Source organism: Streptomyces fractus, assembly GCF_049844455.1.
GTDB lineage: Bacteria > Actinomycetota > Actinomycetes > Streptomycetales > Streptomycetaceae > Streptomyces > Streptomyces fractus.
The window spans coordinates 4946221-5003699 of record NZ_JBMYHI010000002.1 but is presented as its reverse complement, the minus strand read 5'-3'; the positions used below and the strand labels follow the sequence as shown (position 1 = coordinate 5003699).

The 57479-nt window shown below is 71.3% G+C and carries 46 protein-coding genes and 1 pseudogene (2 of these 47 only partly in view); 18 read left to right on the top strand and 29 right to left on the bottom strand.

Going from position 1 to position 57479, the window contains the following annotated elements; all coding sequences use genetic code 11:
- Positions 1-923, bottom strand: the 5' portion of a protein-coding gene (locus ACP4E5_RS24620; RefSeq protein ID WP_425832151.1) for a sensor histidine kinase. It extends 403 nt beyond the left edge of the window; only the first 923 of its 1326 coding nucleotides appear in the window; its start codon is at positions 921-923; its stop codon lies off the left edge, out of view.
- Positions 924-1112: 189 nt separating this feature from the next.
- Here ACP4E5_RS24620 and ACP4E5_RS24615 point away from each other — a divergent pair, with 189 nt between their 5' ends.
- The gene (locus ACP4E5_RS24615) at positions 1113-1403 is read left to right on the top strand and encodes a helix-turn-helix domain-containing protein (protein WP_425832149.1); all 291 of its coding nucleotides are present in this window, start codon (positions 1113-1115) and stop codon (positions 1401-1403) included.
- A gap of 93 nt (positions 1404-1496) precedes the next feature.
- Entirely contained in the window at positions 1497-1985 is a 489-nt protein-coding gene (locus ACP4E5_RS24610; protein ID WP_425832147.1) for an SsgA family sporulation/cell division regulator, read from the top strand.
- Positions 1986-2049: 64 nt separating this feature from the next.
- On the opposite strand, the gene ACP4E5_RS24605 is transcribed toward ACP4E5_RS24610, so the two are convergent.
- From ACP4E5_RS24605 to ACP4E5_RS24585, 5 genes and pseudogenes are all read right to left on the bottom strand, one after another.
- Positions 2050-2301 carry a chaplin gene (locus ACP4E5_RS24605; RefSeq protein ID WP_425832145.1) on the bottom strand — a complete coding sequence of 84 codons (252 nt, stop codon included), beginning with the start codon at positions 2299-2301 and terminating at the stop codon, positions 2050-2052.
- 123 nt (positions 2302-2424) lie between these two features.
- Positions 2425-2928 carry a DUF5949 family protein gene (locus tag ACP4E5_RS24600; protein WP_425832143.1) on the bottom strand — a complete coding sequence of 168 codons (504 nt, stop codon included), beginning with the start codon at positions 2926-2928 and terminating at the stop codon, positions 2425-2427.
- Between the two features lie 147 nt (positions 2929-3075).
- Positions 3076-3363 (bottom strand): hypothetical protein, encoded by a 288-nt coding sequence (locus tag ACP4E5_RS24595; RefSeq protein ID WP_425832141.1) that lies wholly within the window; start codon positions 3361-3363, stop codon positions 3076-3078.
- Between the two features lie 178 nt (positions 3364-3541).
- A pseudogene (locus tag ACP4E5_RS24590) lies at positions 3542-3764 on the bottom strand (chaplin).
- A 366-nt stretch (positions 3765-4130) separates the two neighbouring features.
- The gene (locus tag ACP4E5_RS24585; protein ID WP_425832139.1) at positions 4131-4541 is read right to left on the bottom strand and encodes a rodlin; all 411 of its coding nucleotides are present in this window, start codon (positions 4539-4541) and stop codon (positions 4131-4133) included.
- Between the two features lie 237 nt (positions 4542-4778).
- On the opposite strand from ACP4E5_RS24585, the gene ACP4E5_RS24580 reads away from it, so the two are divergent.
- Both ACP4E5_RS24580 and ACP4E5_RS24575 read left to right on the top strand, forming a co-directional pair.
- The gene (locus ACP4E5_RS24580) at positions 4779-5189 is read left to right on the top strand and encodes a rodlin (protein ID WP_425832137.1); all 411 of its coding nucleotides are present in this window, start codon (positions 4779-4781) and stop codon (positions 5187-5189) included.
- Positions 5190-5451: 262 nt separating this feature from the next.
- Positions 5452-5859, top strand: a complete 408-nt coding sequence (locus tag ACP4E5_RS24575) for a rodlin (protein WP_425832135.1) — start codon at positions 5452-5454, stop codon at positions 5857-5859.
- Between the two features lie 122 nt (positions 5860-5981).
- Here ACP4E5_RS24575 and ACP4E5_RS24570 read toward each other — a convergent pair whose 3' ends face one another.
- The 6 genes from ACP4E5_RS24570 to ACP4E5_RS24545 all read right to left on the bottom strand — a co-directional run bounded on the left by ACP4E5_RS24570 (position 5982) and on the right by ACP4E5_RS24545 (position 24008).
- Positions 5982-6245 carry a hypothetical protein gene (locus ACP4E5_RS24570; protein ID WP_425832133.1) on the bottom strand — a complete coding sequence of 88 codons (264 nt, stop codon included), beginning with the start codon at positions 6243-6245 and terminating at the stop codon, positions 5982-5984.
- A 127-nt stretch (positions 6246-6372) separates the two neighbouring features.
- Complete coding sequence (locus ACP4E5_RS24565) at positions 6373-9714, bottom strand: ATP-binding protein (RefSeq protein ID WP_425832131.1); 3342 nt, start codon at positions 9712-9714, stop codon at positions 6373-6375.
- A gap of 78 nt (positions 9715-9792) precedes the next feature.
- Positions 9793-12690 (bottom strand): FG-GAP repeat domain-containing protein, encoded by a 2898-nt coding sequence (locus ACP4E5_RS24560; protein ID WP_425832129.1) that lies wholly within the window; start codon positions 12688-12690, stop codon positions 9793-9795.
- A 3-nt stretch (positions 12691-12693) separates the two neighbouring features.
- Entirely contained in the window at positions 12694-15273 is a 2580-nt protein-coding gene (locus ACP4E5_RS24555) for a S8 family serine peptidase (protein ID WP_425832127.1), read from the bottom strand.
- Between the two features lie 96 nt (positions 15274-15369).
- The gene (locus ACP4E5_RS24550; protein WP_425832125.1) at positions 15370-16413 is read right to left on the bottom strand and encodes a M23 family metallopeptidase; all 1044 of its coding nucleotides are present in this window, start codon (positions 16411-16413) and stop codon (positions 15370-15372) included.
- Positions 16414-16610: 197 nt separating this feature from the next.
- A complete protein-coding gene (locus ACP4E5_RS24545) occupies positions 16611-24008 on the bottom strand; it encodes a DUF7927 domain-containing protein (protein ID WP_425832123.1) in 7398 nt (2465 codons plus the stop codon).
- Positions 24009-24437: 429 nt separating this feature from the next.
- Between ACP4E5_RS24545 and ACP4E5_RS24540 the strand changes: the two genes are divergently transcribed.
- The 6 genes from ACP4E5_RS24540 (at position 24438) to ACP4E5_RS24515 (ending at position 31204) form a co-directional block, all read left to right on the top strand.
- Complete coding sequence (locus tag ACP4E5_RS24540; RefSeq protein WP_425832121.1) at positions 24438-25025, top strand: TMEM165/GDT1 family protein; 588 nt, start codon at positions 24438-24440, stop codon at positions 25023-25025.
- A gap of 76 nt (positions 25026-25101) precedes the next feature.
- Positions 25102-25704 carry a TetR/AcrR family transcriptional regulator gene (locus tag ACP4E5_RS24535; RefSeq protein ID WP_425832119.1) on the top strand — a complete coding sequence of 201 codons (603 nt, stop codon included), beginning with the start codon at positions 25102-25104 and terminating at the stop codon, positions 25702-25704.
- Positions 25701-27368 carry an FAD-binding dehydrogenase gene (locus ACP4E5_RS24530; RefSeq protein ID WP_425832117.1) on the top strand — a complete coding sequence of 556 codons (1668 nt, stop codon included), beginning with the start codon at positions 25701-25703 and terminating at the stop codon, positions 27366-27368. The genes ACP4E5_RS24535 and ACP4E5_RS24530 overlap by 4 nt, the downstream gene beginning before the upstream one ends.
- Entirely contained in the window at positions 27365-28162 is a 798-nt protein-coding gene (locus ACP4E5_RS24525; RefSeq protein WP_425832115.1) for an SDR family oxidoreductase, read from the top strand. The genes ACP4E5_RS24530 and ACP4E5_RS24525 overlap by 4 nt, the downstream gene beginning before the upstream one ends.
- A 363-nt stretch (positions 28163-28525) precedes the next feature.
- Positions 28526-30343 carry a S9 family peptidase gene (locus ACP4E5_RS24520; protein WP_425832113.1) on the top strand — a complete coding sequence of 606 codons (1818 nt, stop codon included), beginning with the start codon at positions 28526-28528 and terminating at the stop codon, positions 30341-30343.
- A gap of 78 nt (positions 30344-30421) precedes the next feature.
- Positions 30422-31204: an SURF1 family protein gene (locus ACP4E5_RS24515; protein WP_425832111.1), complete on the top strand. Its 783-nt coding sequence runs from the start codon at positions 30422-30424 to the stop codon at positions 31202-31204.
- A gap of 116 nt (positions 31205-31320) precedes the next feature.
- Here the strand turns inward: ACP4E5_RS24515 and ACP4E5_RS24510 are convergent, their stop codons facing one another.
- From ACP4E5_RS24510 to ACP4E5_RS24480, 7 genes are all read right to left on the bottom strand, one after another.
- Positions 31321-32409: a hypothetical protein gene (locus tag ACP4E5_RS24510; RefSeq protein ID WP_425832109.1), complete on the bottom strand. Its 1089-nt coding sequence runs from the start codon at positions 32407-32409 to the stop codon at positions 31321-31323.
- Complete coding sequence (locus tag ACP4E5_RS24505; RefSeq protein ID WP_425832107.1) at positions 32406-33089, bottom strand: SigE family RNA polymerase sigma factor; 684 nt, start codon at positions 33087-33089, stop codon at positions 32406-32408. The genes ACP4E5_RS24510 and ACP4E5_RS24505 overlap by 4 nt, the downstream gene beginning before the upstream one ends.
- A gap of 307 nt (positions 33090-33396) precedes the next feature.
- Entirely contained in the window at positions 33397-34467 is a 1071-nt protein-coding gene (locus ACP4E5_RS24500) for an aspartate-semialdehyde dehydrogenase (RefSeq protein WP_425832105.1), read from the bottom strand.
- Complete coding sequence (locus tag ACP4E5_RS24495; RefSeq protein ID WP_425832103.1) at positions 34467-35753, bottom strand: aspartate kinase; 1287 nt, start codon at positions 35751-35753, stop codon at positions 34467-34469. Before ACP4E5_RS24495 ends, ACP4E5_RS24500 begins: the two co-directional genes overlap by 1 nt.
- 244 nt (positions 35754-35997) lie before the next feature.
- Positions 35998-36735: a DUF5063 domain-containing protein gene (locus ACP4E5_RS24490; protein ID WP_425832101.1), complete on the bottom strand. Its 738-nt coding sequence runs from the start codon at positions 36733-36735 to the stop codon at positions 35998-36000.
- Positions 36728-37327: a recombination mediator RecR gene (recR, locus tag ACP4E5_RS24485; RefSeq protein ID WP_385763237.1), complete on the bottom strand. Its 600-nt coding sequence runs from the start codon at positions 37325-37327 to the stop codon at positions 36728-36730. Before recR ends, ACP4E5_RS24490 begins: the two co-directional genes overlap by 8 nt.
- 71 nt (positions 37328-37398) lie before the next feature.
- The gene (locus ACP4E5_RS24480) at positions 37399-37743 is read right to left on the bottom strand and encodes a YbaB/EbfC family nucleoid-associated protein (RefSeq protein WP_425832098.1); all 345 of its coding nucleotides are present in this window, start codon (positions 37741-37743) and stop codon (positions 37399-37401) included.
- Positions 37744-38086: 343 nt separating this feature from the next.
- Between ACP4E5_RS24480 and ACP4E5_RS24475 the strand changes: the two genes are divergently transcribed.
- On the top strand, positions 38087-38851 hold the full coding sequence (locus ACP4E5_RS24475; protein ID WP_425832096.1) for an SLATT domain-containing protein: 765 nt from the start codon (positions 38087-38089) through the stop codon (positions 38849-38851).
- A 90-nt stretch (positions 38852-38941) separates the two neighbouring features.
- Here ACP4E5_RS24475 and ACP4E5_RS24470 read toward each other — a convergent pair whose 3' ends face one another.
- The 3 genes from ACP4E5_RS24470 to ACP4E5_RS24460 form a co-directional block, all read right to left on the bottom strand.
- Positions 38942-39592 carry a hypothetical protein gene (locus ACP4E5_RS24470; protein ID WP_425832094.1) on the bottom strand — a complete coding sequence of 217 codons (651 nt, stop codon included), beginning with the start codon at positions 39590-39592 and terminating at the stop codon, positions 38942-38944.
- Between the two features lie 125 nt (positions 39593-39717).
- Entirely contained in the window at positions 39718-40401 is a 684-nt protein-coding gene (locus ACP4E5_RS24465; protein WP_425832092.1) for a GntR family transcriptional regulator, read from the bottom strand.
- A 308-nt stretch (positions 40402-40709) separates the two neighbouring features.
- The gene (locus ACP4E5_RS24460) at positions 40710-42065 is read right to left on the bottom strand and encodes an aspartate aminotransferase family protein (RefSeq protein WP_425832090.1); all 1356 of its coding nucleotides are present in this window, start codon (positions 42063-42065) and stop codon (positions 40710-40712) included.
- A 156-nt stretch (positions 42066-42221) separates the two neighbouring features.
- Between ACP4E5_RS24460 and ACP4E5_RS24455 the strand changes: the two genes are divergently transcribed.
- The 3 genes from ACP4E5_RS24455 (at position 42222) to ACP4E5_RS24445 (ending at position 45047) form a co-directional block, all read left to right on the top strand.
- On the top strand, positions 42222-42728 hold the full coding sequence (locus tag ACP4E5_RS24455) for a hypothetical protein (protein ID WP_425832088.1): 507 nt from the start codon (positions 42222-42224) through the stop codon (positions 42726-42728).
- Positions 42729-43023: 295 nt separating this feature from the next.
- Complete coding sequence (locus ACP4E5_RS24450) at positions 43024-43722, top strand: response regulator transcription factor (protein ID WP_425832086.1); 699 nt, start codon at positions 43024-43026, stop codon at positions 43720-43722.
- Positions 43722-45047, top strand: a complete 1326-nt coding sequence (locus ACP4E5_RS24445; RefSeq protein ID WP_425832084.1) for a sensor histidine kinase — start codon at positions 43722-43724, stop codon at positions 45045-45047. The genes ACP4E5_RS24450 and ACP4E5_RS24445 overlap by 1 nt, the downstream gene beginning before the upstream one ends.
- 10 nt (positions 45048-45057) lie before the next feature.
- Here ACP4E5_RS24445 and ACP4E5_RS24440 read toward each other — a convergent pair whose 3' ends face one another.
- On the bottom strand, positions 45058-45873 hold the full coding sequence (locus ACP4E5_RS24440) for a polyphosphate polymerase domain-containing protein (protein ID WP_425832082.1): 816 nt from the start codon (positions 45871-45873) through the stop codon (positions 45058-45060).
- A gap of 348 nt (positions 45874-46221) precedes the next feature.
- Here ACP4E5_RS24440 and ACP4E5_RS24435 point away from each other — a divergent pair, with 348 nt between their 5' ends.
- Positions 46222-47985, top strand: a complete 1764-nt coding sequence (locus tag ACP4E5_RS24435) for a serine/threonine-protein kinase (protein WP_425841625.1) — start codon at positions 46222-46224, stop codon at positions 47983-47985.
- A gap of 61 nt (positions 47986-48046) precedes the next feature.
- Here ACP4E5_RS24435 and ACP4E5_RS24430 read toward each other — a convergent pair whose 3' ends face one another.
- A complete protein-coding gene (locus ACP4E5_RS24430; protein WP_266711597.1) occupies positions 48047-49330 on the bottom strand; it encodes an adenylosuccinate synthase in 1284 nt (427 codons plus the stop codon).
- Positions 49331-49592: 262 nt separating this feature from the next.
- Here ACP4E5_RS24430 and ACP4E5_RS24425 point away from each other — a divergent pair, with 262 nt between their 5' ends.
- The gene (locus ACP4E5_RS24425; protein ID WP_425841623.1) at positions 49593-50363 is read left to right on the top strand and encodes a diacylglycerol kinase family protein; all 771 of its coding nucleotides are present in this window, start codon (positions 49593-49595) and stop codon (positions 50361-50363) included.
- 53 nt (positions 50364-50416) lie between these two features.
- On the opposite strand, the gene ACP4E5_RS24420 is transcribed toward ACP4E5_RS24425, so the two are convergent.
- The gene (locus tag ACP4E5_RS24420) at positions 50417-50938 is read right to left on the bottom strand and encodes a GbsR/MarR family transcriptional regulator (RefSeq protein ID WP_425832079.1); all 522 of its coding nucleotides are present in this window, start codon (positions 50936-50938) and stop codon (positions 50417-50419) included.
- Between the two features lie 92 nt (positions 50939-51030).
- Between ACP4E5_RS24420 and ACP4E5_RS24415 the strand changes: the two genes are divergently transcribed.
- Positions 51031-51963: an ABC transporter ATP-binding protein gene (locus ACP4E5_RS24415; protein ID WP_425832077.1), complete on the top strand. Its 933-nt coding sequence runs from the start codon at positions 51031-51033 to the stop codon at positions 51961-51963.
- Positions 51960-53576 carry an ABC transporter permease gene (locus ACP4E5_RS24410; RefSeq protein WP_425832075.1) on the top strand — a complete coding sequence of 539 codons (1617 nt, stop codon included), beginning with the start codon at positions 51960-51962 and terminating at the stop codon, positions 53574-53576. Before ACP4E5_RS24415 ends, ACP4E5_RS24410 begins: the two co-directional genes overlap by 4 nt.
- An 8-nt stretch (positions 53577-53584) precedes the next feature.
- Here ACP4E5_RS24410 and ACP4E5_RS24405 read toward each other — a convergent pair whose 3' ends face one another.
- The 4 genes from ACP4E5_RS24405 to ACP4E5_RS24390 all read right to left on the bottom strand — a co-directional run.
- On the bottom strand, positions 53585-54829 hold the full coding sequence (locus ACP4E5_RS24405; protein ID WP_425832073.1) for a cytochrome P450: 1245 nt from the start codon (positions 54827-54829) through the stop codon (positions 53585-53587).
- Positions 54830-54848: 19 nt separating this feature from the next.
- Positions 54849-55514 (bottom strand): response regulator, encoded by a 666-nt coding sequence (locus ACP4E5_RS24400; protein WP_425832071.1) that lies wholly within the window; start codon positions 55512-55514, stop codon positions 54849-54851.
- Positions 55511-56845 carry a sensor histidine kinase gene (locus ACP4E5_RS24395; RefSeq protein ID WP_425832069.1) on the bottom strand — a complete coding sequence of 445 codons (1335 nt, stop codon included), beginning with the start codon at positions 56843-56845 and terminating at the stop codon, positions 55511-55513. The genes ACP4E5_RS24400 and ACP4E5_RS24395 overlap by 4 nt, the downstream gene beginning before the upstream one ends.
- A 97-nt stretch (positions 56846-56942) precedes the next feature.
- On the bottom strand, positions 56943-57479 hold the 3' portion of the coding sequence (locus ACP4E5_RS24390) for an alpha/beta hydrolase (protein WP_425832067.1). It continues 348 nt past the right edge of the window; the window shows 537 of its 885 coding nt (coding positions 349-885); the start codon falls outside the window, past its right edge — the gene reads right to left on this strand; the stop codon is at positions 56943-56945.

Sequence of the window (57479 nt, the reverse complement as noted above, 5' to 3'; positions counted from 1 at the left end):
CCCGCGGCGAGGGCCTGGCGCATCGCCGAGAGGTGGTTCTCGATCGTTTCGGGGAGCGTGCCGTTGAGGGTGCCCGCCGGGCGCCGCGTGTGCGCCGAGTCGATGAGGACGCGTGCCTCGCGCAGGCCGAGGTTGGTCAGGTCGAGGGCCGCGTGCGTCGCCTCCGCGGCCCTGGCGGGGGCGGCGGCCAGGGTGCGTTCCGCGCCTTCGAGGAGCAGCTTGACTCCCGCGAGGTACTGGGCGATCGAGTCATGGACCTCGGCCGCCATCCGGCGCCGCTCGTCCGCCTGCCCGGCCAGCCGCTGCGACGTCGCCAACTGCCCGCGGCCGTCCTGGAGCCGACGGATGACGTCCTCGGCGGAGCCGCGCAGGCGCTCCTCCTTGCGGAAGGCGAGCACGACCAGGAGCAGGGCGAGGAAGGCACCCGCGACGACCATCTCCTGGTCGCCTACGGTCGAGGGCCCCCGCCGGCTCGTGACAATCGCCGCCGCGACCGCGACGACCGCGACCCCGAGCGTGCGCAGCCGGGGCAGGAACATCAGGACGACGAAGTACAGCGCGGCGACCAGGACCCGGAACTGGGTCCCCGTCAGATCGAGCCAGAGCCACAGTCCGAACAGGGCCGCCAGCCAGCCGAGGGTGAAGGGGTCGGCCCGGCTCGCGAGCCGCAGGGCGCCCGGGTCGGCCCCCGAACGGCGTTCCGCGAGCGGCGCGAAGCAGTACACGAGGCCGAGCGCCGCCCCCACCCCGATGCGCCACGGCTCCCCCGACACTCCCGCCACGACGGTCCGCACCAGGCCGACGACCAGCAGGACCAGGAACGTGGCGTGCAGCGGTGACGTCACCAGGCGCGCGAGCCCCCGCCGTCCGCCCGGACTCCCCGCGGGCGGCTCCTGCGCAATGACGAGCGTCGCGTCGCTCAAGACTGCCCCTATCAGCTGCCGGACCCACCCGTCCAGGGCCGGATGGGCGCCCCTGCGAACCCGGGTGGCCCGCGGCACGCGGCCCGGTGGCCGGTGATCGGACGTACCGGATCTTCAAAGATCAGTGATGACACGTCGGACGCCCACGGGGGGCGCCCGACGCCCGCACGGCACCGAAGGAGGACACACATGGCGCAGCCGCGGACCGCCGGCGGCACCCGGCTCCAGTCGGTGGAGCGCGCCCTGCGTGTCCTGACGGAGGTGGCCGGGCACCCGCAGGGGCTGACCGCCAAGCGGCTCGCGCGCTTCCTCGACGTACCGCTGGCGACGACGTACCACCTGCTGCGCACGCTCGCGCACGAAGGCTGGCTCGAGCACGCCGAGGGCCACTACCGGATCGGCACGGGCGCCGTCGCGTTCGCCCGCGCCCTCGCGGGACCCGGTGAGGGCGGCGACGAGCAGGGCGTTTGCACAGTCTGAGATCTCGGCGGATCTTCCGCGAGCCATCTGGTTGAAGGGGCCAACGGGCGCCGCAAGAATCGCGGCGTTGCCCAGAAGCGGCGGGGGCGCTGTATGGATGCGGACGACATCACACCGGGTTCCGGTGACGCGCCGGACACCGGTGACGCACCGGACGAACTCGTGGGTGTCATCGCGGCGGTGGCCCGGTGGGGCGAGGACCTGTTCCACCCTGCCGAGGTGGAGCTGCGGTTCCGGCTGGCGGATCCGCTGGCCGTCACCGTGACGGCCTGGGGCGGCCCGGAGGCGGGCGTTCCGGGGTCCGTGCTGTGGCCGCTGTCGCGGGACCTGCTGCTGGACGGGCTCGAACGGGCGGCGGGCGACGGCGACGTACGCATCGCGCCCTATCGCGCTCCCGGCCGCGACCGGCTGGTCATCGTGGACCTGCGCAGCGCGCCCGGTGAGCCCCAACTCGTCGTTCCTCACGAGGCGTTGAGCCTGTTTCTCGACCGTACGGAGCGGATGCTGCCGGAGCGCGAGGGCCGCCTCGAAGGGCTCATCGACCGCGCTCTGCGGGATCTGGCGCCGGGCGACGACGCCTGAACGGCAGTGCCCGGAACGGCCGAAGTCGTCCCGGGCACTGTGCGTCCGAACCGGACTCGGCTGCCTACTTGTTGGCGCAGACGTTGCCGGCCGCCGGGTTGAGCGCGGCGATCAGGTTGAGCGAGTTGCCGCACACGTTGACCGGGACATCGACCGGAACCTGGATGATGTTCCCGGACAGCACGCCGGGGCTGTTCTGGGCCACGCCCGTGGCGCTGGCGCCACCCGGGCCGTCCACCGCGGAGGCCATGGCAGCGGATCCCATAACAGCGGTCCCGGCCAGCACGGCCGCGGCCGCGAAGGTGCGAAGACGCATCGTTGCTCCCTTGAGAGGTGAGGGAATATGACGGGCCAATCACACCGCCACACCATGTCGAACCGGGAGAATTGAGCCATCGGGGGGCGTGTCCGTCGGCTCGTCCGGAAAACCCACCGGTCGCTACGCGCGCACGCGCCGGATGGGCAGCACGCAGTGCGCGGCGGCCATGAGGGTCTCCTCGTCGCCCGCGAACTCCTCCAGCTCCTTCTCGGTGACCGGGGCCCCGGGGGTCGCGGTGGGCCAGACGCGCGTGGTGAACAGGAAGTACGCGCTCTTGCGGGCCTCCGCCGCCGCAAGCCACTCGGGCGGCACGGGGCACTGGGCGTTCAGGAGCGGCATGGTGACGACGGCCTGGCCCGCCTCGACCAGCAGGGAGACGGGGAACCGGGGCCGGCTCGTCGCGTCGTGGACGGTGGTGCCGACGGTGAGGCCGTTGGTCTCCAGGAGGCCTCGCACGGCCGCTTCCGCTGCCTCGGGCCCTGCCGGGGAATCACCCATGGAATACGCGAGGAGAAAGGGAATGTCGCCTTTCCCGTCGGGGTGTTCTCCACTCCAGGCGATGACCGCCAGAGTTCCCAGATCGGCTGCTCGAAATGCGGGGCCACTGCTCACTGTTGAAGTCACCGAAGAAGCCTAGCCAGACCCGGTCGGCGCACCTGCCGCGGTTCACTCGCTTGGCGGAACGCATTCCGCGGATGAAATACCGAAGGCTGACTCGGGAACCCGGGGCCCCGAACCAGCCTTCGACGCGTGGCCCGATGTGCGAGGGACCTACTTGCCGGCGGGGAGACCGCCGAGCACGCTGCCGGCGCCGGCGCCCGAACCGCTCTCGTTCAGCCCGTCGACGGCGCCCGAGACGGTGCTGACGGCGCCCCCGTCGTTCTTCGGGTCGAGCAGGTTGCTGTCCACCGGCGCGACGTCGAGCGTCGGCTGGCTGGTGATCGTGTTCACCGCGCCGTTCAGGCTCATCGGAGTGAGGTCCGAGGCAAATGCCGGAGCGGCGGCACCGACAATCGCCATCGATCCGGCGACAACGGCAGCGGTCTTCAGAACCTTCATTGTTTATGCCTTCCCTCGACAACTCGCGTCGTCGGTTTGGAATATTCGCTTCTGTTTGTTCAACGAGCAGCTCGACCTGTGGGTGTGCCGCGCCGCGGCAAAACCCTGAAAAAGAGCCGTGAAACGGAGCAGCCGCCCCTCGGGGAGGGGCGGCTGCGGAAGAGTCGGGCTGTGCCCGTCAGTTGTTGGTGCAGGTACTGCCGAACGCGGGGTTCAGCAGGCCGACGACGGAGACCGTGTTGCCGCAGGCGTTGACCGGCAGGTGCACGGGAACCTGCAGCACCGGGGGAGTTAGTGGCAGAGCCCTGCGCGCCGGAGTCGGCGGCGGCGACGCCGACCGAGCCGGCCATGGCAGCGGCGGCCATTGCGGAAAAGACGACTGCCTTCGCGGTACGCGACATGAAGCATGCTCCTTGGAGGTCGTTCTGTTCGGCCAGCGCGGGTGCCTGGCACGTGGTGCAACGGGACGGCCGTGCGAGGGGTTGCGGCTCCGAACGGGTGACTGGCCGTCGCGGCAGCCCCTTTGGGGTGACGTCGTGAGCGAACGGGTGAACCGGTTCTCGCGGGACGAAGGCCCGGTGGTCCACTGAGGACCGTCATGAGATCGGCCGCGCTGCCCTCCTGTCAGCCGTCGGCTCCACGCCGTTGGGAGGGCGGCCCCCGACCCGGGCGCCCCGTGACTCCTCCGGCCCGGCACCCCATGACAGAGCTCGGGCCGCCGGCGAAGAGGAAAGCCGGCGGCCCGAGCCTTGTGCGGGTGCGGCCGATCAGCCGTTGTGCGCACCGTTGCCGGCCAGGACCGGGATGTCGTCCAGAACGTGCGAGAGCGACTCGTCGCCCTTGGCCTGGGTGGAGTTCTCGGTGCACTGCTGGTTCTGCGGGGCCGACAGGACGGGGATGTCCTGGACAGAGACCGGGATGACGCCGACGAGCGAGCCGACGTTGGCCTTGGCCGGCAGGCCGACGCAGGGCTTGTTCAGGGAGCCCTGGACGAGACCGAGCTGCGGGCTCATGTCACCGGCGGTCTCGGAGGTGCCGTACGTCTGCGACGAGCCGTTGCCGCTGGTCGACATCGTGCCCTGGTCGTCGCCGATGGCGAGCGCCTGCGGGGCGGCCGCGGCGGAGACACCGACGACGGAGACGGCGACCGCTGCGGCGGCCATGGCCTTCTTGAGCATGGTTCTGTTTCCTTTTCTTAACGGGCACCGGTTACTGCACTGAGCGCAACTGCGAAGGGCGGAAATGGTTCCGCATATCCACCCGATCGGACAGGCCCGCGCCCGGCCACACACCCCGCATTGGCGAGATTTTCATTTCATTATCGGAACCCCGTCCGAGTGAACGTGAGCAACCGATGGCGAGTTGGGGAGTTGATACAAGTGCTCCCAGACGGAATTAAGAAGGGGAATTTCCTCATGTTGAAGAAGGCCATGGCTGCCGCGGCGGCCACCGCTTCTCTCGTCGGTGTCGCGGCCGCCGCCGCCCCGCAGGCCCTGGCCGTCGGCAACGACGGTGGGACGACGTCCGAGAGCGGCAACAATGCCTCGCAGACGTACGGCAACTCCGCCACGTACGGCAACATGAGCCCGCAGATGGCGCTGATCCAGGGCTCCCTGAACAAGCCCTGCATCGGCCTGCCGGCCAAGGCCAACGTCGGCTCCCTCGTCGGTGTCGTGCCGGTCTCCGTCCAGGACATCCCCGTCCTGTCGGCGCCGCAGAACCAGCAGTGCACCGAGAACTCCACCCAGGCCAAGGGCGACGAGCCGCTCTCGCACGTTCTGGACGACATCCCGGTCCTCGCCGGCAACGGCGTCGGCAACAACTGAGGACCCGTTGTGTGAATCGGGCCGCCACTTCGGCGGCCCGGTCCGCTGTTCCGGCCCCGGCCGGAAATTCAGGTAGCTGTACGAGCCTTTTGATCCACCGCGTCCGGATGTTCGGGAGGTCGCGCACAGTGCCGAATTTCCTGCGATTGGCTCGCGCGGGAATGGTCCGAACGGGTTTCGGTCCGCAACTGCCCGGAATGCAATCCAGTTGACCACACGTAGCTCCTCATCCGGAGCGCGCGTATCGAAAGGGAACCACCCCATGAAGAAGTTCTTCGCAGCCGCCACGATCGCTGCTTCCGTCGCCGGTCTTTCGGCCGTGGCCGCCTCGCCGGCGCTCGCCATCGGCGACGACACCGGCACGACGTCCACCAGCGGCAACGGCTCGTCGCAGACGTACGGCAACTCCACCACCGCCGGTGACATGAGCCCGGAGCTCGGTCTCGTCCAGGGCTCCCTGAACAAGCCCTGCGTCGGCCTGCCGGCCAAGGCCAACGTCGGCTCGCTCGTCGGCGTCATCCCGGTCTCTGTCCAGGACATCCCCGTCCTGTCGGCCCCGCAGAACCAGCAGTGCACCGAGAACTCCACCCAGGCCAAGGGCGACGAGCCGCTCTCGCACGTCCTGAGCGACATCCCGGTCCTCGCCGGGAACGGCACCGCGAACCACTGAACGGACTGAGGGGCGGTCGCCGGGACGCGCGACCGCCCCTCTCCGTACGGTGTTCCGTACGCCACGCACGACGAAGGCGGTGGACCGGTCCCGGTCCACCGCCTTCGTCGTGCGTTCTCGCGTTACTGGATCGCCGGGAGCAGGCCGGTGACCGGCGCCACGAGGTCGGTGGCCTGGTGCAGGTCGTTCAGGTGGTTGAGCCCGGAGAGCTGCTCCGCGGTGCTGGGCAGCTGCCCCTGCTGGTCCGCCGGAATCGCCATCGTGGACAGCGAGTCGAGGGTTCCGGTGGGCGAGATGGGTTCGGCGGCCTGGGCCACGGGGGCGGCGGCGGCCGCGGCTCCGACGGCGAGGAGGACAGCGGTGAGGGCGCGTCGAGTTGAGATCATGCATGGGTAACGGAGCGGGTGGCGGGGCGGATACGGGTGGGGTGGGGGGCCCACCCGTGAGGGCCAATCCGTCCCGGCGTGGCCGGTGGCGGCCGAGGACTCGGGGCTCTGCCGCGGACCCCGCTGCTCAATCGCCGCAGGGACTTGATCTTGACAGCAGAGTGCGGACCTCTTCTGCTCGGCGTAGGCCTGCCGGGTAGGGGAGGGACCGGGCCAGGGTCGTCGCGTGGGTCAGGGTGTGTTCGGCCGCTGCGGGGGAGGACAGGTGGGACAGGGCCGCCGCGCGGGCCAGGTGGGCCTCCACCTCGGCGAGGCGTTCGCCGGTGCGCTCGGCGCGGGCGGCCTCCGCCGTCGCGAGGTCCAGGGCCGGTTCGGGGCGGCCCGCGCGGAGTTGGGCCCAGGCGGTCAGGGACGGCGCGGCGTCGGGGCAGTCGGCCAGCGCGCGGAGGGCGGCCTCGGGGTGGCCGGTGCGCAGGGCGAGTTCGGCGCGGGCGGTGCCGACCTCGTAGCGGGCCTGGCGGTCGCCCAGGTGGTCGGCGGCGGGGGCGGCGCGGTCCAGGAGGTCAGCGGCCGCCGACGTGTCCCCGGTACGGAGCCGGACCAGCGCCAGCGTCGCGAGCGCGTACGGCAGGCACCAGGCGCCGTCGCCCTCCGCGAGTGTCACCGATGCCTCGGCGAGTGCGGTGGCCTCGTCGAACTCCTCCAGCAGCAGGTGGAGTTCGGCGAGGTTGAGGCGTTCGAAGGATGCCGCCGTCGGGTTTCCGGAGCGGTCGGCGAGGTCGAGGGCGCGTTCGCCGCTCTCGACCGCCTCGCGCAGCCGGCCGTGGCGGCGCGCGTTCTCCCGCAGCGTGGACAGGACCGTGCCGAGGAGCGTCGGGTCGCCGTACGCCTCGGCGGGCGCGAGCGCCAGGTCGCCGGCCTCGCGGGCCTCGGTGAGCCGGCCGGAGAGGCCCAGGTTGGTGGCCTGGAGGGCGTAGGAGCGGGCGAGGAGGCCCTGACCGCGTACTCCGGGGACCCGGCGGGCGGCGTCCAGGGCGAGGCGGGCGGCCGCGTACCCGTCGTCGTATCCGCCCCTGACGCTGTGCAGCATGGCGCGGGACAGGTGGTGCACGGCGAGGGGTTCGGGGGCGGTCTCCGGGGAGGCCGGGTGGGCGCGGAGCGCTTCGGAGGCGGCGTCGAGGGCGCCGGTGCGGGCGAGGGACTCGGCGAGGCGGGCCGCCGTGAGGACCGCGTCGTCGTGTGCGCCGCGCCGGACGAACTCGGCGAGGGCGTGCCGCAGTGCCTCGGCCGCCGCCTCGAAGTGGCCCATTCTGGCGAGGACTTGGCTGTGGGCGAGGCGGGCGCGGGCCGCGTCGACGTCGAGGCGGGCAACGAGGTCGCGGTAGTAGCGGTCGGCGGTGTCGTTGGCGTAGAGGGCGGCGGCGCGTTCGGCGGCGCGGCGCAGGTACTCGGCGGCGCGCGGGTCGTCGGCGCGGGCGAAGTGCGAGGCAAGCGCGTCGACGGCGTCGGGGCGGCGGGCGAGGACGGCCTGGGCGAACGCGCCGTGCAGTTGCCTGCGGCGGACCGCGGTCAGCCGCTCGTAGCAGGTGAGGCGGACGAGTGGGTGGCGGAAGGCGAGGCCCGGTTCGGGGCGGCCGGCGACGACGACCTGGCGTTCCTCCACCAGTGAGGCCGCGATGGCCCGCTCGACGCCGTCGGCGGCCGCGGCGCCGGTCACCGGCGGGTGCAGGCCCCGCTCGGCGACGTCGAGGAGTTCGGCGAGGGCCGCCTCTCCCCCGGCCACGGACAGCGCCTCGACCAGGCGCCGCGCGTCGGGGTCGAGGCGCACGAGCCGGTCCGCGACCAGCTCCCGCACTCCTTGGGGTGCGCCCTGACCTGCCCGGCCATCGGCCAGGTCGCGGGCGAGTTCGAGGGCGAACAGGGGGTTGCCGAGGGAGAGTTCCCACACCCGGTGCTCCTGCCCGGAAGGCGACGCCGCGTCCCGCGCCACCGCCAGACACGCCTCCCGGTCCAGGAGGCCCAACTCCTCGCGTACGGCCAGGTGTTGGCGTACCAGGAAGCTCAGGATCGAGCGGCGGGCGTCGTCGTCGGGGAGTTCCTCCTCGCGGTACGTCACCAGGAAACGCAGGCGGATCCCGCGGTCCGCGGCGCGGCGGGCCAGGTGGCTCATGAGCTGGTACGAACCGGTGTCTGCCGCGTGCAGGTCGTCGAGGACCACGAGCACCGGGCGGGCTGCGGCCAGATCGCCGAGCAGGGCGGCGCCGGCCCGGAACAGCCGGTCGCGCTCCTCCTCGGGGCTGCGCTCCCCCGGCGTGCGCACCTGGCCCAACGACGGGAGGAACACGGCGAGTTCGGGGTACTCGGCGCCGATCCGCGCGCGCTGCGTCGCGCCGTGCTCGGCCAGCCACCCGTCGAGCGCCTCGGCGAACGCACCGTACGGCGTGTGCCCCTCCGCGTCCTGGCCGCCGCCCCACAGCACGGCCGTGCCGGACGCCGCGGCCCGCCGCGCCGCCTCGCCCACGAGCCGCGTCTTGCCGACGCCCGCCTCGCCGGTGAGCAGCGTGACCGGGGGCCCCGCGGCGCCGAGCAGCCGGTCGAGGACGTCGTCGCGGCCGTGCAGCGGGGTGGCCGGGGCCGCCCGCAGCGGCGGAGGCAACGTTGTCGTGACGGGCACGGACGCGGGCGCCGCCGCGAGGGCAGCCCGGTGCAGCTGCTCCGTCTCGGGGCCGGGGCGGACGCCCAGTTCGGCGTCGAGCACCTCGCGGCACAGGTGGTACTGGTGCAGCGCGCGGCGTCGCAGGCCCTGGCGCAGGGACGCGTCGATGAGGACGCGGTGGGCCAGCTCCTCTGCGGGGCTCGCCGCGAGGACCTGTTCGGCGAAGGAGGCCGCCTCCGCCGGCGCGCCCCGCTCCAAGTGCGCCTGCGCGAGGCGGAGAAGCACCTGCTCCCGCAGCAGCGCGAGCCGCCCGCGCCGCTCGTCGGCCCAGTCCACGTACCGGTCCTCGGGCAGCAGCTCGCCGGTGAACAGGGCGAGGGCGGCGGCCAGTTCGCCCGCTCCCCCGCCCGCGAGGGCCGCCCCGGCCGCGGTCTCCGCCTCGTCGGCGTCGATCCAGACGGTCGCCGGGTCGAGGGACAGCATCCCGCCGTCGGATATCAGGTACGAGGAGGCGGCGCGCGGGGCGAGTTCGGGTTCCAGGGCGTGCCGGGCGGCGTGCAGGGCGACACGCAGGCTGCCGGTCGCGGAGGACGGATCGGCGTCGGGCCAGCAGATGTCCATGGCCTGTTCGCGGTGCAGGCGGTGTCCCGGCACCACGGCGAGCAGCTTCACCAGGGTCCGGGCGCTGGGCCGTGACCAGCGTTCGGCGGGTTCGGGGCCGCCGTCACGAGTCGCCCGGAAACCGTTGAAAAGGTGCAGACGCAGGAGCGGAGGGCCGGAGTCGGGGGCCACTTCCGTGCGTCGTGCGTCCATAAGGGCGTCACTGTAACCGAGCACGCCGAGGACCCCCTGGGCACGAGGACCCAGGGGGGCACGACACTGACCGACGGGTCAGGAGAGCTTGTACGTCGACATCTGGTGGATGCCGCCGTCCAGGGAGAGGACTGCGCCGCCCAGCTGCTCGGCCATCCGGTCGATGCCGAAGTGGTCGTAGGCGAGCGAGATCATCTCGTCGGTGCCGTCGCCGTCGAGGTCGGCGGCGACGTAGCCGCGGGCGCCCATCAGGTTCACGCCGCCGATCGAGGACTGGAACGCGTTGCCGTTGTTCAGCTGCGACATGTCGTAGGCGGCCAGACCACCCTCGGTGCCTCCGGCGAACAGCTTGCGGCCGGCGGGGCCGTTGATGATCCCGGCGTTGCGCAGCGGCGCGGCGACCGAGGCGTACGTGTCCTCCTGGCCGTCGCCCGGGTAGCCCTTCATCGTGCCGAAGCTGAGCTGGTAGAGCGTGTTGTTCTGGTCGTCGGTGAAGTAGTTGCCGTGCGACCAGGGACTGCCGTTGCGGATCCGGCGGATCACCTCACCGGTCCGGCCGTCGCGGATCTCGGTCACGACGGCCGGCGAGGCGGTGTCGATGTTGCCGGCCGTCGTCGGGTCGGCCTTGATGATCCAGGTGTAGACGACCGCGTGCCCGTCCGCGTACGGGATCTTCGGCGAGGCGAAGACGCCGTTGACGAGGACCGCGCCGTGCAGCTTGCCGTCGGCCGCCTGGCTGGGGGCCTTCGGGTCGGCGGTCCACTGCACGGTGCCCTTGCCGTTAAGGGCGACACCGTTCTCGACCGCGTCCGAGGAGCTGATCGCGCCCAGGCTGCTGTACTGCGTGTAGACCTGTCCGTCGGCGACGACCGTGTCGGAGAAGACCACGTCGCCCGTGTCCGAGGGCGCGGAGTACGACCACAGCTGCTTGCCGCTCGCGGCGTACACGCGCAGCGCGTCGGTCGGGACGAGGATCTCGGCCTTGCCGTCGCCGTTCACGTCGGCGACGGTGACCGAGCGGACGTACGCGCCCTTGCCGTCGATCGTGGAGAGGACCTTGCCGGTCTTCCCGTCGAGCACGGCGGTGGCGTTGTCGGCGGCCACGGCGACATCGGGGGTGCCGTCGCCGTTCACGTCACCGGTCGCAATGTTGTGCACCTCGCCGGGGACGGTGGCCTTCCACAGGAGCTTCGGGGAACCGTTCACCAGTGACGTACCGGAGTACGCCCACACACCGTTGGAGGAGCCGCCGACGACGACGTCCTTCTTGCCGTCGCCGTCGAAGTCGGCTGCCTTGCCGGTGTACAGGTCGCCCTGCAGCGGGGTGATGTTCTTCTGGCTGCCGTTGCCGAGGCTGAACTCGCGGACGTTCTGCTGCTGGTCGACGGTGCGCACGTAGTCGCCGCCGCCCGCGGAGTACAGCTGCTGGTAGAACGGCGAGGAGTTGTAGCCGTGCTGACGCCACTTGACCTTCCCGCCGCCGGTGAACGCGGTCAGCGAGCCGTAGCGCAGGCCACCGGGGTTGAGCGCGGTGTCCTGGGCCTGGTCGTCGTTGGCGGTGGCGTAGAGCGCCCCGCCCTTGGTGGTCAGGGTCCAGGTGCTGGCGCCGTTGTGGCTGTTGTCGGTGGAACGCTTGGTGGTGTTCGTCCACTTGACCGTCGAGCCGTCCGAGCCGTCCAGGACCCGGATCGTGCTGGAGGTGACGCTGAACGAGTCGTTGAAGGCCGACTCGCTGACCGCGATCTCGTCGCCGCCGCCCGTCGCCGCGTCACCGACCGTCAGGGCGGTGGGCAGGACGTTGACGCGGCTGTCGAGCGTTGTCCGCTTACCGTCGGCCAGGTCGTACGCGGCGATCTCGTACTGGACCGCGTCGGAGGTGTCCGCCTGCTCCAAGGCGACGACCCGGTTGCGAGAGGCGTCGAAGCGGAGCTGACGGCCGTACAGAGCGCTGTCCGTCTGCCACTTGACCGAACCGTCGGCCGTGTCGAGGACGAGGGTACGTCCGCGCGCGGCGTTCGTGGCGGACTTGCGCAGGTCCCAGACCGCGGCGACCTTGCCGTCGCCGACGTCCTCCAGGGCGCCCCAGCTGGCCGCATCCGCCGTGCCGGTGTCGTACGTCCACGTCGTGGCCGGGGTCAGCTTCCCGTCGGCGTACGAGAAGCGGATGCCGGTAAGGGTGGTGGTGTCGGTGGCGGGCGCGTACCCGTTCAGGCGCGGCGCGTTGGCGATGAGCAGCGTGCCGTCGACGACCTTGACGTTGGTGGCGTACGCGTACAGCTTCGACCACACCGTGTTGCCGGTCTTGCCGTCCAGGACCGTCACGAAGGTGCCGGCCTTCAGCGACGAGTCGGGCGTGGTGATGGTCCGGGGGTCGCCGATGCCGACGGACGCGGAGAGCACGATGTCCTTCGTGCCGTCACCGGTCAGGTCCGCGGTGTCGAACCCCTGGTCCGAGTAGGGCGCGTACGGGGCGACGGCGTTGTAGCCCATCTGGATGCGCGCCGGGTACGGCTCGGTCCGCCAGACCTGGGTCGGCTTGGCCTGCCAGTCCGTGTAGAACGAGGCGTTGTCGCGCGCCCACGCGGTGGAGCCGTCGGCCTTGTGCAGCTGGACGTTGCCCAGGCTGTGCACGGTGAAGTAGCTGCCGTCGGAACCCGCCGGGACGGTTGCCGCGGTGCCGCGCGCCGACTCCAGCCTGGACTTGTTGGTGAAGGTGACCGGGGTGGAGGGGTCGACCGCGGCGTCGGTGGAGGCGCCGTCGTCGGAGGTGTCGTCCTTGGCCGCGTACTCGTTGTTGTCGCCGTACACGTCGACGTTCACGTTGTCGGCGAGTGTCTTGGCCTCGCTGGTGCTCAGCGTCATCGCGTCGGTCGAGGCGCCGTCGGCCAGCGCGTGCGGCGCCGCCGACAGCGTCAGGCCCGCCGCGACCAGGGCGGAGGCGAGCGTCAGGGCCCGCCGGGAGGTGGTGGCTCTCATGGCTTACTTGGCTCCCTGCGTGATGCGGATCGCCGAACCGGCCGTCAGGACGGCCTGGTTGTACGAGTACTGAAGGGCGTCGGTACCGGCCTGGTTCTCGATGCCGGCCGTGGCCGACGCACCGCTGCCCGGCACGGACTTGTACTGGAACGTGACCGCGCCGGTCGCCTCGTCGAAGACTGCTTCGAACGTGGCGCGGTTCGTAGTGCCCGCGAACAGGACGTTGTTCCAGACGACCGCGAACTTACGGCTGCCGGTGGTGCCGGTGGTGGCTGTCTGCACGCTGGACTTCTTGTCGAGCGTCAGGTCGTCCCAGAGCGGCGCGACGATGCCGTTCGGCTGGGCCTGCGAGGGCAGCGCCTCGTTGGCGTAGTCACCGATGCGCGGCGACAGGAAGTTGATCAGACCGTCGGTGGTGACCGCGGCGCTGGAGTACTTCACGCCGTAGAAGGAGACCGGGAAGGGCAGCGAGACCGTCTTGGCGTCCTCGTCACCGGACAGGGCGACCTTGCTGGAACCGGCGATCCAGGAGTAGGCGGCCGGGGCGCAGGAGTTGCCCGAGTCGTCGGTGCGGTTCGGGAGGCGCACCGTGCGGGTCTCGTCGCCGTCGACCTTCAGCTCGGCCGTGTACTCACCGTTGCACAGGACGGGCTCGGTCGGCGTCACCTTCAGCGTGTACGTGCCCTCGGCGACCTTGGGCAGCGTGAACGTGCCGTCGGAACCGGAGGTGACGGAGTCGACCGGCGTGCCGGGGACCGTGACGGTCGCCTTGGCCAGCGGCTTGCCGGCGACGTCAAGGACGGTGCCGGTGACGGCATGCCGCGGGAGGGCGGTGAGCGCGATGTCCTGGGTCAGCGGGGTGCCGTCGGTCAGCTCGACGCCGGAGACGGTCTTGGCCGCGTAGCCGTACTCGTCGATCGTGAAGTCGTACGTGCCTGGGACAAGCGCCATCTTGTACGTGCCCTGGGGGCCGGTGGACACCACGTGATCGCCGTCGGCGCCCGTGGCCGTGACAGAGATCCCGGCGACGGCCGCGCCCGTGTCCTTGTCGGTGATCTTGCCGGTGACGTTGACGGCGGTGTGCGGCGCCTTGTCGACCGAGGCGAGGATGTCGAGCTTGCCCTCACCCCACACGTCGTTCATGCCCGCGGTGCCCCCGCAGTGCGTGTCGTCGACGTCACGCGCGCCCTCGTCGAGGAGCTTGCGGGTCGCGTCGATGTTGCCGATCAGCGAGGGGGCCGCCGCCCACAGCAGAGCGACGGCACCCGCGACGTGCGGGGTCGCCATCGACGTACCGTCCATGCTGGCGTACTTCGAACCCGGGTACGTCGAGGTGATGTCCTCACCGGGCGCCGTGATGTTCGGCTTGGCGGAGCCGTCGACGAGGGAGGGTCCGAAGCCGGAGAAGTCGGAGATGTTGCCGGCCGCGTTGTAGGCGCCGACGCCGTAGGTCGAGGCCTGCGTGCCCGGCGGGTGGGCCGTCGAGCAGGTCACGCCGTCACCGTCGTTGCCGGCGGCGAACGCCTCGAAGATGCCCGCGGAGTTCCAGGCGTCGATGATGTCCTCGTAGAACGGGGTGGTGGCGTCGTCCTGGCCCCAGGAGTTGTTGACGATGTTCGGGGCGAGGTCAGGGCGCGGGTTCTGGCCGTTGTGGTCGGTCGGCGCGAGGATCCACTGGCCGGCGGCGAGCAGGTCTCCTTCCGAGCACTGGTCGGACGCGCAGCCCTTGGCGGCGATCCACTTCGCGTTCGGCGCGACACCGATGCCGTTCGCGCCGACCATGGTGCCCATGGTGTGGGTGCCGTGGCCCTGGTTGTCGCACGGGGTGCCGCCGGAGGGGCAGTTCCCCGACGGGTCGTAGAAGTTGTAGTCGTTGGTGAAGGTGCCGTTGCCGTTGTTGCCGCGGTAGCTCTTCACCAGGTCCGGGTGGTCGTACTGCACACCCGTGTCGACGTTGGCGATGACGATGCCCTCGCCGCGGTCCGCGTACTTGTCCCAGACCTGATCGGCCTTGATGTCGGAGACGCCCCACTCGGGGGTGTCCGTGCCGTCGGCGGACGAGTCGGTCCCCGCCGACGCGATGCGCGACGATGTGACCTTCTTTTCGGAGGTCACATCGTCGTCGACCTTGAACGAACGTGCCTTGGTGATCGACTTCACGTCCGAGCGCTTGGCGAGCTCGTCGACGAGGGCCTTGTCACCCGTGACCTGCACGGTGTTGGCGATCCAGTAGCCCTTGTGCCCGACCTTCTCCTTGTCGAGGAAGGAGGTGAGTGACTTCTGGCTGTCCTCGGCGGTCGTCCTCAGCGCCCTGTACGCGGCAGCGGCGGCCTTCGCGTGCGTGCGCTGCTTCTTGGCCGTCGTCAGGTCGGCCTTGTCCTTGAGGACGACGAAGAACTTCGCGTCGTCCCCCTTGGCGACGGCCTTCGTCAGCGCGGAGTCGACCTTGGCCGACGCGGGGTCCGCGGACGCGGAGTCGGCGACGGCGGGTATCGCGCCGGTCAGCAGGGCGGCGGCCGCGGTGAGCGACGCCGCCGCCCACGCGGCGCGTCTTCCGCGCCTGGGCGGTCGGGGCAGGGGCATCGGGCACTCCTCCGGGAGGGTACGGGGTGCCCGAAACCTAGGAAGAGGCCGTTACTGCGCCATTACAGCCCCGGTGGCCCGCCCTGTGCGTACCCGTCACACCTTCAGCCCCCGCGCCCGCAGCCACGGCAGCGGATCGATGCCCGAGCCGAACTGCGGCGTGATCCGCACCTCGAAGTGCAGGTGCGGGCCGCTGACGTTGCCGGTCGCGCCGGAGAGGCCGAGGGTCTCGCCCGCGTCGAGGCGGTCGCCCACCGATACGCCGATCCGCGACAGGTGCGCGTACTGCGTGTAGTAGCCGTCGGCGTGCCGGAGGACGACCTGGTTCCCGAAGCCGTCGCCGCAGCCCGTGTAGACGACGGTGCCCGCGCCGACCGCGCGCACGGGCGTCCCGGTGGGCACGGCGAAGTCCTGGCCGGTGTGCGTGTGCGCCCACAGGTGGCCGCCGGAACCGAAGCCCGCCGACAGCGGCGCGGGGCTCACCGGCTTCACCCAGGTCGCCCCCTTTCCGGCGCGCTCGTGCCGGTCGACTTTGCCGCGTGCGCAGTTCCCGCCGCCCGTCGGCATCGGCCCGGCCGCGAGGACCCGCACCCGGGCCCGCGCCCGCCGCACCTCCGCCTCGGCCTTCGCCAGTTTCGCCTCGATGTCGTCGCGGGCCGCCGACCGGCGCCGCTCCTGCGCCTTGAGCCCCTTCACCAGGCGGGCGGACTCGGCGCGCTGCGCGGCGATCCGGTCGCGGGACTCCGTGACGCGGTCCGTGAACTGGCGGGCCGCGCGGTCGCCTCGGCTCGCGCGGACGGCGGCGTCGAGGGCCCGCTGCGGGGAGCCCGAGGTGAGCAGCGGCAGCATCGTGCCGAGGCCCGAGGAGCCCTGGTACTCGCTGCGCGCCTGGCGGCCGAGGGTGGCCCGCAGCGAGTCGAGCCGGCGCTGCTCGGCGGACTGCCGGCGGCTGACCTCGGCGAGCCGGCGCTCGCCCTTGCGCACGGCGTCCTGCGCCTTCTCGTGGGCGGCGACGGCGTCGGAGGCCTCCTGTATGAGATGTTCGGCGCGGGCCGACAGCGGCCCGAGGCCGGGCCCGTCGTCGTGCGCGGATGCCTGACCGGCGCCGGATACGAGGAGCGCGGCGATCGCCACCGCCACGCAAGCCGCCGTCCTCGTACGCCCCGTGCCGTTTCGTCGTACACATCGCATCGACCGAATGTCGCAAAAAGGACATGCCGAACGGTGGTGCGGCGCCGTGTCGCCCGCCCAGGGTCCATCGGACGTACTACAGCGCGAAGGCCGTGGGGCCGGTCCTGGTGGACCGGCCCCACGGCCTTTTCCTGTGCGGGTGTTGGTCAGGAGCGCTTGCGGCGGCTCCTGCGGACGGCGGCCAGGAGCAGCCCGCCGAGTCCGAGGACCAGCGCGGAGGCCGCGGCCAGGGCGACCGTGTGGTCGTCGGAACCGGTGTCGGACAGGTGGCCGTCACCGGGCTTTCCGGGCTTGGCCGGGGGTGTGGGGTTGGCGGGGGTGGCAGGGGTCACGGGAGTCACGGGAGTGGCAGGGGTCGCGGGGGTGCTGGGAGTCGGGGTCTTCGGAGGGGTGGGAGTGTTCGGAGTGCTCGGGGTCGGAGTGGCGTTCGGCGGGTTCGGGCCCGGCGGGACCTCGGCCGTCGTGGTGCACCCGGACTCGCAGGTGGAGTCCTCCGGCCCGGTGACGGCGTTGGTCAGCGTCCGGTCGCCCTTGACCGGGTCGTCGACCGTGACCGAGTACGTGATGGTCACCTTCTCCCCGGCCGGGACGTTCCCGGTCCAGGTCAACTTCGGCTTGTCGTAGGACACTTCACCGGCCGTGGCCTCGGCGTCGCGGTTGTACGTGGCGTCGTCGAGGACCTCGGTGAGGTCGTCGGTGAACGCGGCGCCCATGTACTCGGCGGCGCTGCTGCTGCCGACGGTCACCGTGTACGTCACGGTGTCCCCGGGCTTCGGCTCGCTGGTGGAGGCGGACTTGGCGAGCTCCAGGTGGGCCGGCTCGACGCGGACCATGTGGTCCTCGACCTCGCCGGGCCCGCCGAAGCCGGTCGGCTCGATGTCGTGCGTGGCGGCGCGGGCGGCGGCCCGGTTGGCGGCGGCCGTCCCCTCGTCGCCGAACAGCCGCAGCCTGGCGAAGGTGTCGCCGGGCTTCATGTCCTGAAGCCCGTGCCAGGTGAGCGTGGCTTCGGTGGCGCCGTCCGGTACGTCGGCGGAGGCCAACTCGTCACGCTCGAAGGTGCCGTTCTCGTCGACGTCGATCCAGCCGGCGAGGACGGCGTCCCTGCCGGTGGTGTTGGTGACCGGGACCTTCGCCGTGTAGCTGCCCTGGTGCTGGTGGAGTGTCACGGTCCTGATGCCGTCGTCGTCCTTGTCGTCACCGGCCGTGCGGTGCGGGTCCCCGTCCCGCTCCGGATCGGCGCGGAGGCCGATGCGCAGCCCGTCCACGAGCTCGTGGAACGCGCCACCGCTGACCCGCCGCGTCTTGTACGTGTCCGGGGCGTCACCGAAGTCGTAGTCGGGGGCCGGGAACACCGTCGTGCAGTCCGGGTCGGTGCCGCCCTCGGGGCAGTTGGACCCGGGCGGGCCGACGACGCCGTTGACGAACTTGCCGTCCCCGGCGTCCGTGACGGTGAACGTGTACGTCACGGTCGCCGTCCCGCCCTTGGCCAGGTCACCGGTCCAGGTCAGCTTCGGTGCGGCGTACGAGACGCTGCCGCTGGAGGCGTCCGCGTCCCCGTTGTACGTCGCGTCGTCGAGGACCTTGGTGAGGTCGTCGGTGAACGTGGCGCCGGTGTAGTCGGCCTGGCCGTCGTTCGTGACGACGACCTTGTAGCTGAGGGTGTCCCCTTCCTTCGGGTTCCGCGGCGTGGCCGTCTTCTTGAACTTCAGGGTGGGAATGCCGGAGTCGGTGGTGCAGTCCGGGTCGTCGGACCCTTCCTGGCAGTTGCTGCCGGGAACCTTCGAGACGACGACGTTGGTCAGCTTCTTGTCACCCGCGGGCGGGGCGCCGACGGTCACGGAGTACGTGAGCGTCACGGTCCGCCCGGCCGCGACATCGCCCTTCCAGGCCAGCTTCGGCTCCTCGTAGGAGACGGTGCCGGAGGTGGCGGCGGCGTCCTTGTTGTACGTGGCGTCGTCGATCAGGCCCGACAGGTTGTCGGTGAACGAGGCGCCCTTGTAGTCGGAGGTGTCGCTGTTGTTGGTGACGGTGACCCGGTAGTCGACCGTGTCACCCGGCTTGGGGGCCGAGGTGTCGCTGGTCTTCTTGATGGTCAGGGTCGGGATGTCCCCGGTGCTGGTGTGGCACTTCGGGTCGGTCGAACCGGGCGGGCAGTTGGACCCGGGCGGGCCGGCGATCCTGTTGTCGAGCTTGCCGTCTCCGGTGGTCCTCGGGCCACGGAACACGTTCACGGAGTAGGTGACGGTCACCTTCTTCCCGGCGGGGACGTCCCCGTTCCAGGTCAGCTTCGGCTCGCTGTAGGCGACGTCACCGCTGCTGGCCTTGGCGTCACCGTTGTACGTCGCGTCGTCGATGACCTTGGTGAGGTCGTCGGTGAACGAGGCGCCGGTGTACGCGGCCTGACCGGTGTTGGTGACGGTCACCGTGTACGTGACCTTGTCGCCCGGGTGGACCGGCTTGCGGGCGTCCGAGGTCTTCTCGAACTCCAGGGCCGCGACCGGGGTCTCGGTCCCGCACCCGTCCTCGCAGTTGGAACCGGGCGGCCCGGAGACCACGTTCGCCAACTTCTTGTCTCCCTTGACCGGCGAGTCGACGGTCACGGAGTACGTGATCGTGGCCTTCGCCCCGGCCGCCAGGTCACCGGACCAGGTCAGCTTCGGCCGCTCGTAGGAGACGTCACCGGACGTGGCCTTCGCGTCGCCGTTGTACGCGGCGTCGTCGAGCACCTTCGTCAGGTCGTCGCTGATCTCGGCGCCCTTGTACGCGGCCTCGCCCGTGTTGGTGACGGTCACCGTGTACGTGACCTTGTCACCGGGCTCGGCGGCCTTCTTGTCCGCCTTCTTCGCGATGTCGAGCTCCGCGACGGGCGTCTCGGTACCGCAGCCGTCGGGGCAGTTGGAACCGGGCGGACCGGTCACCACGTTCTTCAGCGTCCCGTCGCCCTTGGGCGGGGAGCCGACGGTGACCGTGTAGGTGACGGTCGCCGTGGCGCCCGCCGCCAGGTCGCCGGACCAGGTCAGCTTCGGCCGCTCGTAGGAGACGTCACCGGACGTGGCCTTCGCGTCGTCGTTGTACGCGGCGTCGTCGACCACACCCGACAGGTCGTCGCTGACCTTCGCGTCGTCGTACGTCGCCTTGCCCGTGTTGGTGACGGTCACCGTGTACGTGACCTTGTCACCGGGCTTGGCGCCGGCCTTGTCCGCCGACTTGGCGATCTTCAGCGCCGCGACCGGTACGGAGGTCGTGCACTTCGGATCGGTCGAACCCTCCGGGCAGTTGGAGTCGGGCGGGCCGACGACGGCGTTGCCCAGCTTCTGGTCTCCGTCGGCGGTCGGCCGCCCGACGGTGACGGTGTAGGTGATCGTCACCGTCGAGTCGGCCGCCACATCGCCGGTCCAGGTCAGCTTGGGCTTCTTGTAGGTGACGTCACCGGCCGTGGCCTTCGCGTCGTCGTTGTACGTGGCGTCGTCGATGACGCCGGTCAGGTCGTCGCTGAGGCGCGCGCCCTCGACCGCCGCCTTTCCGGGGTTGGTGACGGTCAGCTTGTACGTGACCTTGTCACCAGGCTTGGCGTCGGTCTTGTCCGCGGACTTGGCGATCTCCAGCGGGGGCGCGGGCTCCTCGACCGTGACCGGGTAGTCCTCGATCTCGCCCTCGGTGCCCGCGGCGGCAGCCGCACGCGCCGTCGCTCCGGCGGCCGTGCCGTTCAACAGCCGCAGCCGGGCGTAGGTCTTGCCTGCCTTGGCTGCCCCGCTGATCCCGGACCACTTCAGCTCGGCGGAGGTGGCCCCGGCCGCGACCGGCACCACCACTCGCTCACCCGCGTCGAAGGTGCCCGAGCCGTCGAAGTCGACCCAGGCGGTGAGGGTGGCCGCCTCGCCGGTCTTGTTGGCGAGCTTCACCGGTACCGAGTAGGACGTCATGTCCTCGGTGAGCTTCGGCCACGCGGCGACACCGTCGTCCATGGTGTCGCCCGTCGCGTCGAACGCCTTGCCCGTCCCGGGGCGCCGGGCGTCGCGCTCGGAGGAGATCCCCGCGCCCAGGAGCAGCGACTTGCCGGCCACGGCCACCGGGCCGTCGCCCTTGGCGGTGCCGTACGAGTTGGGCGCATCGCCGTAGTCGTGGGCCCGCAGGCAGCCGGCGGCGTCCGCGTTGGAGGCGGTGGAGGTGGAGCCGATCCGCGTCCAGTCCCCGATCTCGTCGGAGGAGATGGGGGCGTCGGCCGTCGACGCCGACAGGTCGAGCTGGTAGAGGCCGCCCTTGAAGTTGCCGTAGAAGTACAGCTCGCCGAGGTCGTCGGCGAACACCTGGAAGGTGCCCGGCAGCCCGCCGTCGGTGGCGTCGGACGGCAGCTTTGCGCCCAGGTTCGTCCAGTCACCCGTGGCCGGGTCGAGGCGCCACAGCGTTCCGTCGCCTGCGGCGGTGTAGAGCATCCCGTCGCCCGGGTGGACGGCGATGTCGCCCGAGCCGTGGGCGCCGTTCAGCTCCTTGGTCGCGATCACCGACGCGTAGGTGGAGCTGTGCGTGTCGATGTCGATCGTGTACAGCTTCTTCGTCGTGTGGTCGAGCACGTACAGCTTGGATCCGTCCCGCGAAGTCGCGGCCATGGCCGCCGAGTTGCCGTCCATCCCCGTGATCTTGGTGGAGGTGGACTTCGCGGTCTCCGGGTCGATCCGCAGCAGCTCGTTGCCGGTCGACCGGTAGCCGTACAGGTACCCGTCGAGCTGGCTGTAGCCGATGCTGACGTTGTGCGCCTTGTCCGACCCCAGCGTGCCGACGGACTTCTTCGCCCCGGTGGCCGGGTCGAACGTGGAGAGCTCGTAGGCGCTCCCGTTCCACTGCACGAGGTAGCCGGTGTCGGTGCAGTAGCCGCCCCGTGGGGGCTTGTTGACCTTGCCCTTGGTGGTGCAGCCGTCCTCGTCGCCCTTGACGCAGTTGGAGAATTCGGGCCCGGTGACGGTGTTGGTGAACTCGCCGTCACCGGTCGCCGGGTCCTTCACCTTCACCGAGTAGGTGAGGGTGGCGCTCTCGCCGGGCTTGAGGGTGGGCTTCCAGGTCAGCTTCGGCGCGTCGTAGGACGCGGTGCCGGTGGTGGCCTTCGCGTCGCCGTTGTACGTCGCGTCGTCGACGACCTTCGTCAGATCGTCGACGACCGGGGCCTCGGTGGTGACACCGCCGGTGTTCTCCGCCTTGAGGGTGTAGGTCACCTTGTCACCGGGGGCGACCGGCCCCTTGGCGTCTGAGGCCTTGCTGATCTTCATCTCGGGCTTCAGCGGCTCGGGGCAGCCCGTGACGGTCTGCGGGAGCCCGAACTGACTGACCGTGCCCGACGGCAACGGGAAGCCGTTCGCGGCGAAGCCGGGGGCGCTCGCGCTGTCGGGATCGTTCACGACGTGCAGCGCGCCGTTCGGATAGTTGGCCACGTACATGCGGCCGTCGGGACCTCGGCGGACCTGGCCGCCTGTGCCGATCTCGCCGACCTTCTGCTCGGTCGCCTTGATCGCGGCTCCCGCGGCGGCGTCCGCGACGCGGTAGCGGAACAGCTTGCCGGCGCCGAAGATCCGGGTCGCGTAGACGTAGTCACCGGAAGGGGAGAAGTCGGCGCTGTACCCGTAGGTCCCGCTGGTCGAGGGCAGGTCCCACTGGCTGTCCTGTGAGACCTCACCGCTCTCCGCGTTGAACCGCAGCATGCGGACGAACGACCGCGAGCCCGTCTCCGGCCAGGACCCGGTGAGAGCGGCGAGCTTCTTGAAGTCGGCGCTGAAGTTCAGCGTGCCGTAGCCCTGGAGGTTGTCCGTCGGCAACTTGCTGACCACGGGCTCGCCCGTGACCGGCCCGTCGCCGTCGAACCGGTAGGCCAGGATGTTCGGGGACTTGTAGGAGTAGGTCAGCACCCAGAACGTCTTGCCGTCCGCACTCGGCGCCGCGGTCAGTGCCTCGCTCGCGGTGCCCGCGCCGCCCAGCGACAGGTTCTTCTTTCCGGACACCACGTCGCCGCGCCCGCCGTTGAGGCTCATGTCGACGAGCGAGTACGTCAGATTGCCCGGCTTCACGGAGGCGTCCGTGGTGACCACGTAGTACTTGCCGGGCTGCCCCGGTGCGGGGAAGGCCGACACCGTCTGGGTGGCCGAGGGGTTGCCCTTCAGCCCTGTCCCGTTCGGCATCGGCTTGTTGTCGCGGTCGTAGACGCCCTCGCCGTCCGACCAGAACTGCAGGACGCCGGACGTGTCGGTGACGACCGTGGTGCCCTCCATCGCGTCCTGTTTCCCGGTGAGCGCCTTCGCCTTCGTGCCGCTCGGCCCGAAGTCGATACCGGCCTTGTTCCCGAAGTACCAGTACCGCTGCGTGGCGCGGGTCTGCTCGGCCGTGCACGTCAGCTTCGGGGTCGGGAGCGGCCTGAAGGTGACGGAGGAGCACTCGGCGGGCTTCTTCACACCCTTCGCGTCGCCGATGTTCTCCGGGCAGTTCTTGTACTCGCCCTGGGGCGCGGTCACATCCACGCTGAGCGTGCAGGACTCCTGCCCGGCGTCCAGGTCACCCTTGAGCCGTACGGCCTTGCCGGTCGCGGTCGCCTCGCCTTTGGCGCAGGTCGTGGCGGTCGAGCCGGGGACGGCTGCCATCCCGTCGGGCAGGTTGTCGGTGAACGACCAGCCCGGCTTGGCCTCCAGGTCCGTGGTGTTGGTGACGGTGAACGTCAGCTTCGAGGTGCCTCCCACCGCGACGCTCGCGGGCGAGAACGCCTTGCTGACCTTCGGCGAGACGTCGAGGAGCCGGACGTCGTCGAAGGCGTGGTCGTTGCCGGTTCCCGAGCCCTCCAGGTTGTTCATCCTGAGCTGCGCGCTGGTGCCGCTGTACAGCCGGGGCGCCATCATGGCGTCGACCGCTTTTGTGGTGCCGATGTCGACCGCGCCGGGGTGGGTGCAGGGGTTGACGGTCCCGAGGACGGTGTCCGCGCTCGTGTCCGTGTCTCGGAGATAGAACCGCAACCGGGGTGCGGCCACGTCGCAGTGCGAGGCCACCGCGTTCACGCCGGCGGCGAGGAAGCGGTTCGCCGGGAAGGTGAGCGCCTTCACACCGACGAACTCCGGACGGTCGGCTCCCGGGTCACCGTTGGTGTAGCCCCCGACGGCGTGGTTCGCGTCCGGGTCCGCGTCGCCGCGCAGCTTGCCCAGGTTGGCGGCCAGGTTGCGCGTGGAGTTCCAGTAGCTCTCGCTGCCGCAGTCGTTGATCGCGGGCTGGTAGCCCTCGGAGTCGGCGCGGTTGGTCACCCAGCCGTTGCAGTCCTTCAGCCACGGGCCGGCGGCGTTGTAGGTCTGCTCCAGCGGTGCGGCCCCGGTGTAGTCGGTCAGGCGGACCGCTCCGGAGGCGACGGGGGCGTCCTCGAAGTCCTCCGAGTACACCGTGGTCGGAGCCGCGGGCACCGCCGCCTTCGCCGCCCGCTCCGGCGCGGCCTCCGGCGCGCTCGCCACCGCGGGCAGTGGAGCCGCCACCATGGCGAGCACGGCGCCGAGTACCAGGCCCGCCGCCGGTGCGCGCCGTGGCACCCGCAATCGTCGGAACCAGTGTCTAGCGCCGTCCATCGGACCCGCCTCCGTCACAGAAAGTAGCAATGGATGGCGAAACGCTCACACAGCGTTTATGTGACGTCGGCACATTCGAAGATCCGGGAACCAGTTCCACCTGTTCGGGCCAAAACCGGTGACCGAGCCGGTCGTAGGCGATCGCGTGTACCCTTGACGTGCAAGCGAAGGGGAGTAGCCCCGCGAACCGGTCGTCGACACACTGGAACCCCCGGGTTCCCGGTGGCCGGGCTCGGACCGCCTCGGGCGGGCCGGGTGGGCGAGACCTTCGATCAGGCAGTCACATCGCACACGTACGCATCCCGCTACGTGTGTCCGCTGCCGGGTCGAGTGGTCCTCCCTACGCAGCGGGGCGGGGTTCACCAAGGCCCGGCCCGCACAGAAAGCGTCCCCATGGATCTCGATCCCCTGGCGATCGTCACCGCCTTCGGGCTGATCTTCCTCGCCGAACTCCCGGACAAGACCATGTTCGCCTCACTGGCCATGGGCACCCGGATGAAGCCCCTGTACGTGTGGTTCGGCACGTCGGCCGCGTTCCTCGTGCACGTGGCGATCGCGATCGGCGCGGGCTCGCTGCTCGGGCTGCTTCCCGGGTGGATCGTGAAGGTCGTCTCCGGGCTGTTGTTCCTGTTCGGCGCGTTCATGCTCCTCAAGGGCGGCGACGACGAGGACGACGAGGACTCGGCGGGTCCCAAGACCGTCACCGGTTTCTGGCCGGTCTTCGGCACCGCGTTCATGGCCGTGTTCATCAGCGAGTGGGGCGATCTCACGCAGATCACCACCGCCAACCTGGCCGCCACGAACGGCACATGGTCGACCGCCATCGGCTCGTGGGCGGCCCTGATGTCCGTCTCGGCGCTCGCCCTGGTCGCCGGGCGCTTCATCGCCAAGCGGGTGCCGCTGAAGACCGTTCAGCGCGTGGGCGGCTTCTGCATGCTGGCGCTGGCCGTCTGGTCGTTCGTCGAGGTGTTCACCGGCTGACGTACCGCCCGCGCACACCCCTTGTGGATACACGAACGTATCGAATACGTTCGCGTATCCAACCGGGGAGGCGAGGATGCCCGTCACCAAGCGGCGCGCGCGCACGCGACAGCGGCTGCTCGACGCCGCGCTCGACGTGTTCGCCGAGGAGGGCTTCGGGCGCTCCACGGTCGAACAGGTCTGTGAGCGCGCGGGTTTCACGCGCGGCGCTTTCTACTCGAATTTCTCGTCGCTGGACGAGCTGTTTCTCGCCTTGTGGGAGGAGCGGTCCGCGCGGATGCTCGATGATGTGCGGGCTGCCCTCGCCGGTATCGACCCGGATGATCCCGAGGCCGCCGTGCGGGCCGCGATCGACGCCACCCCCGTCGACGACGCCTGGTTCCGGATCACCGCCGAGTTCACCGCGCACGCGCTGCGCAATCCGGACCTGCGCCGGGTGATGGCCGCCCGCGAGGAGGCCATCCGCGACGCGATCCTGCCGGTGTTCGTGGCCGCGCTGGAACGGCTCGGCCGGCGGGTCGGCGACGAACGGGCCCTGGGCGACGCCCTGGTGGCCGTGCACGACGGGACCTCCGTGCAGGTCCTGCTGCAGCCGGACGACGAGGCCGTACGGGCCCGTCGCACGGCTCTCTTCATGAACGTACTGGACGCCTACAGCACACCGTTGGAGAGCGCATGAGTGACACCACTGCCGATGTCATCGTCGTGGGAGCCGGCCTCGCCGGACTCGTGGCGACGTACGAACTCACTCGCGCGGGCAAGCGAGTCGTGCTGGTCGACCAGGAGAACGAGGCGAACCTCGGGGGCCAGGCTTACTGGTCGCTCGGCGGGCTCTTCCTCGTCGACAGCCCCGAGCAGCGGCGGACGGGGATCAAGGACTCCTACGAGCTGGCCCTCGCCGACTGGCTCGGCTCCGCCGGGTTCGACCGCGAGGACGAGGACCACTGGCCTCGCAAGTGGGCCGAGGCGTATGTGCGGTTCGCGGCCGAGGAGAAGCGGGACTACCTGTACGGGCTCGGGCTGAAGGTCACCCCGAACGTGGGGTGGGCCGAGCGCGGATCCGGGACCGCGACCGGGCACGGGAACTCCGTGCCGCGCTTCCACATCACGTGGGGCACCGGGCCCGAGGTCGTGCGCGTCTTCCGCGAGCCGGTCCTGGCGGCCGCCGAGCGCGGGCTCGTCGACTTCAAGTACCGGCACCAGGTCGACGAGTTGATCGTGGAGGACGGCGCCGCCGTCGGCGTGCGCGGCTCGCTGCTCGAACCCTCCGCCACCGCGCGCGGTGTCGCCTCGTCCCGGGAGACCGTGGGCGACTTCGAACTACGCGCGCGTGCCGTCGTCGTCACCTCCGGCGGCATCGGCGGCAACCACGACCTCGTGCGGAAGAACTGGCCCGCGGACCGGATGGGCGGCCCGGCTCCCGAGTCGATGGTCACCGGCGTCCCCGCCTACGTCGACGGGCGCATGCTGGAGATCACCGAGGGCGCCGGCGCCTCCCTCGTGAACCGCGACCGCATGTGGCACTACACGGAGGGGCTCAAGAACTGGGACTCCATCTGGCCCGGCCACGGCATCCGGATCATCCCGGGACCGTCCTCGCTGTGGCTGGACGCCGAGGGCAAGCGGCTGCCCGCGCCGCTCTTCCCCGGCCACGACACGCTCGCGACGCTGAAGCACATCACCGCCACCGGGCACGGCCACACCTGGTTCATCCTGACCCGCGCCATCGTGGAGAAGGAGTTCGCGCTCTCCGGGTCCGAGCAGAACCCCGACATCACCGGCAAGGACCTGAAGCTGGTCCTCCAGCGCGTGAAGAAGGGCGCTCCCGGACCCATCCAGGCGTTCCTCGACCAGGGCGAGGACTTCGTCGTGCGGCGGAACCTGAAGGACCTCGTCGCCGGGATGAACAAGTTGACGCCGTCAACTCCCGTCTCGTACGAGCAGGTTGAGCGCGAGATCGTCGCGCGCGACCGCGAGGTGGACAACGGGTACTCCAAGGACCTCCAGCTGATGGCGGTCCGCAACGCCCGCTCGTACCTGCCCGACCGCATCACCCGCGTCGCCAAGCCGCACCGCCTCCTCGACCCGGCGCAGGGCCCGCTGATCGCCGTACGCCTGCACGTCCTGACGCGCAAGACGCTCGGCGGTCTGGAGACGAACCTCGACTCGCAGGTCGTGCGGCCCGACAAGTCCGTCTTCGAAGGGCTCTACGCGGCCGGGGAGGTCGCCGGGTTCGGCGGTGGCGGTGTGCACGGCTACAACGCGCTCGAAGGGACCTTCCTCGGCGGCTGCATCTTCTCCGGTCGCGCCGCCGGGCGCGCGCTCGCCCGGAGCCTCGCGTGAGTACGCGGGGCACGGCCCTCGTGACGGGGGCGTCCTCGGGCATCGGGGCGGCGGTCGCGGCGGCGCTCGTGCGGCGCGGCTACACGGTGTACGGGACGAGCCGGGACCCCCGGAAGGTGGCCTCGCCGGTGCCGGGCGTGGAGTACCTGCCGCTCGACCTCGCCGACGACGAGAGCATCGAGACCCTCGCGCGCTCGGTCGGCGAGGTCGACGTGCTCGTCAACAACGCCGGGGAATCACAGAGCGGCCCGTTCGAGGAACTGCCGATGGACGCCGTACGGCGCCTCTTCCAGCTCAACGTCTTCGGGGCGGTGCGGCTCAGCCAGCTGCTGCTGCCGGGGATGCGGGAGCGGCGGCGCGGCCGGGTCGTGATGGTCGGCTCGATGCTGGCCAGCTTCCCGCTCGCGTACCGGTCCTCCTACGTCGCGTCGAAGGCCGCGATCAAGGGGTTCGCGAGCGCGGCGCGGCGCGAGTACGCCCCGTACGGCGTCGGCATCACGACGGTCGAGCCGGGCTCCATCGCCACCGGCATCAGCGAGCGCCGCACCCAGTACGTGGCGAAGGACTCGCCCTTCCGGGCCGCCTACGACACGATGCTCGCCGCCCTCAACTCCAATGAGGCGAACGGGATCTCGGCCGAGAAGGTCGCCGCGAAGGTCGTCTCGGCGATCGAGGCGGGGAAGCCGAGGCCGCTGTACGCGGTGGGCAGCAGCGCTCCCCTCGTGTTCGCGCTGCGCCGGGCACTGCCGCGCTCGGCGACCGAACGGATGGTGGCGAGGAGGCACGGGCTGTAACCCGTAATTCCGTAATTCAAGCCCCTTCGGCGATTGAGCAGCGGGGTCCGGGGCGGAGCCCCGCGGCGCAGGACCGGACTGGACGCAACAGCCCGAATCGCTCGCACAAATATGCGCGCGGGCTATACCTGGGCGGGGCCCCCGGGCGTACATTCGGCACACCGTCGCAGCACGCACGGTCGCAGGATGAACTGCGTCGGCGCTGTTCATCCCACGCCCACGCTGCCGGAGGCGGAGAGCAGGCGCAGCTCAGCGGGAGCACCTGCGAAGGCCGGCCCGACCGCTCCCCTCGGAATGCACCATTCCGGTCGGGCCGTGCCCGCCCCCCGGCGGATTGTCGGAGGGGGCAGGCACACTGGGGCCATGACTGAGAGCAACAGGGTCACGCCGCCTGCCACCGAGTCCATGCCCGACTGGGAGAAGCGGTTCCGGGCGCCGCGGGTCTCCCTGCCCGACTGGGCCGAGGACGCGCCGGACCGCTCCCTGTTCGTGTCGAACGCGACGGGGACGTACGAGCTGTACGCGTGGGACCGCGCCACCGGCGAGCAGCGTCGCGCGACGGACCGGGCGAACGGGACGACGGACGGCGTGCTCACGCCCGACGGCGCGTGGATCTGGTGGTTCAACGACACGGACGGGGACGAGTTCGGGACCTGGCTGCGCCAGCCCTTCGAGGGTGGCGAGGACGTCGAGGCCGTTCCCGGCCTCGCGCCGTCCTACCCCGCGGGCCTCGCCCTCGGCCGCGACGGGCACACGGCCGTGATCGGCTGCTCCACGGACGACGACGGCACGACGATCCACGTCGTACGCCCGGGCGGCGACGACCCCGTCGAGATCTACCGGCACCGCGAGTCCGCGGGCGTCGGCGACCTGTCGCACGACGGGACGCTGATCGCGATCGAGCACACCGAGCACGGCGACGCGATGCACGGAGCCCTGCGCGTGCTCCGGCTCGACGGTTCGACGGTCGCCGAGCTCGACGACTCCAAGGGCGGCACCGAGGAGCTCGGCCTTGAGGTGCTCGGCTTCGCGCCCGTGGCCGGCGACACCCGGCTGCTCGTCGGGCACCAGCGGCGCGGCCGCTGGGAGCCGATGGTGTGGGACGTCGCCACCGGCGAGGAGACCGACCTGGCGCTCGACCTGCCGGGCGACGTGTCGGCGGAGTGGTACCCGGACGGCTCGGCGCTCCTCGTCGTGCACGAATTCGAGGCCCGCGGCGAGCTGTGGCGCTACGAGTTCGCGACGGGCGCGCTGACGAAGGTCGACACCCCGGTCGGCTCGGTCTCGGGCGCCTCGGCCCGGCCGGACGGCAGCGTCGAGTACCTGTGGTCGTCGGCCGCCGAGCCCTCGGTCGTCCGCTCCACCACGGGTGCCGTGGTGCTCGACCCGCCCGGCATGAAGGCCCCGGCCTCCGTCCCCGTCGAGGACGTGTGGGTGGAGGGCCCCGGCGGCCGCATCCACGCCCTCGTACAGAAGCCGGCGGGCGCGAGCGGTCCGCTGCCCACCGTCTTCGAGATCCACGGCGGGCCGACCTGGCACGACTCCGACGCGTTCGCGGCGGGCCCGGCGGCCTGGGTCGACCACGGGTACGCGGTGGTCCGGGTCAACTACCGGGGCTCCACCGGGTACGGGCGCGCGTGGACGGACGCGCTCAAGCACCGCGTCGGCCTGATCGAGCTGGAGGACATCGCGGCCGTCCGCGAGTGGGCCGTGTCCTCCGGGCTCGCCGACCCGGAGCGGCTCGTCCTCGCGGGCGGCTCCTGGGGCGGCTATCTGACGCTGCTCGGCATCGGCACGCAGCCGGGCGCGTGGGCCGTGGGCCTCGCCGCGGTGCCGGTCGCCGACTACGTCACGGCGTACGAGGACGAGATGGAGGCGCTCAAGGCGCTGGACCGCACGCTGTTCGGCGGCTCCCCCGAGGAGGTGCCCGAGCGGTTCGAGGTGTCCTCGCCCCTCACCTACGTCGACGACGTGAAGGCGCCGGTCTACATCTCGGCGGGGGTCAACGACCCGCGGTGCCCGCTCCAGCAGATCGACAACTACGTGGACCGGCTCGCGGCGCGCGACGCGATCCACGAGGTCTACCGGTACGACGCGGGGCACGGCTCGCTCGTCGTGGAGGAGCGCATCAAGCAGGTCGCGCTCGAACTGGACTTCGCGAGGCGCCACTTGCCGAGCTGAGGCCGGCCGGCGGGCGGTCGGCGGGCAAGGGAGGGGCCGGTGGCCGGGTCTTTATTTCGGACCCCGTACCGTGGGGGTGTGTACCGGTTCCTCCTGACCCCGCGCTGGTGGGGGATCAACATCTTCGTCCTGCTCGCGATCCCCGTGTGCATCTTCATGGGCTCGTGGCAGCTCAGTCGTTTCGAGGACCGGGTGCAGGACCACAAGACGGCGTCCGAGCAGACGAAGGTGAACGAGACGGCGGCGCCCGCGCCGCTCGCCTCCGTGCTGCCCGTGGACCAGAAGACCTCCGGGAAGCTGACCAAGGCGACCGGCCACTACGGCAAGCAGCTCCTGGTGCCCCAGCGGGACCTCGGGGAGCGCAGCGGCTTCTACGTCGTGACGCTCCTCAGGGTCGAGGGTTCCGGGAAGGCGCTGCCGGTGGTGCGCGGCTGGGTGCCCGGCAAGGCGTCCGCCGCGAAGGCGCCGGCCGCGCCGAAGGGTGAGGTCACGGTCGTCGGCTCGCTCCAGGCCTCGGAGTCCGCGTCCTCGAACGGGGTGACGGCCTCGGGTGGCCTGCCCGCGGGACAGGTCGGTGTGATCAGCGCGGCGTCGCTGGTGAACCTGGTGCCGTACGACGTCTACAACGCGTGGATCACGCTCGACAAGGCGGATTCCGGGATGACCGCGGTTCCGGCGACCGCGCCCGAGGGCAGCGGTCTCGACCTCAAGGCGTTCCAGAACCTCGGTTACACGGGCGAGTGGTTCGTGTTCGCCGGGTTCGTGGTGTTCATGTGGTTCCGCCTCGTGCGCCGCGAGGCGGAGGCCCTCCGGGATGCGGAACTGGGCATCACGGAGCCGGTGGCCGAGGCGTCGGTCTAGCGGCACGGTTGGTTTCCGGGCGACCGTCCGCCGCCCTCGGGGCTCCGCCCCGGACCCCGCTGCTCAATCGCCGCAGGGGCTTGATTACCGGCCGCTGCTGTCTCGCCTTCGCCTGCCTACGACGCCGGGAGCAGGCCCGTTCGGTAGACCGTGCCCTCGCAGGCGTTGGAGATGGTGGTCGCGGCTGTCGGGGCGCCCGGTTCCAGCGTGTGGGACACCGCGACGCTGCCTTCGTCGCCCCCGTCCGATCCCAGCTGCGTGGTCGTCTGCGTGTTGTCCGTGCCGGTCGTGGCGTCACCGCCGTCCGTCGCGTCGCCGGTCGGCGAGGGCGAGGGCGTCGGGTCGCCGCCACCACTGCCCCCACTGCTGCCGCCCGTCGCGGGGCAGGACGCGGAGGGCACCCACGCGAACCGCACCTCGTACGCCTTGCCCGGTTCGAGGATCAACTGGCTCGGCTCGGTCGACGGGTCGGGCAGCCCGGAGCCGTCGCCCGAGGTGTGGTCGACGACGGTCACCTTGGCCGGATCGGCCGCGCCCTGCGCGACGGTGACCACGGACCCGGCGCTGTCCACCGTGCAGTTGGAGCCCGAGACGTTCGCGACACGGAACGTGCCGTAGACCTTGCCGCCCCCGTCGGGCGCGCCGACGGTGGCCTGCGGCCTGCCCAGCTCGTTCGCCTCGCAGGTCGGCGAGGTGGCCGCCGCGGTGGAGGCGGGGTCGGCCCCCGCGGTGGCGCCGCCCGCGGCCTTGCGGCCCTCGCCCTTCTTGTCCTTCTTGGCGTCCTTGCCCTTGTCCTTGGCGTGCGACGGCTTGGCCGCGTCGCCCTGCCCCGCGCCGCCGGACGCGGTGCCGGAGGTCGGCCCGCCGTGCGTGGCCTCGCTGTGGCCCGCGATGGACGGCCGGTCGCCGGAAGGGTCGGGGTTCGTCACGTGCAGCACCGCGGGCACCGCCATCGCCGCGAACACGCCCACGGCGATCGCGCCCACGGCGGCCTGCCGCTTGCGCGCGCGGCGGGCGGGCACGGCACGGTGCAGCTCGTCGAGCGCCTGCTCCGACGGCTCGAGGTCCGCGACGGCCTGCCGCAACATCCGCCGCACCGCGAGCTCGTCGTCACCGAGTCCGGCGTCGCCGCGTGCGGGAGCGTCAACAGGCTCACTCACTTCGTCGGCCGCCCGGCCCGGGCCGCCGTCGAGATGGTGGTTCATGCCGGCTCCTCCATGGCGACGCGCAGCGCCGCGATACCCCTCGATCCGTACGCCTTGACCGAACCGAGCGATATCCCGAGCGACTCGGCCACCTGCGCCTCCGTCATGTCCGCGAAGTACCGCAGGACAAGGACCTCGCGCTGGCGTCGCTGCAACCCGCGCAGCGCCTTCTTCAGTGCGTCCCGCTCCAGGATGTCGTACGCGCCCTCCTCCGCGCTCGCCATGTCCGGCATCGGCTTGGTGAGCAGCTTCAGGCCGAGGATGCGGCGGCGCAGCGTGGACCGCGACAGGTTCACGACGGTCTGGCGCAGATACGCGAGCGTCTTCTGCGGGTCCCGGACGCGCTTGCGCGCCGAGTGCACGCGGATGAACGCCTCCTGTACGACGTCCTCGCAGGAGGCGGTGTCGTCGAGAAGCAGCGCCGCGAGCCCCAGCAAGGAGCGGTAATGGGCGCGATAGGTCTCGGTGAGATGGTCGACGGAGGTACCGGCCTGCGTCATCGACTCGTCAGCACCCTGTGCCGGAACGTGCGCAGGGCGCGCCGCCGGCATGGGGGCGATCACCGGCATGCCGCCGGCTGCCCGGACGCGCCGGGTTCCAAGGGGTGCGAGGGGGACGAGGGTCGGTTGCAGAGCCGCACCCGTCGCCCGTACCGCTGTGAAGTCCAGTACTTCTGCCACGCCTGTTGGACAAGCTTCCCCCCGTCAAGGTTGTACGCGTCAGGCGCCCCATTTGCGACGGGCCTCGTCATCCCCACCGACGACGCGGCCTTGAATGCCGACATGCGCACCACACTCTTCCCCTATGCCCCGTATGCCCGATGCCGGTCGACGCCTCAGGAGGGCGACCGCAAAGACGCTCCCCGCCCTGCGGGTGGTTGCAGGACGGGGAGAAAAACGCCTTACACAAAACTCACACAGAATCTTATGAGCGGATCCACGCTTGGGAAGGGGCTGCCCGCATCACGGGCACCGAAAGAGCCGCAGCTCACATCGCGGCGAGCTCGGCCGCCACCAGCTCGGCGATCTGCGCGGTGTTCAAAGCTGCACCCTTGCGCAGATTGTCCCCGCATACGAAGAGTTCGAGCCCGGCCGGATCGTCGAGCGAACGCCGCACGCGGCCCACCCACGTCGGGTCGGTGCCCACCACGTCGGCCGGCGTGGGGAACTCACCGGCGGCCGGGTTGTCGAAGAGCACGACGCCCGGCGCCGTCGCGATGATCTCGCGCGCACGGTCGACGGTGACCTCGCTCTGGAAGCGGGCGTGGACGGTGAGGGAGTGCGTGGTGACGACGGGCACCTGCACACACGTGACCGCGACCTTCAGGTCCGGCAGACCGAGGATCTTGCGCGACTCGTCGCGCACCTTCATCTCCTCCGACGACCAGCCGTCGTCGCACAGCATGCCCGACCACGGCACGACGTTGAGCGCGACCGGTTCGAGGAAGGGCCCCGTCTCTTCGCCGACGGCCCGCCGCAGATCGCCCGGCTTGGTCCCGAGCTCCGAACCGGCCACGAGGGACAGCTGCGCCCGCAGCGTGTCGACCCCGGCGCGGCCCGCCCCGCTCACCGCCTGATAGCTGGACGCGACCAGCTCGCGAAGGCCGAACTCGGCGTGCAGCGCACCGATCGCCACGATCATCGACAGGGTCGTGCAGTTCGGGTTGGAGATGATGCCGCGCGGGCGCACGCGCGCGGCGTGCGGATTGATCTCGGGCACGACCAGCGGCACATCCGGGTCCATCCGGAAGGCGGGCGAATTGTCCACCACCACGACGCCCTTGGCGGCCGCGATGGGCGCCCACTGCGCGGCCACGGCGTCGGGTACGTCGAACATCGCGACGTCGACCCCGTCGAAGACGGACTCCGTCAGCGCGACGACCTCGACCTCCTCGCCGCGCACGGTGAGCTTGCGCCCGGCCGAGCGCGAGGAGGCCACGAGCCGGATCTCGCCCCAGATGTCCGCGTGCTGCGACAGAATCTGCAGCAGAACGGCGCCGACGCTCCCGGTCGCTCCCACGACCGCGAGCGTCGGACGCCGCACGGGTGCCTCGGCCATCAGCGGCCGGTGCCTCCGTAGACCACGGCCTCGTCGGAGTCCGAGTCGAGCCCGAAGGCGGAGTGCACGGCGCGCACCGCCTCGTTCACATCGTCGGCACGCGTGACGACCGAGATGCGGATCTCGGAGGTCGAGATCAGCTCGATGTTCACGCCCGCGTCGGTGAGCGCCTCGAAGAAGCCGGCCGTGACACCCGGGTTCGTCTTCATGCCGGCGCCGACGAGGGAGATCTTGGCGATCTGGTCGTCGTAACGCAGCGAGTCGAAGCCGACGTTGGCCTTCTGCTTCTCCAGGGCGTCGATGGCCTTGCGGCCCTCGGTCTTGGGGAGCGTGAAGGAGATGTCGGTCAGGCCGGTGGAGGCCGCCGACACGTTCTGCACGATCATGTCGAGGTTGATCTGGGCGTCCGCGACGGCCCGGAAGAGCTTCGCGGCCTCGCCCGGCTTGTCCGGTACCCCGACGACGGTGATCTTCGCCTCGGAGGTGTCGTGCGCGACACCGGAGATGATGGCCTGCTCCACGCCCTTTTCCCCTTGCTGGTTCTTCTCGATCGGCTCGTTGCTGACCCAGGTGCCCTTCAGCCCACTGAAGCTGGAGCGGACGTGGATCGGGATGTTGTACCGACGGGCGTACTCCACACAGCGGTGGAGCAGCACCTTCGACCCGGAGCTGGCCAGCTCCAGCATGTCCTCGAAGGAGATCCAGTCGATCTTCCGCGCCTTCTTCACGACGCGCGGGTCGGCGGTGAACACGCCGTCGACGTCCGTGTAGATCTCGCAGACCTCGGCGTCGAGCGCGGCGGCGAGAGCGACGGCGGTGGTGTCGGACCCACCACGACCCAGGGTCGTGATGTTCTTGCCCTCCTGGCTGACGCCCTGGAACCCGGCGACGATGGCGATGTTGCCCTCGTCGATGGAGGTCCGGATGCGGCCCGGCGTGACGTCGATGATCCGTGCTTTGTTGTGGACCGAGTCGGTGATGACACCGGCCTGACTGCCTGTGAACGACTGGGCCTCGTGGCCCAGGTTTTTGATCGCCATCGCCAGCAAGGCCATGGAGATCCGCTCTCCGGCGGTCAGCAGCATGTCGAATTCGCGCCCGGCAGGGATCGGAGATACCTGCCCGGCGAGATCGATCAACTCATCCGTCGTGTCACCCATCGCGGACACCACGACAACCACCTGGTTGCCGTTCTTCTTGGCGTCGACGATCCTCTTGGCGACCCGCTTGATGCCCTCGGCATCTGCAACGGAGGAGCCTCCGTACTTCTGCACGACAAGGCCCACGTGCGCTCCTCGCTCAGTCCGTCTGTCACCACATGTACGTATGCGTACTGCGGTCGGCTCAGTTTAACGAGCGGCCGAAATCCGCCCCGGCCGTATCACTCCGTGAGATGTCCCGCCCACGACTTGATCACCAGGTTTCCGTTTGCCGATCTCCGGCCGCTCGGACACTCGCATGCCCGCCCCCTGCCGGGGTAACCGGGGAAGTGGGACGGGTCACATCGCTGGTCACTGCGCCGGCGACCCCTTACTTCACCGGGCGGAGGCCCAAAGGACCCGCGATTTCCTCGGCCATGACCTGGCCCGCCTCCTCCTCCAGGGTGCTCTCCGCCGCCGCCAGGTCCTCGTCCGTGTCGAGGCCGTCGAGGTCGTCGAGCGGCTGGTTCAGGCGCACGTGGGCGACGAGCGACTGGAGGGCGCGGAGCGTCGCGGAGGCGGTCGACCCCCAGTTGGAGAAGTACGAGAACTGCCACCACCACAGCGCCTCGGTGATCCGGCCCGCGCGGTAGTGCGCCATGCCGTGGCGCAGATCGGAGACGACGTCCGCCAGGTCGTCCGAGATCCGCGCGGCGACCGGCGCCTTGCGCGGCTCGTACGGGTCGAAGACCTCGGAGTACACGTCGACCGGGTCGAGCATCACGGCGAGCCGCTCGCGCAGGCCGTCCATGTCCGGCTCGGCGCCCAGGTCCGGCTCGTAGCGCTCGTCCGGGAGGATGTCCTCGTGCGCGCCCAACCGGCCGCCGGCGAGCAGCAGTTGGGACACCTCGAGCAGCAGGAACGGCACGGCCGAGTCCGGCTCGTCGCCCTTGGCGATCTCGGTCACCGCCACGATGAACGACTCGATCTGGTCCGAGATCTGGACGGCGAAGTCGTCGGGGTCCTGGGTCGTGGAATGCAGCGAGACCGCGTCGGGCGTCGACGGCTGCGGAGTCTTCGACGGCTTCTGCGGCGTCGGCGACTTCTGTGGCGTTGGCGTCTTAGACATCTAGGAGTCTTCTCCCCTCGAAGGCGCGGCCGAGGGTCACCTCGTCCGCGTACTCCAGGTCGCCCCCGACGGGGAGGCCGCTGGCCAGGCGGGTGACCTTGAGGCCCATGGGCTTGATCATGCGGGCGAGGTACGTCGCTGTGGCCTCGCCCTCGAGGTTCGGGTCGGTGGCGAGGATGAGCTCGGTGACCGTGCCGTCCGCGAGGCGGGCGAGCAGCTCCCGTATCCGCAGATCGTCGGGGCCCACCCCCTCGATCGGGCTGATCGCGCCGCCGAGCACGTGGTACCGCCCGCGGAACTCACGGGTGCGCTCGATCGCGACGACGTCCTTGGGCTCCTCCACGACACAGATCACGGAACCGTCCCGCCGCTGGTCGCGGCAGATGTTGCAGAGCTCCTCCTGCGCGACGTTGCCACACGTGGCGCAGAAGCGGACCTTCGCCTTGACCTCCATCAGGGCCTGCGCGAGCCGCCGTACGTCGGTGGGCTCCGCCTGAAGGATGTGGAAGGCGATCCGCTGCGCGCTCTTGGGACCGACGCCGGGCAGCCTGCCCAACTCGTCGATGAGGTCCTGGACCACGCCTTCGTACACGGATTGCCTTCGCCTTCAGATCGTCGTCTGCGGTTGCTGTGTCTTGGTACGTACGGTAGTTGGCGGCGGGGTCAGAAGGGGAGACCCGGAATGCCGCTGCCGCCGCCGAGTCCCTGCGCGAGCGGGCCGAGCTTCTGCTGCTGGAGCGTCTGCGCGTTCTCGTTCGCCGCCTGGACGGCCGCCACGACCAGGTCGGCGAGGGTCTCGGTGTCCTCCGGGTCGACCGCCTTCGGGTCGATCACGAGATTGCGCAGCTCGCCGCCGCCCGTCACCGTCGCCTTGACGAGACCGCCGCCCGCCTGGCCCTCGACCTCCGTCTGCGCCAGCTCCTCCTGAGCCTGCGCGAGGTCCTGCTGCATCTTCTGGGCCTGCTGGAGCAGCTGCTGCATATTGGGCTGGCCACCACCGGGGATCACGATCAGCTCCTGTTCCGGTCCGCTTCCGGTCCGTGCACGTCGTCGGGGCGGGGCGTATGTCTGCGGTTGTCCGCCGGTGCCCCTTGGATCGAGCCTACGTGGTCGGGGGGCCGCCCGCCCCGGTGACCTGAAGCCTCCCGGGGCATGCGCCGCCTCATTTCCGGTCTGCACTCTTTCGAGTGAGATGGGTTGCTTTCTATACCTGATGCGGGACCACTTCCGGGCGGAGATCCGGTGAAAACTGGGGTTCGGCCACCCGTTGGGCGGTAGGAAGATGCTGCACATCAGGCCCTGACGACGAGTGCGGGGCCGCCCCAGCCGTGATCTGTCGAGGGAGTTCCGGGTGAGTCAGCCGGAGATGCAGCCCGAAGGTGCACCCCAGGAGGGGTCGGGCTCGGGCGAGGACGGCGACCGGGACGGCCGGGGCAAGAAGGTTCCCCGGCAGGGCGATCTCACCGGCCGCACGCTCCCCCTCGGCGACTGGGGCGAGCCCGCCGAGCGGCTCGACGAGCTGTACCGCTGGGTCGAGCAGGGCGCCCTGCGCACGGCGGACTGGTACCTCTCGGACCGCGTGTGGAAGCGGCGGGGCGCGCGGGCGCTGCGGACGGGCACGGTGCTGGGGGCGGTCGTCGGCGGTGTGCTGCCGCTGCTCGACCTGACGGGCGTGCTGAGCGGTGCGGCCCCCTGGGGATATCTGTCGCTGCTGCTCGCGGTCGCCTGCGTCGCGTGCGACCGGTATTTCGGGCTGACGTCCGGCTGGATACGGGACGTGGCCACGGCGCAGGCCGTACAGCGGCGGTTGCAGGTGCTCCAGTTCGACTGGGCGTCGGAGAACGTACGAGAGGTGCTCGGGCCCACCGAGGGCACCGCCAGCGAGGCGGCCGAGCGGTGCCTCGGGGTGCTGCGGCGGTTCTCGGACGACGTGACGGAGCTGGTGCGGGCCGAGACGGCGGACTGGATGGTGGAGTTCAAGTCCGGCCCCGCGCCCCTGACCATGCAGGCGTCCGTCCCGGCCGCCCGCCCGGCGGACCAGCCGAGCAACCGCTTCCCGCTGCCGCCGGGGACCCGCCCCAACATGCCGCGCCAGCGACCGCCGGAGCCGCGATGAAGCTTGTGTTTCAAGCCCCTGCGGCGCTTGAGCAGCGGGGTCCGGGGCGGAGCCCCGTGGCGTGGGAACGGTCGACCGCGACCGGTCCGGTCAGCTGAAGATCAGCATGGAGCTCTGCGCGAGACTCCGCGTCGCCGCCTGGTGCAGCCCGAGCCAGACATGCCGCTCCCGTGCGAACGGGCTGTCGTCCAGGGGCACGGCCGCGGCCGGCTCCTCGAGCGACGTCGGCGCGACCGGCGGAGCGGGTGGCCGCGGCGGATTCGCCGGGTCGATCCCGATCGCCGGGGCCACGAACTCCAGCTCCCGCAACAACGCGTGGGACGAGCCCAACGGGCCGCCTCCCGCGAGGAGTTCGTCGTTGGACAGCGGTTCCGCGAAGTCCACGGGAACGTACGCGCCCGCGTGGTCGTAATGCCAGACCAGGTGAGAACTCTGGGCCGTCGGCTCGAACATCTCCAGCAACTGCTCGTAGTCACCGCCCAGTTCGTCGACCGGTGTCACGGCGAGGCCGCAGATCTGCAGGAGGTAGGCCCGGCGCAGGAAGTGCAGCGCGTCGTAGTCGAACCCCGCGACCGGGGCCACGTCCCCGGACAGGCCCGGCATGTACGCGTGGACCGGCACCGGTGGCAGTCCTGCCTCGGTCAACGCCTTGTCGTAGAGGGCGAGTTCCTCGGCGAACGGGTTGTCGGGGCTGTGGCACAGCACGTCGACCAGGGGGACGAGCCACAGGTCACAGGCCAAGGGGGCTCCTCAGTGCTCCGGATCGCTCCGGCGCGGTGGGCGGTATCGGCGTCGTCATCAGGGTAGTGGGACGCGGGTCGGGGTTGACCTGTCTTGCGCCTACCCGTTGTCCCGCCTCTACCCGCTCAACTGCCTGTCAGAGCCTCGATCAAGGAGAGCGAGTCGTCGTTGTACGAGACGATGAGGGCGTGCGCGGCGCCGGGGTCGCGGTTCGCGAGCGCGTCGACCAGGTCGCAGTGGCCCGCCCACAGCCGGCCCCTGAGGTCGCCCGCGGCGCGCAGGTGCGGGACCGCGCACATCCAGGACTGGACGCGCAGGCGGTGGAAGAAGTCGGAGAGGTACGGGTTGCCGAACAGGGCGGAGAGCTCGCGCCAGAACCGCAGGTCGTAGCCGATGAGGACGTTCAGGTCGCCGGCTCCCGCCGCGCGGGCCGCCTCCTCGCCGCGGCGGCGGACCCCGGCGAGTTCCTCCGCGGTGCGCGGCGCGCGGGACGGGTCCTCGGCGAGGCCGCGGAAGATTCCGTCCGCGACGAGGCTGCGGGCCTCGATCATCGCCCGGTAGTCCGGGAACGAGTACTCGTGGACGCGGAAGCCGCGGTGCTGCGCGGAGTCGAGGAGACCCTGGGCGCTCAGGTCGACGAGGGCCTCGCGGACGGGGGTGGCCGACACCCCGTAGCCCTCGGCGATCTCCTTGACGGTGAACTCCTGACCGGGACTGAGGCGTCCCGCCAGGATCTCGTCGCGCAGCGCGTCCGCGATCTGCTGCCGCAGGGTGGAACGGGTGACGGCGGGGCCGTCAGATACGGGCACGGGTCGGGTCCCCCGGTTCGGCTGGCGTGTTCATACGGTCCGTTACGGCTGGCCAGATTACGCCTGCGGGTTCGGGGGCGGGGGCGGGGTGCCGGGGCGGGGCCGGGGCTGACGTCTCCGGTGAACGTGGCGCGGGGCGGGGTTTTGCCGGGGCCGGGGGCTCCTGGCCGGAGCCCCCGGAGGGGGCGGGTGGGTGGGAGGTGGGCGGGGAGACCGGGCCGGGGGGCCGGGCGTTCGGGGCTGGGCCGAGCCCGGCACCGCGGGCCAAGCCCCGGGCCCCCGGTTCACGGCGCCCGGTTATGTGTGGGTCACGACACGTGGGTGTCGGCTGCGGACAGGGCCGCGTCCAGTGCGGAGAGGCCCTCCTTGGCCTCCGGCTCCGTGATGTTGAGGGCCGGGACCACGTGGGTGCGGTTCATGTTGATGAAGGGCCACAGGCCGTTCGCCTTGGCGGCGGCGCCGAACGCCGCCATCGGGGCGTTCGCCTCACCGGCCGCGTTGTACGGGACCAGCGGCTCCCGCGTGGAACGGTCCCGTACGAGCTCCAGGGCCCAGAACATGCCGACGCCCCGCACCTCGCCCACGGACGGGTGCCGCTCGGCGAGCTCCCGCAGGGCCGGCTCGATGACCTCGGCGCCCAGCTTGGCGGCGTGGTCGACGATGCCCTCCTCCTCCATCACGTTGATGGTGGCGACGGCCGCCGCGCAGGCCAGCGGGTGACCGGAGTAGGTGAGGCCGCCCGGGTAGGGCCGCTTCGCGAACGTCTCCGCGATCGCGCCCGAGATCGCGACGCCGCCCAGCGGCACGTAACCCGAGTTCACGCCCTTCGCGAAGGTCATGAGGTCCGGCGTCACGTCGTACAGGTCGGCCGCGAACCACTTGCCCGTACGTCCGAAGCCCGCCATGACCTCGTCGAGGATGAAGACGATGCCGTAGCGGTCGCAGAGTTCGCGGACGCCCGCGAGGTAACCGGCCGGCGGGAGCATGATGCCCGCCGTGCCCGGCACCGTCTCCAGGATGATCGCGGCGATGGTCCCCGGGCCCTCGAACTGGATCGTGGACTCCAGGTGCTCCAGCGCGCGCTCGCACTCCTGCTCCTCCGTCTCCGCGTAGAAGCGGGAGCGGTACAGGAACGGGGCCCAGAAGCGGACGACACCCGCGGTGCCGGTGTCGCTGGCCCAGCGGCGCGGGTCACCGGTCGCGTTGATGGCCTGCTGGGTGCCGCCGTGGTACGAGCGGTACGCGGACATCACCTTCGGGCGGCCCGTGTGCAGGCGGGCCATCCGCAGGGCGTGCTCGACGGCGTCGGCGCCCGCGTTGGTGAAGAAGATCTTGTCGAGGTCGCCGGGAGTGCGCTCGGCGATGAGGCGTGCGGCCTCGGAGCGCGACTCGATGGCGAAGGCCGGGGCGAAGGTCGTCATCTTCCCCGCCTGCTCCTGGATCGCCGCGACGACCTTCGGGTGCTGGTACCCGATGTTCGTGTAGACGAGACCGGAGGTGAAGTCGAGGTAGCGGTTTCCGTCGTAGTCCCAGAAGTAGGAGCCTTCGGCGCCGGCGACGGCCAGCGGGTCGATCAGCTCCTGTGCCGACCAGGAGTGGAAGACGTGCTTGCGGTCCGCGGCCTTCACGGCGGCGCCGACCTCGGGATTCGGCTGAGGGGTCATGGGGCCGAGGGTAAATGCGTGATGCGCGGGCGCACCATCGGCGTCCTGTCCGTGGGACGCCGCCGAACCCGACAACCTGTCGCCCCCGCCCCTCCCCACCCCACCCTGGCCTGCTTTTAGCGTGGCGTTAGGAAACCCTCGGGCAGGCTGGTCGGCATGAGACAGCCGAACGCGCACCGCTGGCGCAACGTTGCCGTGACCGCGGCCTGGGTCGCCGTGGGAACGGCCGCGGGTGCCCTCGGCGCCTGGCAGCTGGCGGGCACCGACGCGAACGCCGGGACCGGCACGCACGGCCATCCGCTCGACGACGCGGCGGTGCAGCGCGCCCTGGCTTCCGCGCGGGCCTCGACGCCCCGCGCGGACGGTTCCTCCGCCACCCCGTCCGCCGCCGACCAGCGCCGTACGCTCCGCTTCACGGGTGGCTCGGCGACGGTGGAGTGCGGGGCGGACGGCAGCGTCTACCTGGTGTCGTGGAGTCCGTCGGACGGCTACGAGATCGATGACGACGACGTCGTGCGTGGTCCGGGGCGCGTGGGTCGGCTTGAGGCGGAGCCCAACGACGACGATGACGGGGCCGACCGGCATTACGAGATCCGGTGCGGTGGGGCCTCCGGCGTGCCTCGGGCCACGGAGGTCGCCGAACCGGACGACGAGGACGACTGACGGTTGCGGCACCCCGGCGTTGCGCTCACGGGGCTCCGCCCCGGACCCCGCTGCTCAATCGCCGCAGGGGCTTGAATACCGGACCCCGCTGCTCCGTCGCCTCAGGTGCTTACATACCGGATCCACGCTGCTCAATCGCCGCAGGGGGCTTGAATACCGGACCCACGCTGCTCAATCGCCGCAGGGGCTTGAATGCCGGGCCCGGCTGCCGGGCCCGTGCTGCTCAATCGACGCAGGGGATTGGATATCGGACCCCCGCCGCTCCGTCGCCGCGGCGGCTTGATTGGGTGATCGGATGTCTCACGTGCTCGTCGTCGAAGACGATCCCGCTCTGCGGAACGCCCTGGTCCGCGCCCTGCGCGACCGGGGTCACGCCGTCGCCACCGCGGCCACCGGCATGGCCGGCCTCGACGCCGCCGTCACCGACCGGCCCGATCTCGTCGTGCTCGACCTGGGCCTGCCCGACGTGGACGGCGCCCGAATACTCCGCATGCTGCGCGCGGTGAGCGACGTACCGGTGATCGTGGCGACGGCCCGCGACGAGGAGGGGGAGATGGTCGCGGTGCTCGGGGACGGGGCCGACGACTACATCGTGAAACCGTTCGGGGCCGCCCAGTTGGACGCCCGGATAAAGGCGGTGCTGCGCCGCCTCGGCCTGCCCGGCGACGCCGACGAGCCGCTCACGGTCGGCGGGCTCGTGATCACGCCCGCGTCCCGCGAGGTCACGCTCGACGGGCAGCCGCTCGACCTGACGCCGCGCGAGTTCGACCTGCTCGCCCATCTCGCCCGACGGCCGGGACAGGTCGTCTCGCGCCGCGAACTCCTCGCCGAGGTCTGGCAGCAGCCACTGGGCGGCGCCGACAAGACGGTGGACGTCCATCTGTCGTGGCTCAGACGGAAGTTGGGCGAGTCGGCGCAGGCGCCGCGCTATCTGCACACCGTGCGCACGGTGGGTGTGAAGCTGATGGCGCCGGACGCCGGGGACGCCGCGTAATGCGCCGCACCCTGCTGCTGCTCACCGCCGCCACCACCGCCCTCGTCCTGACGGCGCTGCTCGTCCCGCTGACCCTGCTCACCCGCAGTCACGCCGCGGACCGGACGACCGCGGAGGCCACGGCGCGCGCCCAGTGGGTGGCCGCCGCGATGGGCCCCTCGCTGCACAGCCCGGACGAGCGGGCCGGCGCGGAGCAGGCGGTGGAGAGCGTCAACTCATCCTCGCAGCCGGACACTTCGATCGTCTTCGCCGACGGCAGGGTCATCGGCGCCCCGGCCACCGTCACCGACGCCGTGCGCCTCGCGCGGGCGGGGCGCGCGTTCACGTACGAGCCGCCGGGCGGGGGCCGTCAGGTCCTGGTGCCGGTGCAGGGCGCGCAGGACGGCACGGCCGTCGTCCAGGTGAGCCTGACCGGCCGGCAGCTGTACGACGGGGTGCTCTCGTCGTGGCTGACACTGACCGGCATCGGGCTCGGTCTCGTCCTCATCGGGCTGCTGCTCGCGGACCGGCTCGGGGCGCGGCTCGTCGGGGCGACGCGTGCGCTGGCCGGGACGGCGGACCGGCTCGCGGGCGGCGATCTGACCGCCCGCGCCGAGCCCCAGGGGCCACCGGAACTGCGCTCCGTGGCCGGCGAGCTGAACCATCTCGCCGCCCGCATCGACGAGCTGCTCACCGCCGAGCGGGAGAACGCGGCGGACCTCGCGCACCGGCTGCGCACCCCGGTCGCGGCGCTCCGCCTGGACGCGGAGGGGCTGCGGGACGCGGAGGAGGCCGAGCGGATCGCGGCGGGGGTCGCGGCGCTCGAACTGGGCGTGGACGAGGTCATCCGCAAGGCGCGCAAGCCGCTCCGCGATGCGGCGGGCGCGGATCTGGCGGCCGTCACGCGGGACCGGGCGGGGTTCTGGGAGCCGCTCGCCACGGATCAGGGGCGGGGCCTGGAGGTGTCGGTGCCCGGGGCTCCGGTGCCCGTCCCCGTGCCGGAGGACGAGCTGGTCGCGGCGCTCGACGCGTTGATCGGCAACGTACTGGACCACACGCCGCAGGGAGTCGGGTTCCGGGTCTCGGTCCGGGTGGACGGCCCCGCCGCGGAGCTGGTGGTCGCGGACGAGGGGCCAGGGCTGCCGCCGGAGGCCGAGACCCGTGGCTCCAGCGGGGGCGGCTCCACGGGCCTCGGCCTCTCGATCGTCCGCCGCACGGCCGAGGAGACCGGGGGGACGGTCTCCTTCACGTCCGGCGGGCCGGGGACGACGGTCACCTTGCGGTGGGCCAAATCCAGCGGTGCCGCACATTCCGGCCCCCGCGCCTCAATCGCCGGCGGGGCTTGATCGGCCTGACTTACCCAGCCACAGCGGCAGGCCCGCTTGACTTCGGGAACGCCTCCCGCACCGCCCGCGACCACCGGTTGTTGCCCAACTCAGGGCGCAGCGCGGCGAATCCGCCGCAGCACTTCGTGAACTCGGCCGTCCGCACCCCGAACCGGTGCAGCATCCGGTCCGCCTCGGTCAGCTGTCCGCGCGTCTTGGTCTCGACGAGGACGAGCCCGCCGTCGGAACGCACCGTCCGCCCGTCGGAGAGGTCCCGCACCACGATCCCGGCGTCACACGTGATCCGCTGCCCGTCGGCGACGAACGTGGCGCGCTGGTAGTCCGTGACCAGCGAGGGGGCGAGCCCCTCGGGCGCCTCGATGCCGTACGCCCCGCCGAGCACACCGGCGAGGAAGCCCTGCTGCGCGGCGTCGAGCGGCCGCTGCTCGCCCTCCAGCCTGCGGCGGTGCTTGACGGTCTCGCCCCGCCCGTTCTTGAGCTTGACCTCGAACTGCCGCTCCCCCGTGTCCTGGTAGAGCCGCTCGCGGATCTTGTAGCGGAGCCGGCGCCCCTGCCGGTGGTCGTGGTACGTCCGCAGGTCGGTGGTGTCGTAATAGGTCGATCTGTACGAGAACCAGCGCCGGCCGTTCACCGAGAGCGAGCGGAAGGGGCCCTCGGGGCGCCGCGGGTCGGTCAGCAGCGCCGCGAAGTCCTCGAAGACCTCCACCGGCACCAGATAGCTGTTGTCGTAGCGGGCCAACAGCTCGGCCCTGTTGTTGAGTTCGTCCAGCGACAACGGCTTGGCGGCGAGTGCGGCGCGCCCGATGGCGCGTACGGCGGGGATCACACGGTCTCCTGGTGATAGGCGGCTGCGGTCTTCGTCGTACTGCGAGGCCCATGACGGTCATGGGCGTCCCTGTGGGTACGAGAGGTACGTATGGGCGCCGCCGATCGTTCCCGAGCGTCCGGCTGCCCCACGCGCCTCACCAGACGCTATGGACATCCGGGTTAACGCCGCGCTTGGTGACGGTTAACGATCCGCCCCCGGCTCATCCCGGCCCATCCCGGCGTATCCGCGTCAACGTACGTCGACGAATGGAACCGCCCGGCCCGCGGGACCCCTCTCTGTCGTATGTCCGCACTATTCTCAATTTGTTGCACACATACCGGGGGAGGGTGGCGCGACATGGAGGGTATGCAGAGCATCGGCGCGTACCGACTGCTCGGCCGGCTCGGGGCGGGCGGCATGGGCGAGGTGTATCTGGCGCGTTCGGCGCGGGGGCGCACGGTCGCGGTGAAAGTGGTGCGCGAGGAACTCGCGGAGCAGGAGGAGTTCAGGAACCGGTTCCGCCAGGAGGTGGCGGCCGCGCGGCGGGTCGGCGGGGCGTGGACGGCCCCGGTGCTCGACGCGGACACGGACGCGGACGTCCCCTGGGTGGCGACCGGGTACGTGGCGGGGCCCAGCCTCCAGCAGGTCGTCTCGCACGACCACGGCGCGCTGCCGGAGCGCTCGGTGCGCATCCTCGCGGGCGGCCTCGCGCACGCGCTCAAGGACATCCACGCGGCGGGCATCGTCCACCGCGACCTCAAGCCGTCGAACGTGCTGATCACCATCGACGGCCCGCGCGTCATCGACTTCGGCATAGCACGCGCCCTGGAGACGGTGGCCGACGGCGGGCTCACCCGCACCGGGGCCCTTGTCGGCTCGCCCGGTTTCATGGCGCCCGAGCAGGTGCGCGGCGACCGGATCACCCCGGCGTGCGACGTGTTCTGTCTGGGCTCTGTGCTCGCCTACGCGGCGTCGGGGCAGCTGCCGTTCCGTACGACCGACAGCGGGGTGCACGCCCTGATGTACCGCATCGCGTCGGAGCCGCCCGAGCTGACGGAGCTGCCGGAGGGACTTCAGGACCTCGTCCGCGACTGTCTGCACAAGCAGCCCGGCGACCGGCCCACGCTCGACGAGATCCTCGAAAGGACCGGCGTCGACGACGCGCTGGGCGACGGCGGCCGCACCCGCGACCCGTGGCTGCCTGGCGCCCTCGTCGCCCAACTCGGGCGGCACGCGGTGAAGTTGCTCGACACGGAGAACCCGGAGCACACGGCCCGGACGCCGGTGCCCGCGCCGCCACCGCCCGGCACACCGGGCGCGGGCTCGCTGGATCACCTGCCGACCATGGTCTCCCACGAGGCACCGGCGACGCCGCCGCCCACGCCCGCGCCGCAGTACGCCCACCCGCACCCCTCGCAGCCGCAGCCGCTTCCCCAGCCGCCCTCCTACGGTCATCCGAACGGCGGTTGGGGCGGCGGGACCCCGCCCTACGGACCGCCGCCGCCCGAGCCTCCGCGCCGTGATCGGTCCACCCCGGTGCTCATCGCGGTCGCGCTGATCGTGGCGCTCGGCGCGGGCGGTTCGGTGTACGCCTTGATGCACGGCAAGGACAAGTCGCCCGGCCGGGCGGACAACAAGGTCTCGGCCTCGGCCGCGGCCTCCGCCTCGACCGGGGCGTCCGCCTCGACCGCCGCCTCCACCCCGTCCTCCCCCGGCCCGAGTTCCCCGCCCCCGGAGGCGTCCTCGCCCCAGGAGGAGTCCCCGCGGTCCGCCGCGGGTGACATACCGACCGACTTCCTCGGCACGTGGGACGGCGCGATCGACAACGCCAACGGCCACCACCCGCGCAGCATCACGCTCCAGCAGGGCGCGTCAGGGGACACGGTCTTCTCCCTGACGGCGGACGGCTACCAGAAGAACGGCGCGCCCTACCACTGCGTGTTCCAGGGCCAGTTGGAGTCGGCGACGTCCTCCACGGTCCGGATCGGCCCCACCGAACCGACCATCGCGCAGCCGGCCGACGCCTGCTCCCCGGGCGCCTCCAGCACGATCACCCTCACGGCGACCGGCGAACTGAGGCGCGCGATGTCGGGGGGCGAGGCACCGGTGACGTACGACAGGGCGGGCTGAGGGCGGAACGCGCACGCCCCGGCCCGCCGAAGCGGACCGGGGCGTGGAAGCCGGTGAGGGCTTACAGGAACGAGTTGACCTGGATCGTCTCGTCGCGGCCGGGGCCGACGCCGATCGCCGAGATCGGGGCGCCGGACATCTCCTCCAGCGCCTTCACGTACGCCTGCGCGTTCTTGGGGAGATCGGCGAAGGTCTTGGCCTTCGTGATGTCCTCGGACCAGCCCGGCAGGTACTCGTAGACCGGCTTCGCGTGGTGGAAGTCGGTCTGGGAGTACGGGAGCTCCTCGACGCGCTTGCCGTCGATCTCGTAGGCGACGCAGACCGGGATCTGCTCCCAGCCGGTGAGCACGTCGAGCTTCGTCAGGAAGAAGTCGGTGAGGCCGTTGACGCGGGTCGCGTAGCGGGCGATCACCGCGTCGAACCAGCCGCAGCGGCGGTCACGGCCGGTGGTGACACCGCGCTCGCCGCCGATGCGGCGCAGGTCCTCGCCGTCCTGGTCGAACAGCTCGGTCGGGAACGGGCCCGCGCCGACCCGCGTCGTGTAGGCCTTGAGGATGCCGATGACGCGGCTGATCTTCGTCGGACCGACACCCGCGCCCGTGCAGGCGCCGCCCGCGGTCGGGTTCGAGGAGGTCACGAAGGGGTACGTGCCGTGGTCGATGTCGAGGAGCGTGCCCTGGCCGCCCTCGAACAGGACGACCTTGTCCTCGTCGAGCGCGTCGTTGATCACCAGGGTGGTGTCGGCGACATAGCCCTTGATCTTGTCGGCGTAGCCGAGCAGCTCCTCGACCACCTGCTGCGCCTCGATGGCGCGGCGGTTGTAGAGCTTCGTCAGGAGCTGGTTCTTGACCTCGAGGGCCGCCTCGACCTTCTGGGTGAGGATCGACTCGTCGTAGAGGTCCTGGACGCGGATGCCGACGCGGTTGATCTTGTCCGCGTACGTCGGCCCGATCCCGCGGCCCGTGGTGCCGATCTTCCGCTTCCCGAGGAAGCGTTCCGTCACCTTGTCCACCGTCACGTTGTAGGGCGTGATGATGTGCGCGTTACCGCTGAGCAGGAGCTTCGACGTGTCGACGCCGCGCTCGTTCAGACCGCTCAGCTCGGAGAGCAGGACCGACGGGTCGACGACGACACCGTTTCCAATGACCGGCGTGCACTCCGGCGAGAGGATTCCGGAAGGGAGGAGATGCAGCGCGTACTTCTGGTCGCCTACGACAACCGTGTGGCCGGCGTTGTTGCCGCCCTGGTAGCGCACTACATAGTCCACGGATCCACCGAGCAGGTCGGTGGCCTTTCCCTTGCCTTCGTCACCCCACTGAGCACCGAGCAGCACAAGTGCGGGCACAGGCGTACACCCCTTCCGGGCGGGGCATGTCCAAGGTCAGGGGCTGTGGCCGCGGCTGTGCGGCATGCCTTCGTGAGCCTTGGGGTGCCCCGGAATAGACGAAGCCCCTGGCGCAATAGCGCAAGGGGCTCTTGCACAAAGATGCTACCCGAGGAAGCGAGGCAAGGCCGAGGTGGCGGCTTTGGACCATCCATCTGACCGTGCGGACGACGCGAGCGGGAGGCTGTCGCGGCAGCTTCTGGTGATCGTCGATCCGGTCGCGATGCGTGCCGACGGAGAGTCCGTACGCATCGCCAAGGACGTGTTGTGCGCGGGTTCGACGGCGAAGGTGTGCCTGCCCGAGGGACCCGCCGAGTTCGCGAAAGCGCTGGCCAAGCGGGGTGTGCGGCGGCCCGTCGTGGTCGGCGACGACCGGGCGCTGCTGCGGGCGGTGTCGTTGCTGCACCGGGAGCGGGAGCTTGCGGACGCGGTGTTCTCGATGGTGCCGGTGGGGTCCGCGGTGTCGCTCGCGCACTCGCTGGGTGTGCCCGCGGGGACGGTGGAAGCGGCGCGCTCCGCGCTCGACGGGGCGGAGCGGCAGCTGGACCTGCTGGTGGACGACAGCGACGGGGTGGTGCTCGGCGGCCTGTGCATCCCGCCGATCCCGGATCCCTCGGACTCGGAGGCGCAGGACGGCCGGCCGTGGTGGCGGACGTGCGGCTCGCTCGTGCGGAACCTCGCGGTGCGCTCGCCGCGGGGGGCCGACGCGGACGAGGCGCAGCCCGCGCGGCTGCGGATCGAGGCGGACGGGGCGACGCTCGTCGACCTCGACGAGCCGGTGCGGGGGGTGACGGTGACGCCGTGCGCGGGGGACGGGCTCGCGTGGGTGGAGGTGCGCAGGGCCGCGGAGGCGCCGGTCTCGGTGCGGGCGCACACGGTCACGGTGACCGGGGCGGATTTCCGGTACCGGGCGGATCAGGTGCGGATCGGGGGGCCGGTGCGCAGGAGGACGTGGTCCGTGCGGGCGGGGGCGTGGCGGTTGGCGTTGCCGTGAGCGGCGCCCGGCGCCGTGGCCGAGGTCTCGGGGCGCTGCCCGGGCCCCGCTCCTCAATCGCCGGAGGGGCTCGAGTTGTCCAGGGTCTTTCGGTGTTCGCGCCAGCGTTCCATCAGGGCCGCCAGTTCGACCTGGACGAATTCGAAGAAGGCCAGGGTCTCGCCGATGCGGCGGCCCGCCGGGGTGTCGGCGCCGAGGCTCTCGACGCCCTCGCGCAGGGCGTCCTCCCAGCGCTCCAGGATGCTGTCGCGGTTGGTCAGCGCCTCGTACCACTGGTTGCTGTGCACCCGGAACAGGTCGCGGCGCGTGCCGGGCTCGCGTTCGCGCGAGACCATGTGCTGCTGGGTCAGATAGCGCACCGCGCCGGACACCGCGGCCGGGCTGACCTGGAGTTGCTTGCCGAGTTCGGCGGAGGTGAGGGCGCCGGAGTCGGAGGCGAGGAGGGCCGCGAAGACGCGGGAGGGCATCCGGCCCATGCCTGCCTCGACGAGCTGGGCTGCGAAGCGCTCGACAAACCGGGAGCGGGCCTCCGCGGCGTCCCGCACGTGCGTCTCGTCGGTGCCCTGCCCGTTCATGTCCCGATCCTCTCCCCTTGCCCGGTCTGCGACGTCAGTTTATACGCTTCCTTAACTTCACAACTTTGTGAAGTGCGCGTAGTTTCAGAAACATGACGAAGGCAATCACGGTCTCCGGGCTTCACAAGTCGTTCGGCAGGACCCACGCGCTCGACGGTCTCGACCTCGATGTCGAGGCCGGCGAGGTGCACGGCTTCCTCGGCCCGAACGGAGCGGGGAAGTCCACCACCATCCGCGTCCTGCTCGGCCTGCTGCGCGCCGACTCCGGCGCCGTGCAGCTGCTCGGCCGCGACCCCTGGGCCGACGCCGTGGAGCTGCACCGCAAGGTCGCGTACGTCCCCGGTGACGTGACGCTGTGGCGCAACCTCAGCGGCGGCGAGGTCATCGACCTCTACGGACGCCTTCGCGGCGGGCTCGACAAGAAGCGCAAGGCCGAGCTGATCGAGCGCTTCGAACTCGACCCGACCAAGAAGGGCCGCACGTACTCCAAGGGCAACCGGCAGAAGGTGGCCCTCGTCGCCGCGTTCGCCGCGGTCGACATCGACGTGCTCATCCTCGACGAGCCCACATCGGGACTCGACCCGCTGATGGAGGACGTCTTCCAGTCCTACGTCGAGGAGGCCGCGCGCGAGCACGGGCGCACGGTGCTGCTGTCCTCGCACATCCTCAGCGAGGTCGAGGAGCTGTGCGACCGGGTCAGCATCATCCGCAAGGGCGTGACCGTGGAGAGCGGCTCGCTGGCCGACCTGCGGCATCTGACCCGTACCAGCGTGACCGCCGAACTCGCGGGCGCACCCGGCGAGTTGAGCGAACTCCCCGGGGTGCACGACCTCGACGTACAGGGCAAGCGCGTCAAGCTCCAGGTCGATACCGACAAGCTGGACGCCGTGCTGCGCTCGCTCGCCGGGTCCGGCGTGCGCTCGCTGACCAGCACCCCGCCCACCCTGGAAGAGCTGTTCATGCGGCACTACCAGGACGACGCCGCGGACGTGCGGACCGGCGAGAAGGAAGCGGTGTCGCGATGAGCACGCTCGTGAGCGAAGGCCGCTTCGACACACGTACGGGCGGCGCGCGTCACCTCGCGGGCACCGGCACACTGCTCAGGCTCGCGCTCCGGCGCGACCGGGTGATGATGCCCGTATGGATCGCGATCACCGCGGTGATGGTCGTGTCGATGCCGAACTCGCTGAACACGGTCTACCCCACGGCCGCCGAGCGGGCGAACATCGCCTCCACCATGAACACCAACAGCTCGATGCGCGCCATGTACGGGCCGGCCTTCGGGGACTCGCTCGGCGCGCTCACCGCGTGGCGCGTGGGCACGTTCGCCGCCGTCTTCGCCGCGATCATGAGCCTGCTCATCGTCGTGCGGCACACCCGTGACGAGGAGGAGAGCGGGCGGCAGGAGCTGGTGTCGTCGGCGATGGTGGGGCGGCGCGCGCCACTGACGTCCGCGCTGCTCGCGGCCCTCGTGGCCAACGGTGTGCTCGCGCTCGTCATCGCGGGCGGGCTGTCCGCCCAGGGCGGCGCGGGGGCCCTGGCCCTCGGGCTCGCGATCGGCGGCTGCGGGATGGTGTTCGCGACGATGGCGGCGATCGTCGCCCAGTTCACGGAGAGCGCCCGGCTCGCGCGCGGCGTCACCTCGGCCGTGCTCGGCGTGGCCTTCGTGCTGCGCGCGGCGGGCGACTCCGGGACGAACGACGGCTCGTCCCCGCTGACCTGGATCTCGCCGATCGGCTGGGTCGAGAACGTACGCGCCTTCGCCGACGAGCGGTGGTGGGTGCTGGTTCTGTTCCTCGCCGCTGTCGTGATTCAGGGCGCGGTCGGATACGAGCTGGCCGGGCGGCGCGACATCGGGATGAGCTTCCTGCCGACGCGGCCGGGGCCCGCCGACGGGCGCCTCGGCACGGCGGGTTCGCTGGCCTGGCGGCTTCAGCGGGGCAGCGTGATCGGCTGGTCGATCGGGTTCCTCGCGGCCGGTGTCGTCTTCGGCGGGATGACCGAGGGGGCGGCCGACCTGGTCGGCGACAGCGAGAACACCAAGGAGATCATCGAGCGGATGGGCGGCCAGTCCGGCATCACCAACGCCTTCCTCGCCACGATGGTGGGCATGCTCGGCATGGTCGCCGCGCTCTACATCGTGCAGGCGGTGCTCCGGCTGAACGGCGAGGAGACCTCGCAGCGGGCCGAACCGATCCTCGCGAACGCCGTGGGCCGGATCGCCTGGGCCGGCGGCCACCTGGCGATCGCCTTCGCGGGCGCGGCGCTGATCATGCTGCTCGGCGGGGTCGGACTCGCGGTCGGCTACGGCCACGAGTTCGGCCCGATCCTCGGCGCCTGCCTGGTCCAGCTCGCCGCGATCTGGACGCTCGGCGGGGTGGCCGTGCTGCTGTACGGGGTGTGGCCGGGGGCGGCCGGCGCCGCGTGGGCGGCGGCGGGGGCGGCGCTCCTCATCGGCTGGATCGGCCCGGCCCTGAAGCTGCCGCAGGCGGTCATGGACATCTCCCCGTTCGGCCACCTGCCGAAGCTGCCCGGTGGCGGCATGGCGTGGGGACCGGTCCTCGTGGAGGTGCTGCTCGCGGCGGTACTGGTGGGCGCGGGCCTGGCCGGCCTGCGCCGGCGCGACATGTCCAACTGACGGTGCCGTCACACCTCCACGGCAAGCCCCTCCAACCCCCGGATCACGAAGTTCGGCTTGCGCTGCGGCTCCGAAGCGAGCCGCAGCGTCGGCGCCTGCGTGAGCAACGCCTGCATGGACGCGGCGAGTTCGATCCGGGCGAGCGGGGCGCCGATGCAGTAGTGGATGCCCGCCGAGAAGGAGATGTGCGGGTTGTCGGCGCGCGTCAGGTCGAGCGTCCCCGGCGCGGAGAAGACCGCCGGGTCGTGGTTGGCCGAGCCGAAGAGGAGGGCGACCTCCGAGCCGGCCGGGATCGTGGTGCCCGCCACCTCGATCTCGTCGAGCACCCAGCGTTCGAAGAGCTGGAGCGGGGTGTCGTAGCGCATCAGCTCCTCGATCGCCGTGGGGATCAGGGAGTGGTCCGCGCGCAGGGCCGCCAGCTGCTCGGGGTGGCGGAACAGGGCCCACCAGCCGTTCACGGTCGCGTTGACCGTGGCCTCGTGGCCGGCGTTGAGGAGCAGGACGCAGGTGGAGATCATCTCCTGCTCGGTGAGGCGGGCCGGGCCGCCGCTGCCGGTGCCCGTGCCGGTGCCGCCGTCCTCGTCGTCGTGCGCCGCGATGAGCCCCGAGATCAGGTCGTCGGCGGGGCGGGCGCGGCGGTCAGCGATCAACTCCCGTAGGTACTCGGTGAATTCGAGCGACGCGGTGACCGCGGCCCGCGCCGTCTCCGGCGACGGGTTCAGCTCGTACATTCCGCAGATCGCCGCCGACCACGGCCGCAGCGGCGCCCGGTCCGCCTCGGGGATGCCGAGCATCTCGGCGATGACGGCCACGGGGAGCGGTTCGGCGACCGCCGTGAGCAGGTCGCCGCCGCCGTCGGCCACCAGCCCCGAGACGAGGTCGCCCGCCAACTTCTCTACGTAGGGCTGCAGTTGCCGCACCGTTCGCGGTGTGAACGCCTTCGACACCAGGCGGCGGATGCGCGTGTGGTCCGGGGGTTCGAGGTCGAGCATGCCGTGGTCGTTGAGGGTGTGGAACGGCTCGTGCTCGGGTGGCGGGGCCGTGCGGCCGAAGTCCTCGTGGGCGTACCGGTGTTGGTAGGTGCGGCCCAGGCGGCGGTCGCGCAGGAGCGCCGAGACGTCGGCGTGGTGCGGGATCAGGTACTGGTTCGACGGCTCGAACCAGTGCACCCGCCCGGCCTCGCGCAGCTCCGCGTAGGCGGGGTACGGGTCGGCGACGAAGGCCGGGGACCAGGGGTCGAACGCTTCTTCCATGTCGGGACGTTAAGCCCGCTCAGCCCGGCGTGACCAGACGTGCCTCGTACGCGAACACCGCCGCCTGTGTGCGGTCGCGCAGCCCCAGCTTCACCAGGACCCGGCTCACATGCGTCTTGATCGTCGACTCGGCGACCACGAGCCGGTCGGCGATCTCGATGTTCGACAGGCCCTGCGCGATCAGGACGAGCACCTCCGTCTCGCGCTCGGTCAGCTCCCCGTACGCGCCCGCCTGCCGCCCCGCCGGGATCCTCGACGTCTCGGACAGCTTGGCGAACTCGGTGATCAGGCGCCGGGTCACGGTCGGCGCGAGGAGGGCCTCGCCGCTCGCCACCACCCGTACGCCGTCGGCGAGTTCGCGGGCGGAGGCGTCCTTGAGGAGGAAGCCGGAGGCACCGGCCCTGAGCGCCTGGTACACGTACTCGTCGAGGTCGAAGGTGGTCAGGACGAGCACCTTCGTGCCCGCGTCCGCCGCGACGATCTCGCGGGTCGCCTCGATGCCGTTCAGCTCCGGCATGCGGATGTCCATCAGGACGACGTCGGGGCGGAGTTCGCGGACCTTGGCGATGGCCTCCACGCCGTTGACCGCCTCGCCGACGACCTCGAAGTCCGGCATGGCGTTCAGCAGGACGGAGAAGCCCTCGCGGACCATCATCTGGTCGTCGGCGACCAGGACCCTGATCACGCCTCGTCCTCCGTCCCGGTGGCCGCGGCCCGGGCGACGGGGATGAAGACCGCCACCTCGTACCCGCCGTCGTCCGTCCCCTCCGCCGTCATCTCGCCGTCGAGCATGGTGACGCGTTCGCGCATGCCGGTGATGCCGTGACCGGCGCCGGGGCTCGGCTTGGTCAGTCCGGTCGGCGGGCCGTTGACGATCCGGAGGCCGAGGCCGCCGAGGACGTACGACACCTCGACGGCGGCCTGCGCACCCGGGGCGTGCCGCAGCGCGTTGCTGAGCGCCTCCTGCACGATCCGGTACGCCGACAGCTCGACGCCCTGCGGCAGTTCGCGGGCCGCGCCCGTCACCGTCCGCGTCACGGTCAGCCCGGCCTCCCGCACGTTCTCCAGGAGCCGGTCGAGATCGGCGAGCGTGGGCTGCGGCGCGTCGGGCGCCTCGTAGTCCTCGGCCCGTACGACCCCCAGGACGCGGCGCAGTTCGGTGAGTGCCGCCACCGCGTTCTCCCGGATCGTGACGAACGCCTGCTCCAGCTCGGGCGGCGGGTTCTCGACGCGGTACGGCGCGGCCTCCGCCTGGATGGCGACGACCGACATGTGGTGCGCCACCACGTCGTGCAGCTCGCGCGCGATGTTCGTGCGCTCCTCCAGGAGCGTGCGCCGGTCCCGCTCGACGGCGGTGACCGTGCGCTCCTGGACGACCTGCTGCCGCGCGGTGCGGTTGACCTGGACGAGCGCGACGATCCCGACCCCCATGCCGGAGAGCACCGTCATCGGGACGGCGACGCCGCCGTTCAGGCCGCCGAAGAGCGCCGCGGAGAGCAGCGAGTACAGCGTGGACAGCGCCCACATCCAGGCCGCCGTACGCGGCCGGGTGCGCGCCGCGACCACCATCAGCACGATCGTGTGTCCCATGATGCTGCCGCCCGACCACGGGTACAGGCCGTCGCCCGTCGCCCAGACCAGGACGGGCGCGACCCCCAGCGAGAGCCACCAGGCGAGGATCGGTCGGAGCAGGGTGAGCGCGACGGGGACCGAGGCCATCAGCCCGGCGACGAGGGCGAAGAAGCTGTCGTCGAGGGCGCCGTAGCTCGCCATGCCCGTGATCAGCGTGATCCCGGCGAGGCCGAGCACGACGGCGTGCGGCAGCAGCCCCAGATGCCGGCGGAAACGCTCGGGGAACTGCCGGGCCCACGGCCCGTCCGTGGCCGCCCGGGGCAGCGGCCGGTACGTGCGCACCCCCCGGAACAGGTCCTCGCGCAGCCCCCGCAGCGCCGACTTGGCGAGATTGATCTCAGGGCTGTGCTCGCGCGGGCCCTGGATGATGGTCGTGTCGGTCATGGCACTCACGGTAGGTCGCGGGAACACGGCCCCGCGTCCGCACGGAGGAGGGTTCGACGGCGTCCGTCGCAAGGACTACTCGCCGTACCGCGCTGTGTCACCAGGCCAGTTGTGCGATCTCCTCCGCGACCACCGCGCAGGCGTCCGCCGCCGGGTCGATCACCGCGAAGTGGCCGACCTCCTCCAGGAACGTGACGCCCACGACCTCGCCCGCCTTCGCCGCCGCGTCCGCGTACGCCTCGGCCAGCTCGAACGGCACGGTCGCGTCCGTACGACCCTGGACCAGGGTCGTCGCGACACCGGTCGGCAGCAGTTCCACGGGGTCCGCGTACGGGCGTCGCTCGTCGAACAACTCCCGCATGCCGCCCAGGAGTTGGACGCACGCGCCGTCGCAGACCCCCAGCTCCTCGGCGAGCACGAAGCCCGCGATCGGGGCGATGGCGACGACGCCGCGCAGCGCCGCCGAGTCCGGGGTGCGCCAGGGCGCGCCCTCCGGCAGCACGTGCCGGGCCCCCGCCCACAGTGCGAGGTGACCGCCCGACGAGTGCCCGGTGACGACGGTGCGGCGCGGATCCGCCGACGGCAGGTGCTCGGCGGCGAGCGCGGGCATCGCGTCGAGCGCGGCCGCCACGTC

Bases quoted from the DNA above. Each gene is read 5' to 3' on its own strand.
- ACP4E5_RS24425 (WP_425841623.1), top strand. From the start codon at position 49,593: ATGCGTGCCGACGGAGAGTCCGTACGCATCGCCAAGGACGTGTTGTGC.
- ACP4E5_RS24580 (WP_425832137.1), top strand. From the start codon at position 4,779: ATGTTGAAGAAGGCCATGGCTGCCGCGGCGGCCACCGCTTCTCTCGTC.
- ACP4E5_RS24570 (WP_425832133.1), bottom strand. From the start codon at position 6,245: ATGATCTCAACTCGACGCGCCCTCACCGCTGTCCTCCTCGCCGTCGGA.
- ACP4E5_RS24520 (WP_425832113.1), top strand. From the start codon at position 28,526: ATGACTGAGAGCAACAGGGTCACGCCGCCTGCCACCGAGTCCATGCCC.
- ACP4E5_RS24595 (WP_425832141.1), bottom strand. From the start codon at position 3,363: ATGAAGGTTCTGAAGACCGCTGCCGTTGTCGCCGGATCGATGGCGATT.
- ACP4E5_RS24615 (WP_425832149.1), top strand. From the start codon at position 1,113: ATGGCGCAGCCGCGGACCGCCGGCGGCACCCGGCTCCAGTCGGTGGAG.
- ACP4E5_RS24530 (WP_425832117.1), top strand. From the start codon at position 25,701: ATGAGTGACACCACTGCCGATGTCATCGTCGTGGGAGCCGGCCTCGCC.
- ACP4E5_RS24410 (WP_425832075.1), top strand. From the start codon at position 51,960: ATGAGCACGCTCGTGAGCGAAGGCCGCTTCGACACACGTACGGGCGGC.
- ACP4E5_RS24450 (WP_425832086.1), top strand. From the start codon at position 43,024: ATGTCTCACGTGCTCGTCGTCGAAGACGATCCCGCTCTGCGGAACGCC.
- ACP4E5_RS24560 (WP_425832129.1), bottom strand. From the start codon at position 12,690: ATGAGAGCCACCACCTCCCGGCGGGCCCTGACGCTCGCCTCCGCCCTG.
- ACP4E5_RS24500 (WP_425832105.1), bottom strand. From the start codon at position 34,467: ATGGCCGAGGCACCCGTGCGGCGTCCGACGCTCGCGGTCGTGGGAGCG.
- ACP4E5_RS24445 (WP_425832084.1), top strand. From the start codon at position 43,722: ATGCGCCGCACCCTGCTGCTGCTCACCGCCGCCACCACCGCCCTCGTC.
- ACP4E5_RS24395 (WP_425832069.1), bottom strand. From the start codon at position 56,845: ATGACCGACACGACCATCATCCAGGGCCCGCGCGAGCACAGCCCTGAG.
- ACP4E5_RS24415 (WP_425832077.1), top strand. From the start codon at position 51,031: ATGACGAAGGCAATCACGGTCTCCGGGCTTCACAAGTCGTTCGGCAGG.
- ACP4E5_RS24575 (WP_425832135.1), top strand. From the start codon at position 5,452: ATGAAGAAGTTCTTCGCAGCCGCCACGATCGCTGCTTCCGTCGCCGGT.
- ACP4E5_RS24555 (WP_425832127.1), bottom strand. From the start codon at position 15,273: ATGCCCCTGCCCCGACCGCCCAGGCGCGGAAGACGCGCCGCGTGGGCG.
- ACP4E5_RS24455 (WP_425832088.1), top strand. From the start codon at position 42,222: ATGAGACAGCCGAACGCGCACCGCTGGCGCAACGTTGCCGTGACCGCG.
- ACP4E5_RS24405 (WP_425832073.1), bottom strand. From the start codon at position 54,829: ATGGAAGAAGCGTTCGACCCCTGGTCCCCGGCCTTCGTCGCCGACCCG.
- ACP4E5_RS24490 (WP_425832101.1), bottom strand. From the start codon at position 36,735: ATGTCTAAGACGCCAACGCCACAGAAGTCGCCGACGCCGCAGAAGCCG.
- ACP4E5_RS24420 (WP_425832079.1), bottom strand. From the start codon at position 50,938: ATGAACGGGCAGGGCACCGACGAGACGCACGTGCGGGACGCCGCGGAG.
- ACP4E5_RS24510 (WP_425832109.1), bottom strand. From the start codon at position 32,409: ATGAACCACCATCTCGACGGCGGCCCGGGCCGGGCGGCCGACGAAGTG.
- ACP4E5_RS24460 (WP_425832090.1), bottom strand. From the start codon at position 42,065: ATGACCCCTCAGCCGAATCCCGAGGTCGGCGCCGCCGTGAAGGCCGCG.
- ACP4E5_RS24435 (WP_425841625.1), top strand. From the start codon at position 46,222: ATGCAGAGCATCGGCGCGTACCGACTGCTCGGCCGGCTCGGGGCGGGC.
- ACP4E5_RS24610 (WP_425832147.1), top strand. From the start codon at position 1,497: ATGGATGCGGACGACATCACACCGGGTTCCGGTGACGCGCCGGACACC.
- ACP4E5_RS24605 (WP_425832145.1), bottom strand. From the start codon at position 2,301: ATGCGTCTTCGCACCTTCGCGGCCGCGGCCGTGCTGGCCGGGACCGCT.
- ACP4E5_RS24565 (WP_425832131.1), bottom strand. From the start codon at position 9,714: ATGGACGCACGACGCACGGAAGTGGCCCCCGACTCCGGCCCTCCGCTC.
- ACP4E5_RS24540 (WP_425832121.1), top strand. From the start codon at position 24,438: ATGGATCTCGATCCCCTGGCGATCGTCACCGCCTTCGGGCTGATCTTC.
- ACP4E5_RS24585 (WP_425832139.1), bottom strand. From the start codon at position 4,541: ATGCTCAAGAAGGCCATGGCCGCCGCAGCGGTCGCCGTCTCCGTCGTC.
- ACP4E5_RS24535 (WP_425832119.1), top strand. From the start codon at position 25,102: ATGCCCGTCACCAAGCGGCGCGCGCGCACGCGACAGCGGCTGCTCGAC.